The following is a 50,709-nucleotide window of genomic DNA, read 5'->3' as shown; positions in this document are numbered from 1 at the left end:
CTGGTTTTGCTAAAAAACCACCCCGAAAAGAACTCTTGATTCGTAATAATTAGAGAGACGTGTTGCAAAATCCTATTCCCTAACTTTTATTTACGCGTCCCTCACTGTAAAAAAGCTGTATAAATACAGCAAGTTATTTTTATATAAAACTTATATATTATTCTGTTATTGAATGTTTTATATTAAATAAACCGTGATATTTAATCACGGTTTATTTATTTTTTTACTCTTAATGACATTGATAAGTTTATCCTTTTATATCATTAAGATATTGTTTTGTGGATGCCAGTATATGGTGCATTAAATTCAGCTAATCAGTTGCTTTTTAAATTTACTTAAATTTTTTCCTCTTCAAAATGCGCATTTGAGCTAAGTTTGTGGTTGATATTTTTTTATGATGAAAACGCGAATGCATTAATTGAGACATCCATAAACTTTGTATATCAACTCAAAAAATACAAGGTCACACAATCTTACGACTATTTGTGGGTTTTATGTTGATGAACTGAATAAGTATAGCGATGCGTCTTACAAATATTTGCAAAAATGCTTTTATTGGAATCTTTTAATCTCTTTGTGGTTTACAATTCATTTTATCATTTTATCTTAAGCAAAGAGAATGTGGATTCATTTCTATTTCTCTATTTTATCTGAGAAGGGTGGAGTTATACGAATGTCAAAAAAAGTCATGATCGTGGAAGATAATGAGCTTAATATGAAGTTATTTCGCGATCTTGTAGAAGCGAGTGGTTATGAAACCGTTGAAACGCGTAATGGTCTTATGGCATTAGATTTGGCGCGTTCATCAATGCCATCTCTTATTCTTGTGGATATCCAGTTGCCAGAGGTCTCTGGAATAGATGTTATTAAACAATTAAAAGAAGATGAAAAACTTCGATCAATCCCCGTTGTTGCTGTAACAGCTTTTGCTATGAAAGGCGATGAGGAGCGAATTCGTGCCAGTGGATGTGAAGAATATATGTCAAAGCCTATTTCTGTCCCTCATTTTATCACAATGGTAAAGCATTTCTTGGACTAAAGCTTGTTAAGTGATGATAGAAAAAACATTGAAAAGCTTATAAGATTGCTAAAGTCGTCGCGTAAATGTTTTTGTGCTTCAGCACGTGGATATATTCAAGTTAGTAAAACAGATTTTAAAAATTGAAACTGAAGTTTTGAATTTTTTCGGTCTATTTTTCTTGCCTTTTATCTTAAGAGAAGAGGTTGTTCTGCATTCTTGTTTTTTCTAATCGGTATAGATTTGTTCCTACATTCATCTAAAAGTCTGTTTTAGCAGTTTAAAAAAGCCCCGTTTTTGTCCGAGGCTTTATGCATTGCAAAAATTGAAATTAACGCTTTGAGAATTGGAAAGAACGACGTGCTTTTGCTTTACCGTATTTTTTACGTTCAACAACACGACTATCACGGGTAAGAAACCCACCTTTTTTCAAGATTGAGCGAAGTTCTGGTTCGTAATAGGTTAAAGCTTTGGAAATGCCATGGCGCACTGCACCGGCTTGTCCGGAAAGACCACCGCCTGCAACGGTTGCAATAATATCAAACTGGGTATCCCTATTTGTTGCAACAATTGGTTGACGAAGAATCATTCTAAGAACAGGACGAGCAAAATATTTGTCAAATTCCTTATTGTTGATCGTGATTTTTCCAGAACCTGGTTTAATCCATACACGTGCAACAGCGTCTTTACGCTTTCCTGTTGCGTAAGCACGTCCTTGTGAATCAAGCTTTTGCACGTGAACAGGAACAACATTTTCATGTGTTTCTGTAATACTTGTTACTATGCTAAGCTCAGAAAGAGAATTAATTTCAGCCATAATCAAGCAATCCTTTTGTTTTTGCGGTTTAAAGCACCAACGTCAAGAGATTCAGGCTGTTGTGCTTCATGTGGATGTTGGCTTCCAGCGTAAACACGTAGATTCTTCAATTGACGGCGACCAAGAGGTCCACGAGGAATCATACGCTCTACCGCTTTTTCAATAACGCGTTCGGGAAAACGCCCCTCAAGAAGTTGACGTGCTGTACGTTGTTTGATTCCACCAATATAGCCGGTATGCCAATAATATTTTTTATCCGTATATTTTTTGCCAGTGAGAGCTATTTTATCTGCATTAATGACAATAACGTTGTCACCATCATCAACATGTGGAGTAAATGTAGCTTTATGTTTGCCACGTAAGCGGTTAGCAACAAATGTGGCAAGACGACCTAAAACAAGGTTTTCTGCGTCAATAATAACCCATTTTTTCACCACTTCAGTTGGCTTTTGTGAAAAAGTTGCCATAGAAGTATCCTTTATTAGAACCCTTTTAATATAAGGGAATTTTTACTGTTTTGCGTTGAAAATTGTTACCATAGCGAAATATTTAACGCATACTACTTGCTCTGATATAATGTCTTTTGATTGACGTCAAGAGAAAATAAAAACTTTATAAAACAACATGTTATGAGAAAGGTATTATAATACTACATTAAAGAAGTTTGTGGACCATTTAAATTTAAAATGAATGTTGCAAAAGACTATTTTATCTTTAACGCATGATTGTATTTTATCGTTCTTCATTATAAAATAAGTAATAATGCAGTGGTCTCGTTATTTTCTCAATGTTGAATCTTCTGCTTGTGGTCAAGCTTGGTTAGATGCCCTTGATGTTCAAGGGATAAATAATGCGCGCGCTATTTCTCAAAAATTTGGTTTTCCAGATCAGTTAGCTCGAGTACTTTCAGCAAGAGATGTGGATGAAGCTGAGGCTGTTGCTTTTATTAATCCAACATTACGTACGCTTATGCCTGATCCAGAAAGTTTTAGAGATATGCAATGCGCTGCAGAGCGTATTGTTAAGGCTCTTCTCAATCAAGAACAGGTTGCTGTTTTTGGTGATTATGATGTTGATGGTGCTTGTTCTTCAGCACTCATAGCGCGTTTTTTTCGTTATTTTGGTATTGAAGTCAAAATTTATATTCCTGATCGTATTGTTGAAGGCTATGGTCCGAATGAACAAGCAATGAGGATGCTTGTGCAAGAAGGTGCTCGGTTAATTATCACTGTTGATTGTGGCGCAAATAGTCCAGATGCGGTAAAAGCAGCGAGGCTTGCTGGTGCTGATGTTGTGATTTTAGATCATCATCAAATGTCAGAGATTCATCAAGAAGCTGTTGCTCTTGTCAATCCTAATCGTCCTGATGATTTTTCTAAACAGGGGCATTTATGTGCAGCTGGCGTTGTTTTTGTTACGTTAGCTTGGGTTCATCATTTGCTGCGGAAAAAACAATTCCAAGGACCGCTGCCTGATCTTTTAAGTATGCTTGATCTTGTTGCATTGGCAACCATATGTGATGTCGTTCCATTACAGGGGGTTAACCGTGCTTTTGTGTTAAAAGGGCTTCAAGTTGCTCGTTCTATGCATAATCTAGGAATAACAGCTTTAACAAAGGTTGCACGAATAGGGGAGCCGCTTAATAGTTTTCATTTAGGTTTTTTATTAGGTCCTAGAATTAATGCAGGAGGGCGCATTGGTGATCAAGCTTTGGGAGCACGTTTGCTTAGCTGTGAGAATAAAGATGAAGCGGACAGAATAGCAGAACAATTAGATCGGCTTAATCAAGAACGCCAAGAAATGGAGAACATTCAATTAGCACAAGCGGAATCTTACATTTCTTCTCTTTATCAAGATCAAGAAATACCATTGTCACTTGTGATTTCTCATAAAGAATGGCATCCGGGAATTATTGGTATTCTTGCTTCCCGTCTCAAAGAGCGTTTTTTTTGCCCTGTTTTTGCTATTGCTTTGAAAGAAGATGGAAATGGCGTAGGGTCGGGACGCTCAATTAATGGTATAGATTTAGGAGCACTCGTTCGTGAAGCTGTTACATTAAATTTATTAGAAAAAGGAGGGGGACATAGTATGGCAGCAGGAATTACAATTCAATCAACAAAAATTGAAATTTTTCGAAAATGGCTAGAAGAAAAAGTTTCTTTAATGGTTTCACAGTTGCGTGCAAAAAAATCTCTTAGTATAGATGGTTCTCTTTCTGCTTCTGGTGTTAATGAAGCGCTGTTTGAATTGCTTGAAAAAGCAGGGCCATTTGGGGCAGGGAATGCAACACCTGTTTTTGTTCTTCCCTCTCATCGACTGGTGAATCTATCTGAAGTTGGTAAAGGACATCTTCGCCTCATTGTATCTAATGTTGAAGGAAAAAAACTACAAGGAATAGCTTTTCGTGCTGTAGGGACATCGCTTGGTGATTTTCTTTTTGAAAATATTGGTGAAATGATTCATTTAGCTGGTCATCTTAGTTTGAATTATTGGAATGGAACGATCAATCCGCAACTGCGCGTGATTGACGCAGCTGCAGTGGTTTGACAGGGATATTTTTTACATTAGATGTCTAGATTAGAAGCAAAAGTAGAGTTTTCTTGTATGAAACGAAATCGTGCTTCTGGTTTTGTTCCCATGAGACTTTCTACAGTCTTTTTCGTTTCTTGCATTTCCACGGCATCAATAGAAACACGAAGCAATGTACGTTTTTGAGGATGCATAGTCGTTTCTTTAAGTTGTTCTGCGCGCATTTCACCCAGCCCTTTAAAACGCCCGATTTCGATTTTAGCTTTTCCAGTAAATTCAGTTTTGAGCAATTCATCCTTATGAATGTCGTCACGAGCATAAGCAACTTTTCCTCCTTGCGATATTCTATAAAGGGGAGGGACGGCAAGATATAAATGTCCCTGATGAATAAGGTCAGGCATTTCTTGAAAGAAGAAGGTAATGAGCAGTGACGCAATATGAGCACCATCAACATCAGCATCTGTCATGATGATAATACGTTCATATCTGAGATCTTTTTCACGATACTTGGAGCGTGTTCCACATCCAAGAGCAAGGATAAGATCGCTAATTGTTTGGCTTGAGTTCATTTTTTCATGTGCAGCATTGGCGACATTTAAGATTTTACCACGAAGAGGTAAAATTGCTTGGTTTGCTCTATTTCTTGCTTGTTTAGCAGATCCTCCTGCAGAATCTCCTTCAACAATGAATAGTTCAGCACCCAAAGCATGGTTCTGGCTACAATCTGCAAGTTTACCGGGCAGACGTAATTTACGGACAGCAGTTTTTCGACTTATTTCTCTATCTTGGCGTCGTTTAACACGTTCTTCAGCACGTTCAATAACCCAATCGAGAAGTTTTGTTGCTTCTTGTGGGGAATTTGCTAACCAATGATCAAAAGGATCGCGGATTGCATTCTCAACGATACGCTGTGCTTCAATGGTTGCTAATCGATCTTTTGTTTGTCCAACAAATTCAGGGTTACTGATAAAGACTGAAAGTATTGCGGCTGTTGAAATCATAATATCGTCAGACGTAATAATCGTTGCGCGCTTGTTTCCTATTAACTCAGCGTAGGATTTCAATCCACGCAAAAGAGCTTGACGTAATCCTATTTCATGTGTTCCGCCTTCTCCTGTAGGAATCGTATTGCAGTAAGATTGCACACAAGAATCACCACCATGCCAAGCGATAGCCCACTCAACGGAGCCATGGCCATTATTGTGTTGTGTTTTGCCAGAAAAAATTTCTGACGTTACTCGATATTCATCTTTTAGTGACGAAAGTAAATAGTCTTTAAGCCCATCGGGAAAATGAAAAACAGCTTTTTCAGGAATATTTTTTGCGCCTTCAAGTATGACGGGATCACAAGACCAGCGAATTTTTACGCCACCAAAAAGATAGGCTTTGGAGCATGTCATCTTATAGATTTTTTCTGGATCAAAAGCTGCTTTTTCACCAAAAATTTCATGATCAGGATGAAAACGAACGCGCGTACCACGACGATTATAAACATCTCCCAGATCTTCCAATCCAGATTGAGGAATACCACGTGAGAAACGTTGGCGGTAAAGTTTTCGTTCTCGTGCAACTTCAACTTCCATATCATCAGAAAGAGCATTGACGACAGAAATTCCTACTCCATGAAGTCCACCTGCAGTTTGATAAGCCTTTCCATCAAATTTTCCCCCTGAGTGGAGTTGTGTCATAATAACTTCAAGAGTCGATTTCTCAGGCATTTGAGGATGATTTTCAACAGGAATACCGCGTCCATTATCTGTAACGGTTATATAACCGTTCCTATCTAATGAGACCTCAATAGAATCTGCATAACCCGCAACAGCTTCATCCATCGCGTTATCAATAATTTCGGCAAATAAATGATGAAGCGCTTTACTGTCTGTTCCACCAATATACATTCCAGGGCGTAAACGTACAGGCTCTAAACCCTCAAGAACTCGAATAGAGAGGGCATTATAGTCATCTTCTTGCGTATCTTTTGCACTTTTTCTTGAAATCATCGCGTTTGATTTCATTGGAGACTGCAGAGTGTTTTCTTTTGTATTTACCCGAGATTGGGCTTTATTTAAAACACTAAAAAGATCCTTTTTGTTATCGCTCATAGCGTTTAACTATCCACCTCATAAAATCAAATATTTATTAAAATAATTTTATGCCTGTTTTTTATTTAAAAATCAATGCACTTAGGAAACATCGATTGTTGGGCCAAAAATTTGTTCAAAAGCGTGTTTGAGAGCAATATCAACATCATGCATTGCTACATGGCAACCGAGATTAAGAAAGCTTGTTACACCGTGGTTTGTAATTCCACAAGGAACAATTCCTGAATAATGGGCTAAGTTAGGATTAACATTGATAGAAACTCCATGAAAACTTATCCATTTGCGCACTCGAATGCCAATAGCTGCAATTTTATCTTCGGAAGAAAGATCATTTTGTTTTGATGGGCAATGAGACTGTTTAACCCAGACACCAACGCGATCTTCTCTGCGTTCGCCTTTAATATTAAAGTTGGCAAGCATCTGTATGATCCATTCTTCTAATGCACTAATGAAAGCACGAATGTCTTGTTTTCGGCGTTTAAGATCAAGCATGATATAAGCAATACGCTGTCCTGGACCGTGATATGTAAATTCACCTCCACGTCCTGCTTCATAAACAGGGAATAAATTAGGCGCTAAAAGATCTTTTTTATTTGCACTCGTTCCCGCTGTATAAAGGGAAGGGTGTTCAAGAAGCCAAACTTGTTCATGCGCGGTTTTTGCAAGAATTTTTTCTACACGTTCTTGCATATAACGCAGAGCTTCAGGATACTCAACTAGATGATCACTTATCTTCCATTCAACGGGTGGATTTCCTAGAATTGCATTAAAATGATGTGATAAGTGATTACGATCCGTATGTTTCAATTCAAATGTCATTGGTAATATTTATCTTGATGTTTGAGTTTATTTTGTAATCAATAAAAGTGATTACAGAGTAAGGTATAGAATTGTTGAATAAAAGAGAATACGTTCATAAATTTTATCTTAAGAAGATTTGCTACGCTTAAAAATCCACGTTCCTTTTACCATCTTCCTGTTGCACCACCACCACCTGATGATCCACCACCACCCCTAAATCCCCCTCCACCTCGAGGACCACCGAACCTTCCACCAGGATATCTGCCACCGGCACTTAAGTTAAGAAACCAAGGTGTGAAGATGATCCCCAGCCAGAGATACTTTTGTGGACCCACTTTTTTACCAAAAATCATTGCAAGAATGGGCAAACCAACGACTATAAAGAGAATGAGAAACATGATTGTATTTATAATTATTTCTTCTTTTTCAGCTTGTTTACGTTGTTCTTCAACGATTTTAGCTTTTTCTTTGATGCGAAAAGTAAAATCAGAATCACTTTCTGTAATAACTTTGATAATTGCATCAACTGCTTCAGCAATTCCTTTTTGATAATTTCCTTCACGAAAATTAGGAATCATGAAGCTATTAATAATGACAGAGGAAAGAGCATCTGTTAGCTCTCCTTCCAAACCATATCCTACTTCGATACGTGCTGTGCGTTCATTCGGTGCAATGACCAGTAATACACCATTATTGATCTTCTTTTGGCCTAATCCCCATGTACGAAAAAGAGAATTGCTGTATGTTTCTATATCATTGCCAGAAAGAGTAGGGAGTGTCACAAGAACAATTTGATCTCCCGTTTTCTCTTCGAGTGCTGCCAGTTTTTTTGTCAAGTCTTCCTTGGTTGCATTATCGAGCAAATGAGCCACATCATTAACATAACCTGTTAAATGAGGAAATTTTATTTGCGAACAAGCGATACTTCCCAATGCAGCAACTAAATACAGAGAGCAGATAAAAGCCCATAATTTTGGAAATACAATACGTTGCAAAGAGTATCGAAATGATTTCATTAATTAAAATTAACCTTTGGTGTTTGTTGGCTATCAGTATCGATGGTAAAAGTTGGCATAGGTTTAGCATCACGAAACCATAATTTTGCCCAAATCATCGTCGGCATTGTTTTGAGTGCAGTATTGTAGGCACGTACTGTTTCAATATAATCGCGGCGCGCAACGGAAATACGGTTTTCTGTTCCTTCTAATTGTGATTGAAGAGCAAGAAAGTTTTGGTTTGCTTTAAGATCCGGATAGTTTTCAACAACAGCCATAAGCCGCGAAAGTGCACTTGATAAATTTGCTTGATTTTTGAGATATTGCTGCATAACTTCTGGATTATTCAACATATCTGCATTAATGTTGACTTGCGTTGCTTTGGCGCGTGCTTCAATTACATTTGTGAAAACGCTTTGTTCATGAGCTGCGTAAGCTTTAACTGTTTCTACAAGATTGGGAATGAGATCTGTACGACGTTGATATTGATTGAGCACTTCACTCCATGCTGCATGTGCTTTTTCTTCATTTGTTGGTATCGTATTAAATCCGCACCCACTTAAAAATGGCACTAACCATGCCAAAAAAATCACGATTGGAAATTTTTTTAATATTTTAAACATTGAAGAAGTTTGTACATTTAACATAAAGATGTCTCCACAGATATTTTATGTATTATATAGGGTTTATTTTCTTGGTGGAAAGTATTTTGAACTTTATAAACAGGCGTATTTATCAATAAATTGATATCTCTATGCGTTTTAGGTACGCTTAAGTGACTTGTTGATATTAAAATAATAATAGTAATATAGATGTCATCTTATAAAAGATCAATAATATTTATATCAATTATTATTACAGAAAATTATATTATTTTCGTAGGAGTTTGGATTTCGCAACGTGCAGATAACAATTGGAAAAGAGAAAAATGTAAGTATCAATCTTATGGAAAGATAGAAGGTCAGGGCAGTTCTTATTTTCCTCCTTTAGAAGTTTTAATACATTGGATAAAAAAGGCTTTTTTATTATGTATGGTAGTAATTGAGAAGGAGGGTGAAAGTCCTATGATAGAAAGTGTTCAGCGGCAAAGTGAAAAGTTTGATGGATTGGCTAATGATTATGATCGTTATCGTCCTCGCTATCCCCTTACTTTATTTAAAACCATGCTTCATCCTTTTAAGAACAAAAAGCATTTGTCCATTGTGGATGTGGGTGCTGGGACAGGCATCGCATTAGAGGGAATTGTTAAATTTTTAGGAAATGAGCACCAATATCATGCTATCGATGTATCGGCAGATATGATTAAGCAGGGGCGAAAAAAATTTCCTACGGTGCAGTGGTATCAGGGCCGTGCCGAAGACCTATTGCCTCAAATTGGCGAGGTTGATCTTGTCATTGCAGCGCAAGCGTTTCAGTGGATGGATCGTTCTAAGTTGCTTTGTTCTGTTTCAGATCAACTTCGGGTCAATGGTGTCATGGCGGTTATTCAAAATAATCGCGATTTCCAGCATAGCGAATTTCTAGAGGCTTATGAGACATTGTTAGAGAAAATGAGTCCGAACTATTCTCGGTATTATCGTAATTTTGATTTTTTACAGGAAATGAGTGATGGCTTTGGGGTAGATCCAGAAAAGATTTTTTTTCATACGCACAATTGGACGATGATGATCCCATCTGAAGCTTTTATTGGAATGAGCCGCTCTTCAACGCAAGCGCAACGCGCTATTGCTTTCTATGGGGAAGAATATTTGCGGCAATTGGTCGCATTGATAAAGAAATATGAAGTGCAAGGCAATTTGGAGCTTTTGTATCGAAGTGAGCTCTATATGTATGCAGGATAATCCGATATCGATGATTGCTTTTGCTCTTTTAGCACATCAGAGTGGGCGGTATTCAGGAAATTAACGCATTATTAAGGCAGACTTTGAGGGGGAAAGTTTTTTTCTTCAGCATTCACATTGACATCTTATTACCGCTGATTTTCATTATTCATTTAATATGAGAGAGTTTAAATAGAAAATTTATGCACTGCATTATAGCATCGAAGCGCTTTCTTTACTGCAGTTTAACAACAGATTATTTTATAAAATGGAAAGAGGTAGATTGAATAGAAATGTTTGATAATTCTTTGTTTTTATGATTGCTTTTTATCATTAAATGAGAGTGTTTTTAATAAATTTTGACAAAAATAACTGAAAAAGTACAAAAAATTATCATAATCAGAAATTTGTAGTAAAAAAGGTAATGGCTTGGAAGAACCTTTAAAAAACAACTCATTTTGAAATTATCTCTAAATTCAGATTGAATATAACAAAAAGTAAAATATAAATATGCTATATGAAGCATTTCTCTTTTTAGAAGATATAATATAAAAACAATATATTAATTAATTTTTTTTGATATAAGAAAACTTCTTTTATTTTCTATTTTAAATAACGGGTTAGTCCGAGTCTTATGTGGTTTTATTGAAGATGTGTTTTTCAAGGTTTAATCTGGCGCTTTAAATACAATTTTAGAAGTGGCAAATAAGCTCAATTTTTTCTCTGTTGTGATGTGTTGAATAAGTTTTTTAATTTTCTATAGAGTTTAATTTTTGCAATCATGATAGATTGTGGCAGCTATCTATTTAAGGTTTTTATAAGTTTAGTAGGAATAGCTTGATGATAAATCCATTGAGCTCTCCATCTTTACGCTTCATAAAAGAATAAGCCTGCACCATCACACACTTTGTCATTTTCCAATGTTGCGACAGCCCTTGACATGGTTTATAAGAGGAGTTTTTAGTCCTTTTTTGTACAGTTTTATCCATACGACAATCTCGCTTATGACGTGCAAGCGAATGGTTTTGATTGATTCAACATACACAGATTTGGAATGAAAGAATCTTAAGATATTCCGCTCTCTCATTTAATATTAATAATGCTAGATCATGATTATAAATTAATGTGTTGTCTATTTTTGAAATCCATGACCTTGGTTGAGCTTGTCAATATTTCATTTTCATTTATCGTAAACTATTCTACTTTTGAATAATGACTCCACTGTAAGGAATGTCTTTAAGAAAGCATTCTCGTTTTAAAGAGTCGTTATAGTTTTTTTGTTTTATAGAAGGATCAATAATGCTAAACATTATACTTTGATAAAAAAAGAAAGTAAATTATGACTATTATACTGAAACCGAGCGAAGTGACGCTTAGTGAACTTGCAGCTATTTATTTTAATGGTGAAGTGAGTAAACTTCATAATGACACGCATTTAGCTATCAAGAAAGGGGCTCAGCGCATTGCTGAAATTGCTGCTGGAAGTGAGCCTGTGTACGGTATTAATACTGGTTTTGGGAAGTTGGCTTCCATTAAAATTGATGCGGACGATGTCGCTGTTTTACAGAGAAACCTTATTTTGTCCCATTGTTGTGGGGTAGGAGAGCCTTTAGCTGAAAATATTGTGCGTTTGATAATGAGCTTAAAGCTTATCTCTTTAGGAAGAGGGGCTTCAGGAGTTCGTCTAGAATTAGTAAATTTGCTGGAAAATATGCTTGCAAAGGGCGTCATTCCTGTCATCCCTGAAAAAGGGTCTGTTGGTGCTTCAGGTGATCTAGCTCCACTTGCTCACATGGCGGCTGTTATGATGGGAGAAGGGGAAGCATTTTTTCAAAATATTCGTATGAGTGGGGCGGTTGCATTAGAGAAAGCGGGATTGTCCCCTATTATTTTAGAGGCAAAGGAAGGTCTAGCTCTTATTAATGGGACTCAAACATCAACAGCCCTTGCACTTGCTGGTCTTTTTCGAGGTTATCGGGCATTGTGTGGTGGATTGTTGGCAGGGGCTTTGACGACAGATGCTATCATGGGATCAACGGCGCCATTTCATCCTGATATCCATATTTTACGAGGACATTATGGGCAGATTGCTGTATCGAAAACATTAGAAAAGCTTGTAGAGGATTCAGAAATTCGTGCAGCACATTTACGGGGGGATGAGCGTGTACAAGATCCTTATTGTATACGTTGCCAGCCACAGGTCATGGGGGCATGTTTTGATATTTTGCTGGCAGCAGCAAAAACACTGATTATTGAAGCAAATGCTGTTACAGATAATCCATTGATTTTAAGGAATGGTGAAGTTGTATCAGGTGGGAATTTTCATGCTGAACCTGTAGCGTTTGCTGCTGATCAGATTGCTCTTGCTTTATGTGAAATAGGATCTATTTCTCAACGGCGTATTGCTCTTATGGTTGATCCAGCAGTTTCTTATGGACTTCCAGCTTTTTTAGCACATAATGCGGGTCTTAATTCAGGTTTTATGATTGCTGAAGTAACAGCGGCAGCTTTAATGTCTGAAAATAAGCAAATGGCCCATCCTGCTTCCGTTGATTCAACCCCAACTTCTGCCAATCAAGAAGATCATGTTTCAATGGCTTGCCATGGAGCGCGTCGGTTATTGGTAATGAGCGAAAATCTTTTTACACTTATTGGCATTGAAACGCTTGTTGCAGCACAAGGAATTGAATATCGTGCACCTTTAAAAACAAGTACTTTTTTGCAATCTGTTATGGAATGTCTACGAAAAAATGTTGCTTCTCTTAAGGAAGATCGCTATCTGGCTCCAGATCTTCATCAAGCACATATACTTGTGCGTGAAGGGCACTTATTATCTGTTTTACCAGAAACAATTTTTCCTTCATTAAGTTTTCAATAGTATTTGTTTTAAGGTCAATGCTGAAGGGCGGATATTGAATTTTAAAACTTCCTCATATGAAAATATAGAGGAGCGATACTATATTTGAATTATTTAATAAATTATATATTTTTTACTGTATATATCTGATTTTTGTAGTTAACTAGATATTTTGTTATTTTATAGAAACTATAAACTTAAAGCACCTATATTTTCTGATTTATATCAGAAATTTTAATATAAGTTAAATAATATCCACGAATTATATATTATTGATATTATATTTCTATAAATATAAATTATAATATATGTATTGTATCGAGTAAAAATAAAAGTTTTATTTTATATTCTTCTTATTTGTTAATACTTTATGAATTTTATAGTTCATTTTTGATATTTATAATAAAAAAGGAGAAAGGAATGTTTAAAAGTGCTAAATTATGTGTTTCAATAACAGTTCTTTTTTTTTCTCAAATTCTTGAGATTCATGCAAATTTTAGGAGAGGTAGCTTTCCAGAGGAAGTTTTCATTATGATAGTGGCCCAAGAGAAAGAGCCTCTTATTTCAGCGAAAAACAAAGATTTTATTGCTATCTCAGGGCAAATTTCCAGAGGTAAGGAGAACGCTATCATCGGACCAACAATCAAAGATGCTCTTTTTACCGTATATTTTTTTTTCATTGGAAAGCTTGTCGTTAAGGCAGCTGGAGTCCTTAAAAGATGGGTTGTAGATAGATTTTCTCATGCTTTTGAAAACTTGCGAGATTCGTATTATCATTAATTGAGCTATTTAATTGGCGTAAAAAGTTTTTTTTATAAGCTCAAAGAAAGTTGGCTTAAAGTAACAAAAAATTAATTGTATGCATAGTTAATGTGTTTGTTATGAATTTTTAGGCTTCTATTTCAGTACACTGAAATAGAAGCCTAAAAGTTTAGATTACATTAAGGTTAATTTTCTCTGTAAAAAACTAGAGAATACGAAATGAATTAAATGACAATTATGAAAAAATTCATTATCACTTTATTTGAATAAAATAATACGAAATTGCAGGCTATAAAAGCTGAATAATTCGCAATAAAAGTATTTTTTCATTGTTTAGAGCAAAGTGTTGGACTGGCTGGTCTTCGATGTTTTTTGAAATATATTTGTGAAAGAAACATAAGGCTTTATTTCTCATAGAGCTGTTATCGTGGTGTGGATTGTCAGCATTTCAAAAAGTAAGGAAAGAAATGGCAATAAATGAACTGAAAAGAGGGATGAGTAAGCGCCAAGTTATTTTTTTAGCTCTTGGTTCTGCTATTGGAACAGGTCTTTTTTATGGGTCTGCACAGGCAATTAAGCTTGCGGGTCCCAGTGTTTTGATTGCCTATTGTATTGCTGGTTTAGCTATTTTTATGGTTATGCGGGCTCTAGGAGAGATGATACTTCATAATCCATTGCCTGGTTCTTTTGCTCGTTATGCGGCAAATTACATATCACCATTAGCAGGTTTTTTAACGGGATGGACATATGTATTTGAGATGATTCTTGTTGGTTTGGCTGATATTACAGCTTTTGCGACTTATATGGGGTTTTGGTATCCTGATGTTGCTCCTTGGGTATGGGCACTGAGTATTACATTAATCATCACAGGTATTAATTTAGCTGCTGTAGAAGTCTATGGTGAACTAGAGTTTTGGCTATCTTCTATTAAAGTTATCGCTATCATTGCGATGATTATTTTAGGAATAGCAATTATTTTTTGGGGGTGGGGTGAAGGTGCAGATTTTTCTACCGTTACTGTTCATAATTTATGGAAAAATGGTGGACTTTTTCCCAATGGTTGGTTTGGTTTTTTAGCTTGCTTTAGTGTTGTTGTTTTTGCTTTTGGTGGCATAGAAATCATTGGCATGGCAGTCATGGAAGTTCAAAACCCTCATCAAACGATTTCAAAGGCAATTAATTCTACTCCAGTTCGTATTTTGCTTTTTTACGTCATGACGTTAGCTATTTTAATGTCTCTTTATCCTTGGAATGAGATTGGTCTCATGGATAGCCCTTTTGTATCCATTTTTGAAAATCTTGGGATTTCATATGCAGCAAATATTTTAAATATTGTTGTTGTTACAGCGGCTATTTCAGCAATGAATAGTGGAATGTATGGTGCTTGTCGTATGATCCATGGTTTATCGCAGGAAGGTTATGCTTTAAAAAAGTTTCAATATTTATCAAAAAACGGTATACCAGTTTTTGTTATTTTGATGATCTTTGGTATTTTTCTTCTTGGTGCTGTCCTTAATTATTTTTATCATGAAAAGCTTTTTTTTCTTATTGCTGCAATGGCAACATTTGCGACAGTTTTTGTTTGGATGATGATTCTACTTTCACAATTTTTTATGCGAATTAAGATGCCTAAAGAAGCTCAGAATGGTTTAAAATTTCCCATTCCATTTTGGCCAATAGGATCGATTTTTTCTATTTTATTTATGGTTTTTATTTTTATTCTCCTATGGTACTTTGATGAGACACGACCAGTTTTAATTATAGGTGTTATTTGGATTGCTTGGCTTGTTATTTGTTTCTATGCACTTAAACTTTATAATTTTAAGCAAAAGAAGCTGAATAAAATGTGAATAGAGAAAAAACTCAAAACAAATAGCTGATGTCATCAGGAGAACAGGTGTTTGATTGTTTTCTCTAAAGGTTAGAACAATCTAGATTGAAAAAATCTGCTCGTTATTATTTTGCTTTGGAAGTTTTTGTGAGCCATTGCTTACGGTAACGACAAAATCATATAAATATTAGGCGTTTTTTTGATGGTGAGCTGTGCCATCAATATAAGTCTTTCAGGTTAAAATGCCTAACAGTGCAAATAGATTTTACCAGATACATGATTATAGGCAGATATATTTTTCTAAACGTATTAATGAAGTTCTGTTTCACGAAAGAAGTTATTGTAAGAATTGTTTTTTAAGCTCTTTAAAAAATTGGTTGTTTAAATTTTGTTGTTTAGAAAATTACTATTGCTTTTAGAAGCGAAGATAAAGTTCTTTATGTATTTTTTCTCAAAGAGGATTGGCGTTGGTAGAAAATAGTGGATAACAAAGTTACATGAGGCATTGTATCATTGTTTTTACAAAAACTTTAATAAACAGCAGCAAGGTATTACAATAAAATCTCATAGAAGAGTAAATTAAAGAGAACAATGAACGTGTGACAGTTTTACGATTCTTATTGTTATTGTTCTCACAAGAGGAAGGATCAAACTTATTTTTTTAATATTGATACAAGAGTAATTTTTATTACAAGTGGAGGCGGACAAAATGCACTCCGCAACTGTATTTCGGTGCAAAATTATTCAATATTACCATAAAAGGCGCTCAAGAACACTACGACTAGCAAAAACAATCATCGGAAAATGGCTTTTTACACGAGAAATCTTCCAATAGCTCTGAAACACACACAACAACAATTCTCTCTATCCTTGAGGCAACAGGCAATGTTGATATGGATGTACAATGAGATGCTACGATTATTGCTTCTCATCTGATTTCCGGTCAAGATATCAATGTAATGGGAGAAAGTATGACGATTGTTGGCATGACAGACCATCATAGCAGCCATTCACAGACGCGTGAAACAGGTTTTGATGGGAATAGATTTGACTTTGTAAGCAGAATTATTAGCGGTAATGGCTATACCTACGAGACGATACCTGCTGGCAGTAACGTTTGGATAGAATGGTAGAGAGTGGCTACAAATCCCATAAATCCCCATACTTGCCTTGGAGATGCGAGCCAAGCATGTCGGTATGTTCATGGCTCATTCAATCGAGTACAAGTCCCTTTAAGGAGGAAAAAATGAAACAAAGCTTAAAATTATTGAGTATAATAGTTCTGTTAAGTATCGCTGGATGTCAGTTTAATAAAACTCCTGGAGGGTATTTGAGTGCTTGGGAAAAGCCAGGAGCAGATTTTACTGAAATAGGAAAAGCATTATTAGAATGTGGTATGCCAACTCCTTATGATGTCGATCCAGAAAACAGAAAGCAGAGCGTCAATGCAAAAGCAACAACTTATGCTTGCATGCTTCAATCAGGTTTCCGCTATAAAGATGAAGAGGTAGCAAGAGCGGGTGGGCCATGTTATACTTTTAGAGCCGAAAACTTGCCCATTTGTCGTCCGGGCGCTGTCATCCCGAGGCGCAGTGTCAAGAAGCGCTTAAACAGCCCTTTTTGTAAAAAGCATCCAGAACAATATGAATGCTATCCTTAAATCTTGCAGCTAGTGATAAGCAACAATCCGCTATCCTTGCCTTCGCTTGGAATGGCGGGATTGTTCCCTCTCTTTCATTATTTAACGTATGAAGAAAAGCAGCATTTGCAAGAAGGTTCTGATGGCAAGGTGCATGTATCCTTTAATGGCATCTTTACTCCACCAGAGGAAGCCGCTGTTTATACAGAGCAACATGCGAAGGATAAAAATAATCCGCTTTATTTTGTTGTGTTCCCAGAAGCTGATTCTGCTATCTCAGAACTTCTGGTCGCGGGTTATCAGAAGTTTATGGAAAATAACTTTTGGGGTTTGACCAATTCCACACAAGAAGCAAAAGATTTGGTGTATAGCCATGGTATTACAGGGTTGGAACTTTATGGACATAGCCGCGGTACCATAACATTGAGGAATATGCTGTATTATTTCAAACAAGAAGGTGTTCGCGGGATAGCCGACAACACGAATATCAATTTCTATGGACCAGCCTTTAATGTTTTAGTTGCATCCGGTCTGTTAGGTTATGTGAGTGATGGCAAACAAACCACTATTGGCTTTGATGGGAATAGATATGACTTTGTAAGCAGAATTATTGGCGGTAATGGCTATACCTACGAGACGATACCTGCTGGTAGTAACGTTTGGAAAGAATGGTGGAGAGTGATCATGAATCCCATAAGCTTCCATACTTGTCTTGGAGATGTGGGTTATAAATGCCAAAAGTTTTATGGCACATCTCATTTAGAACAAAAGCCTTGAATTAAATCATGGAGTAAAAATGAAACAAACTCTAAAATTATTAAGCGCGATAACTCTATTGAGTATAGCTGGGTGCCAGTTTAATAAAACTCCTCCAGGAGAGATAGCTACGTGGGAGAAACCTGGAGCAGATTTTACTGAGGTAGCAAAAGCATTATTAGAATGTGGTATGCCAACGCCTTATGATGTTGATCCAGAAAGCAGAAAGCTCAGCTACAATGCAATAGCAACCATAGAAGCTTGTATGCTCCAATCAGGTTTCCGTGATAAAGTGGGGGGGACTTGGTGCGAGAATCATAGAGCCGAAAACTTGCCCATTTGTCGTCCGGGTGCTGTCATCCCGAGGCACAGTGTCAAGAAGCGCGTGAACAGCCCTTTTTGTAAAAAATATAAAAATGCACCTGAATGCAAACCTTAAGTCTTGCTGTTTGTGACGATCACAATCCCTACCTTCATGTTTCTCATACCCGTACGCGGGGGGCTTAATTCAGCATGTCAATGCTATTTATTTATGGGTACCACAACTGTTGGCGCAATAATATAAAATATCTATTTTGGTTGTAATCAAAATATTGATAATAATTATAAGCATATCGTTGATAGATATATGATTTTAGTAATAATTTTACCGTATTTTTGATATAATAATTATGGCATAATCTTCGGAAAGATAAAATAATATAGGTTGATAATGTTCATCATTGTTTTGGAAATAAAAAACAGCATGTAAAATATTTATAGATTGTTTCGTAATATCAAAATTACTCAAGGATAGGAAAATGAAGCAGATTTTAAAATTATTAAGCGGGATAACCTTATTTGTTATGGCTGGATGCTACCCTGAGCAGCCTTCTCGAACAGCTGTAGATGCATGGGAAAAATCCGGTACTGATCAGCTTGAGATCAAAAAAGCTCTGTTAGAATGTGGAATACAGCATCTTGATGGTCGTCTTGATACAGAAACAAGTACGGATGAGAAATTCAATGCTGAGGAGTCTGTGAATGCATGTATGATCCAAGCAGGTTTCCAAGATAAATTGGGAAGAATGAAGTGGTGTGAGAAATATAAAAATCTTCCAATTTGTCAGCCTGATGCAGTTATTCCTCAGCGAAGTGTAGAGAGGCGTTTGAATAGTCCTCATTGTCAAGAGCATAAAGAACAACCTGAATGTCAACCTTAAGTATTGAGGCTGCTGTAATCAAAAATCCTTACATTCTTGTTTTTCCATGGGGGGGTGGGATTGTTTCTTCAATATCTATATGCTAACAAAAGTCATCTTGCGTGTGAGTAAATATTAGAAGACTTATCAGTCTTTCTATCGTAAATATTGACGGAGGGGGAAATGAAAAAAACATTGAAATTATTGAGTGCTATAATTTTATTAAGCTCTGCTGGGTGTATTAGCAAACCTCCCCCATCGACGTTAGAATTATGGGAAAAGTCTGGTGTCAGTAAGTCTATGGTCCAACAAGCACTGTCAAAATGTGGTTGGAAACCAATCTACGCTTCTTCTAAAAATATGGATTCGCGTGCAAGTGATTTTGCAGCAGTTTATGAGTGCATGACTAAAGCAGGTTATCGGTACAAATTACAAGATTCAAAGGGAATCTATTTTTCATCAACGCCGCGAAGTGATTCATTTTTAGTCAATTTAATGGTAGCAGGGTATCAGCAGGTTATGGACAATGATACTTTTGGTGTAACCAATTCGACAAAACAAGAGCGAGATTTGATGTTACGTTTTGAAAATGATAAAAAGCGCCAGAAAATAAAAAAAGCTTTGCACAAGTGATCATCAACAGTAGAACGTTGATTTTTAAAGCAATAATTAAATAAAAATATTAAACGGGAGAAGAGAGAAATATAGCTCTTTTGTCTCCAATGTAGTTATATTCATCAGCTACGAGATTGGCAATAGTGTTGTGGTCAGATGATGCTAGCGGAGGATAGTGGGTTGTTGTTTAGAGAAATTTATTCAATATAAAGAATGGCAAATAATAGCTTTGCTAAAATATCTGCTTTAACGATAATCAACAGATAGCTTTCATAGAGCTAATTTTGATGAAATTTTATTTTGGTGTTTTTTAAGTTCAGAATGGTGAGTGTTTTACTGTATTTTAGATTTTATCAAAAGATCTAAAATATTACATTTATTAATTCAAATCATTGATGATAGGGTATTAGGAGAAGTTTTTTATTTATTCAAATTTCTTTGTTAGATATTTAACATTTTTAATATAGAAATTGTGTACATTAGCTTATACATTAGTGTGCAATTTCTTGTTTTTTTGTTGTGGTTGAAGAGATGATGCGGTTATAGATTTCGTATATTGTATCTTTTTGTGCTGTGTTTTATTAAAACGTTTTAATCGTTTAATCTTAAAAGTTATTCTCATGTTGTTGTATTTTTATTTTTTTGTGGTGAGATAAATTGAATATTATATCTCTTCAAAATTCGCATTTTTTCACGTTTTTTTAAGATTGGTTTTTGGGCCTTTTGTAATTACAGTTTTCAGCGGTTTTTGAGATGCCTTCTTTAAAGGGATTTTCATCCTAAATGGTATTTTTAAACTTTTTGTTCTTTCTTTACATAAAACACAAAACATATTATTGAATGCTATGATTTTATCATAAAAAATAAAATAATTTTGTTTGTTTTGTTCTTATTGTGTTTAATTTGTGGTTTATTTTTTTTCCAGCATTTTTTGTTTTTGTTGAAAAAAGAAAGTTTTGAGAAACAATGATAGTCAAGGTATCTAACAATCACTTGTATTCGTGCTTTTTTACAGCAGCTATTTTTTCTTTTTTGTTAAATATAAATATTGAGGCACATTCTCATTCATATACATCACTGTCATGTGATGAAAACAAATTACCTTACGGATGCAGTGATGGTTCAAAGCATACAATTAGTGATAAAGTATATAAATTCACGGCGCCTGTTAAAGAAAAGAATGGGGAGGGTCGTTCTCTCATGTTACCTGCTGCTATAGTAGTGCAGGAGCCAAATACAGTTATTCAGGCAACGCGTGTAGAGGTTGAAGCTACTGCGGGTATAGAAGATATTTATGGTGTTTTTGTATCACGAGGGGGAAAAATTGTTTTGAGCGATTCAGCTTTTAAAAATGTATCAATAGGTCTTAAAGCTGATAGTGGAATGATTGAGGTTAATCGTGGAACAATTGAGGCTTCTCAGATTGCTGCTTATGCAGAGAAGCGAGGAGCATCTGTTACGTTAACGAATACAAAAATTAAAGTGGAAGGTTTGGGTATCGGTCAAGAGAGTGCTCTTTTCGTTAGTGCTGATGCGGGTATTCAGATGAAAAGTGGATTTATTGATGTGAATGATGCTGCTGCGCTTTATGTGGGGAGAGGGGGGAGTGCGACTTTAGATGGTGTTACCATTGCTTCAAAATATCAAAAAACAGAAGACAAAGAAAATACAAATGAAAAAAGTACACATACAGTTTTCAATGTAAAACATCAGGGTTCTGTTTATGTAAAAAATACGAATATTATTTCTACGGATGTTCATGTTTTAACAGTTGGACAAGATTCTAACACGCCATCCAATAACGGCAGGGAAGGAAATATTTTAATTTCGCGGGTTAATATTGAAGATTCAACAATTAAAGCAATAGGTAACAAACATGGTATGTATTTTGAGAGGGATGGGGAAAATGATGCGTATGAACAGGGGCTTGTCTTTTTGAAAAGGACGATTTTTGAGGTTCCAGATGGGACAGCTGTTCATAGTAATAACAGTCGTAGTTATATTGGAGTAACAGAAGGTACAAAAATTTTTGGTGACTTATTATTAACAGTTGAAAAGGGGGGGAGTGTAGCGATTTTGGCTAATTCTTCTTCATTGATAGGAGGGACTCGTGTTGCCGATGATTCTATTGCTGAGCTTTATTTAACAGGGGGATCAAAATGGTTTTTGACAAAAAGAAGAGAGATCGATTTGCAAGTTGCAAACCGTACAAGTTCGTCTATTTCATTTGTGAAAGTTTCTGATAGTTTTATTGCTTTTGAGACTCCAATGTTTCAGGAGTATCAGACACTTCATATTGGGAAGGGAGAAAAAGAAGTTTATAGTGCGCAAGATAGGGCAGATATTTATCTCAATACGCATCTCAGTAGTGATGGTTTGCTCGATAATACAAAAACTGATCGGCTTTTAATACATGGTGATGTTTCTGGAAAAACAACAGTTTATGTGCAATTTGTTGCAGAAAATCAGGGTGAGATAGCAACCGGTGAAAATGCTCATAGTATTTCACTTATTCAGGTTTCTGGAAAAGCGGCAGAGGATTCTTTTCAGTTAAATCGTGCTTATATCGCATTAGAGGGTTTGCCTTACCAATATTATCTTCATGCTTATGGTCCAGCTTCTGCTCTTGGAAATGCACAAACTTCTCAAAGATTGGTTGAAGGAGATGGAGATTTTTGGGATTTTCGCCTTGAAAGTAAATATATTCAGCCTGCTTTAGAGGTGTCTGCTATTCCCCCTTCTGAGTTAAAGGTCAGAGAGGTTGTTCCACAAGTTCCGACCTATCTTTTGTTACCAAATGCTTTATTTCATGTTGGGCTCATGGATATTAGTCATCAACAAAAGCAGTTGCAAGTTAGGCGGTCTATTCCTCGTAAATTATTAAAAGTTGAAGGGAACTTTGCTTTATCTGTCCACGATTATGGTGGGAGTTATCGTTATGTCTCAGATCTTTCTACACTTAAATATGGGTACGATGGTCATGTTGATTATAACGCTATAAAAACAGATATTTTGCTCAAAACAATAGAGAGCGCATATAGTACGACATCTTTTGGGATTATGGGAACCTATGGAAAGCTTTCTTTACAACCTCATAACGTGGAACAAAGTCAAAAGAGTACATTTAATAAATGGTCATTTACGGCATACGGTAGTGTGGAACACAAAACTGGTTTTTATATAGATAGTCTTTTATCTTATGGTTTGTTTAAAGGGGATGTGCGTAGCCATGTTTGGGGTAAGACGGCGACATTAAAAGCAAATCCTTTGAACGTTTCGTTTTCTGCTGGTAAAACGTTTATGACAGGATATAAAGATCTTATTTTTGATCCGCAACTTCAGCTTATTTATCAACATCTTCAATTTGATAAGTTTCGTGATATTGATGGATTTGATGTTGATATGAAAAAAATGAGTCAATGGTTTGTGCGTGTTGGTGGGCGTTTAAGTAAAACATTTACAGCCTCTGATAAGGATCTTATCACTTCTTTTTATGGCAATATTCATCTTGCTCATTGTTTTGGTAAAGAACAATTTGTTCATTTTAAAGATGTTTTTCAGTTGAGTGCTTTCGGTTCTTCCTTAGAAACAGGTTTGGGTATCAATTCCCAGTTTTCTTCTAAAGTTACACTTTACAGTGATCTTAGCTATCAGCATAGGTTAACCAAGGCTGGTTTTTCTGGAGTTCATTTTTCTGGTGGTTTGCGCTATCATTTTTAATAAATCTTTTAAAAAAATAATAAATGTGATTTTCAAAGTCTTGTTCTACTATCGGAATTAAAACCATTGTTTGTGCAGAATTTTAGTTGCTTCTTTTAATAATGATATCATGTGTTTTAATAAATATGAAAATATTGTGTTGATTTATTTTTATCTACTATAGCATTTTTCAAATGCTTTAAAAAATTTGTTCATCTGATAAACAGATTTAAAATGAGAAAATCCTACGATATCGGCGTTCTCATTCAATATGAATAACGATAAATTATCATTATAAATCAGTATTTTGCCATATGATGCTTAAGGTATCATCGAGCCATTTATGGTAATTGCGTGCTTCTTCGTTTGAGTTATGAACAGAGAAAATAAAACCAGGATATCCACCAAATGCTGGTGGAGGTGGTGAAATGTGATTGGTTTCAAAAAAAATGATAGTTCTGGCGGTTTGAGGATGCTGTGCAACCTTATCTAGACCTGAAAATCCAGAAAACCGTCCATACCCATGAAGAGGAATAATATAATTTGCCGCCACTTTTTTAGCTAGGAGTATATCGGGAAGGTCTAAGTTTTTTTCAGCTAAAGCGGCATTCATACATAGTTTTGCAAATGAAATTCCTGTGCCTTGCTCAACAATAAAATGGGAAACACCTGATCCACCTATACGAGCGCCTATCTCAATGATATAAGGTAAATTATTAGCATCTAGGCGTAGCTCTACATGGGCAGCTCCCATATTTATACCAAGAGCTTTAACTCCAGAGCATGCAGCCTCACATAAAGCAATAATTAAAGGATCATCTATATCACAGCGTTGACGATAAATTGTTTCTTCAAACCATGGTCCCTCAGGCTGTCCCTTGTCTCCAACGGATAGAACGTGTACACCTGCTGTATCAACAAAGCATTCTACGACAAACTCTTTTCCTGGCAAATACTGTTCTACGACTAAACCTACAGGTTTATTTTTATCATTAAAACGTGCCATGTCTTTATGCTGAACATTCCATACGGCTTTAATGAGATCAGGAAGTTCGGTGGAATTTTTAGCTAACATGACGCCTGCACTTGCCCATCCAGAGACGGGTTTAATAACGAGTGGACAGTCTAAGGCATGTACTTGTGATAGGTCTTCTGGATTATCTATATAAAAGAATCCTGGTGTTCTTAAGCCTGCTTTAGCAAAAGCTTGACGCATGAGATATTTATTTCTGGTTAATGCTGCTACTTCTGGTTCAATACTTGGAGTATTGATTTTTTTTGCAGCCAAAGCTGTCCATAGAATGGCTTCTTCGCGAAGGGTCATAACCCCAGCAATATTGCGTTCTTTTGCTCCTGTTGCAAAAGTGTCTAGAGCTAGCTCTGGGTTATCAAAAACAGGAAGTTGCCAAGTTGAAGTGACTGCTGCGGGGTGTTGAGTGGGAGCGCTTTCAGCGGTATCATAGATCATTACTAATTCGATATTAGCTGCTTGTGCTGCTTCAAATATAAATGGTAATTTTGCATTGCGCTGGCAAACTAACGCGAGTTTTTTCATTTTGTTTCCTTATTAAATTTGGAGTTTTGAGAATGGCGTTTATGTTGCCATGTAGATACCTTTGATGCATCTATAAATAAGAGTGTCATCCCTATAACAACTACAATCATAGCAATTATTTTGATAATGTTGAGAGAAGGGCTCGAGTCGATTATCCATTCACATGCAACCACTGCAAAAGGGGATAATACGCCGATAGTGTTGGCGTATAATACGCCTCCTTCGGCTAAAACTTTTTAGTATAATACGTAAACTGGTGCCGAGCAAACAGTTCCTAAAATCAATATTTTAAATATATCTTCTAACTTAAGATATAAGAGTGGGGCAGGATCAAAAATAAATAATGGCATAAATGATGCTGCAGAAATTGTCGTGATCCAAGCCAGTGAGGTGAGCAAAGGTAGATTTTTAAGATAACGTTTAGACAATAAGCCATAAGCAGAGTAAGAAAGGGCTGCTGTTAAAGCAAGAGCTATTCCTATTAGGCTGTATCCACCTTCTCCACTGTTTATATTGAATACTACAGCTGCTACACTGACAATTATCACTCCACTAAGCTTCAGCCATGAGAATTTAAGGACATTTGTCAATGCACCTAATATATAAGTAATTCCTGGAATAGTAGCGAGCACCATGGTTAAATCACTGGCTTTGAGTGATTTTAATGCACCAAAGCTGCATACAAAATACAGCGAGAATCCTAACACTGATAGAATTAAAAAAGAAGGTATCATGGAAAGCAATGGTAGGGATCTGAAAACAGCTTTCTCACGAAATACTGCAATCAGCCATAAGGTGGCAGCGGTGGCAAACAACCTAAGTCCAACCGCATGCATGACGGGTATATTGCTAACCAAATTCTTAGATAATAACCAACTTATGGAAAACAATGCTAGAATGGCAAAAGTAAATAATAGTAACCGTCCTTTTATAAAACTCAATGATTTAATCCTCTAATCACTCGCTGTGCATAAGATGATGTTGAAAAATTAAATCGTGACTGTGAAGTTTGCGGCTTTCCAAGATTATTTTGGATATAATCCTTAGCTCTTGCCAAATAAGCGTCATCATCTAATGCTTCAAGTGCTTCTATATCTGCTATCATCAATATTATTACTTTTTCAAGACGCTCCAAATCAAATTGAAGATAACCTTGATTTGTTTCAATCAATGCTTTGTTCCGCATCAATATGTCAAAAAGCAAGATCCCTGTAGCAGCATCGAATGTCATATGCTGATCAGAATCTTTTGGATAACGGAATATGCGTTCTAATAGGACAAATTCAGTTATTTCTTTCCAAAATTTTGGATGATTTTGTAGCATAATACGCACTGTAATTAAATCAACTTTAGTTTCTTCTAGAAGACCAGTGAACCAATTTAATTTTATATATAGGTTTTTATCCAATGGCCGCGGTCCAGTATGATGTCCATAGTCATGATAATAGCCCCACAAACAGCGAGCATCGTAAATGTCTTCTTTAGATAAGTTTCGACTATGCAATTGACCGAACAGGAATTTACTATCACGGCCGAGTAAACGTTCAGCTTCCACAATTGTTTGCTTATTGTAAATATCAAAGAATTTACTGAAAAAAAACAAAGCAAATGCTTGCTTATCAATTTTTTGAGCAGTCGCTACAGATTCTGGGAATAGAACAATGCAATTGCCTTCTAAAAACCCCCTTGACGCTAGTCCCATTTTTATACATTGAAAAGGTGATAGATAATTATTTGTATATTTTGAGGCGTCAGCAAGATAGGCCGTTTCATGACGATATCCTGTAACTAATTCCAGCCGGAATCCTTCTGGATCAGGTCCATTTGTTGCACGCATTGGAGCCAAGAAAAACAAGGGAGCATCTGGTAATGGGGCTTTGAAAGCAGCCAAAGTGTTATCAAATTGAGGAGGGGTCGTTAAACCGCTGATCATCCACTGATGAAGATCATCAGAAATGGTCGCTAAAAGTTTTGGAGATAATCCGTCAAGAATATTAGCATGGTGGTTCAGCAGAGTGATCAATTCATTGATCATATTATTATCTGCTGAAGTTGGTTCTTTAATGCTCCCATCTCGTTCTTGGCGCATACGGAATTTGTCAACTAAGTTAACAATGGAAAGAAGCGCTTCAGATTTTTTCATGATTAGTTGACTTTAGTGAGTGGAGCAAAAAGGCCATTGGCACTTGTCCAAAATTTTCGACAATACTCAGCCTATAGCGATTTGCCGCAACCGATGTTGTGATACAAGCATCGGCTTTTTCAGCCTTACAAAGAAACGGCTGCATCAGCATTGCTGTTGGCAAATACTTTGTCATATTGATGAGCTACCAGAGATTGCGGGGCAGGATGAGTCGCTACGGTTTTAATTTCATCAATGTTATTGCGTTTAGCTAAAACCATAGAGTGAGTAGGCATGATAAAGCTGTCAAATAATTGCATATCACCTAAACGGGTAAATATGAGTGTATGCAAATCAGGGTAAGCAGCACAGCTTAAGAGATATCCATCCTTTTTCTGAGCAAATTCATTAAATGCTTCTTCAAGAGTTGCGTATAAGATAATACGGGATCTCGAGTCAGTGAAAAAAACACTTCTATTGTGATTGTCAAGCCACCACTGTGCTGCTGCTGCACAGTTAGTATCTGCAGGGCCAAGTGTATAGATAAAAGTATTATTTTCAGATTGCATGATCTCTATTCTTTATAATTATATGCCTAAATTTAAACTATTGTAATATGTAGAGTATATCAAGCACAATGCGTTAAGTAATTTAGTGCTTTATAAAATAATGTATATATGAAAGAAAATTTACAATTATAATTTTGTCTGTTCATTATTCTATCATGCCGTAAAACATTGTCTTTTAGGGGAGTAATTGAGCAGAAAAATTCTATGCAGGGTATTTATTGGATATGTTAGAGAATTATTGGAATGGTTAAGCGAAGGTGAATGACACGTAAACCGTACTGCTCTATCATTTTTTGGATGAGCAGCGTTTTTGAATCTGTTCATATTGATAATACTATTATAGGTGAATAATAAGCAAATTGGTAAGGCGTGAACATCTTTGCCATAAAACTCAATATATTTAACTTCTTAATTAAGATAATACTTTTAAAAATTGTTTTACTATTATGATTGTATTAAATATATAAAAGGCAATCATCATTGTCTTGTTTGTAAAAGAAACATGAAATATAACTCTTAAGTTAGATTGAGATTGGCAAGATTTTTTTCTTCTTTGGAATCGTTAAGAAGGTCAGATTAAACCTTATTGAAGCTACAGAACCTAAAGAAACAGTCGCTTTCTTGAAAAAATCAGAGGTAAACAAATATGCGTGAGATTTTGGATCATTTTGATATGCCATTGAATAAAAAGAGTTCTGTTCAAAAGATTCAAAATCTTTCATTCCAATCACACCCAAAACGGTTTTATAAGCAAGTGAAGATCGCTTGTGAGGAGGGCGGCTTTACGATTTTGTTGGATGAACGTCCTGTAAAAACGCCCGCAAGGCGTCATTTTCATGTGCCAACAGAAGTGTTTGCTGAATACGTTGCTCAGGAATTTGAGAACCAAAAGCACGTTGTTGATCCTGCAAAAATGCCGATGACGCGTTTGGTTAATACTGTTATTGATGGTATCGCTGATGATATGCAGGCGGTTTTTGAAGATTTATTGCGTTTCGTTGCATGTGATATGATCTTTTATCGTGCACAGACACCTAAAGAGTTGGTGCAAAAACAATCTGAACAATGGGATCCTTTATTAGATTGGGCAGAAAAAAAACTGGGTGCGCGGTTTTATTTGACAGAAGGGCTGATGCATGTGGAACAATCACCAGAAGCACTTCAAGCTGTGAGTCATTATTTACGTAGAGTTGAGTCTGCTTATATGCTTGCGGCACTTCATATGATGACAACATTAACGGGATCTGCTCTCATTGCTCTTGCTGTTGCTGCGGGAAACATTGATGCTGATCATGCTTGGTCTATTGCCCATTTAGATGAAGATTGGATGATGGAGCAATGGGGAACGGATAAAGACACAATAGCACGCCGTGCTCATAAAAAAGTTGAATTTAATGCTGCTGCTACAATTGTTACAACTTGTTTATAGGGGAAAATCTTTTATTTACGTGCATTCTTTTCGCTCAGAGTATTTTTGTGACTTTTTGAGGATTGGTTTTTACTTTATCAAGTCCAGGAAATAGTTCATTGGTTATGGTTAAGAGCGCTTCGTCATTGCCACGGATAAAATACCATTGGTTATCGTGAAGTAGGGCAATAATTTCAGTTTGAATAGAGCATTTTTTTCCAGCATTTGTTGTGGTTACAAGCTCCACGGGTATAACAAAATAAGGGGTACCATTATCAAGGGTACCTTCACGTTTTTGTTTTTGATCAATGTTGATTGTTTCAATCTTGTAACTTTCTGCCAACCGTTCTATTTGGCTTTTCATGATTTGTAGAAATTGTGATTGATTAAGATTTTTTTTGGCGGTTAAGCGGTTGATGACTTGGGGAGGAATAGCATTTAAGATGGCATTTGCATCGGCATTTTTAAGTGCTTTACTATAAGCAGATGTTGCTTTCTCAAGAGTTGTAAGTTTTTGGTTGGTTATTGTATGTGCTTTAGTTGTTGATGTGATAAAGACAATGCATAAAAGAACGGGAACGAGAAAACAAATTCGCGGCATTAGAAACCTTTGTTAATTCATTTGAAGAGATTCAACACATTATAAAGGAAAAGCGGACGAGCAAAAAGCCTCTTGCGCTTTTGCATGAGAAGAATATCCACAAAAATGGAGGCTTTTGCCTCCATTTTTAAAATCAAAAGAATGCGTATTGATTGTTTAAACAGAATAGTACATATCAAATTCAACAGGATGGGGTGTTGTTTCGTAACGCAAGACTTCTTGCATCTTTACTTGAATGAAGGAATTAATCTGATCATCATCAAAAACGTCGCCAGCTTTAAGAAAGCCACGATCTTTGTCAAGTGCTTCAAGCGCTTCACGCAGGCTTCCTGAAACAGTAGGGATTTCTTTAAGTTCCTTTAAGGGAAGATCATAAAGATCTTTATCCATAGCATGTCCGGGATGAATTTTGTTTTTGATACCGTCAAGACCAGCCATTAAAAGGGCTGCAAATGCCAAATAGGGATTTGCTGTTGGGTCTGGAAAACGAACTTCTACGCGTTTTGAATTTGGTGAGGAGCTCATAGGAATACGGCAAGATGCAGAACGATTACGTGCTGAATAGGCAAGAAGAACAGGAGCTTCATAACCAGGAACCAAACGTTTATAGGAGTTTGTGGATGGGTTGGTAAAAGCATTTATTGCTTTTGCGTGCTTAATAACACCACCGATAAAAAACAGACAGGTTTCTGATAGTCCGGCATATTCATTTCCTGCAAAAATGGGTTTACCATCTTTCCAAATGGAAATGTGGACATGCATTCCAGAGCCGTTATCACCAAAAACTGGTTTTGGCATGAAGGTTGCTGTTTTCCCATAGCTGTTTGCTATTTGATGTACAACATATTTAAAAATTTGCATCTTGTCAGCCTCGCGAACAAGTGTATCAAAACGAATACCCAATTCATGTTGGCCTGCTGCTACTTCGTGATGGTGTTTTTCGACCTGTACGCCCATATCCTTGAGTGCTGTGAGCATTTCAGAACGCATATCTTGGCAGGAATCAATCGGCGGAACAGGAAAGTAGCCTCCCTTTATTCGTGGGCGATGCCCTAGATTTCCTGTTTCATATTCCGTATCATCATTAGAGGGAAGTTCACTTGAATCGAGTTTAAACCCTGTGTTGTAAGGGTCCGTTTTATAGCGCACATCATCAAAGATAAAAAACTCTGCTTCTGGACCCACATTGATTGTATCTCCAATGTTTAAAGATTTCATATAAACCTCAGCCCTTTTGGCGATAGAACGAGGATCTCTACGATAAAACTCACCAGAGACAGGATCAAGTACATCACAAAATATGACCAAAGTAGATTGAGCAAAAAAAGGATCAATATGTGCTGTTGCTGGATCTGGCATTAAAACCATGTCAGATTCATTAATTGTTTTCCAACCAGCAATTGAAGAACCATCAAACATGACACCATCACTAAAAGTATCCTCGCTGATCTCTGCGATATCCATTGTAATGTGATGCAATTTTCCTCGTGGATCAGTAAAACGTAAATCAACAAAACGGATTTCGTTGTCTGTAATCTGTTTGATAATATCTGATGCGGTTGTCATATTCAATTTCCTTAATATGGCGTTGAGGTGGATAAAAAAGTGAATTTTCTCGTTATTTATTAAAGGGCATCGATACCGGTTTCGTCCGTGTCTATACGAATTGCATCATCAATGGAAAAGACAAATATCTTTCCATCCCCTATATGTTTGGTTTGAGCTGCTTTACGTATTGCATCAACAGTTTGTTCCAGTTTTTCATCGGACACAACAATTTCAATCTTTACTTTAGGTAGAAAGTCAACAACATATTTCGTACCACGATAAAGTTCTGTATGTTCCCTTTGACGACCAAAACCTTTCGCTTCTGTTACTGTAATACCATGTAACCCAATTTTTTGAAGCGCTTCTTTCACTTCATCAAGTTTGAAAGGTTTTATAATGGCTTCAATTTTTTTCATGCTGAAATTATCTCCAACGTTATTTTGTCTTTTTAGACTGCATCACATTATATTGACAACTGTAAGATGTCCAACAGATACTTTGTGCACAAAAAGTCGAAAATAATGATACTCTAAGCTCTTTTAGGAGAGTTTCTTTTGTAGAATACAGCCAAATACTGTTTTTTGGGAAAAAACTTACAATTCTTATACAAGAATTCAAATAATATAATAAAAGAGTTTTGTTTCTTTTTTGTTAGATAATATCTTGACTTATAAGGATAATTAGACTCTCTCCACATTAAATGAGAAACTCTAATAGCGTAAGATTTTCTCATTTTAGATCTTTTTATCGTCAATCAATCAAAACGATACTTTTATATATCATAAATAGTTATGAGTGTGTGGATAACAACATTTGAAAAAAGAAATAAAATGCTTTTTATGAAAGCTTTCGATAACTAAAGGCTTTACAATATTAGGGAGTAGGGAAGACAAATATTGGAAAAGAGTGTGATGATGCCGATTCATAAATGTAAAGATGGTGGTGTACAATAATGAGTTTATCATTATAGCATTCATAGGAGCCGTCGTGAAATGGGCTTGAGAGCATTGAGAAATGTTTCTTTAAAACAGATGTGGGAATTGGCAACGCAAATATATTCCGTTTGGGGCGTTTTGTCCCTTCGTGAGGAATGTGATCTTCATTAAGGAACGCGATAAATAAAAGCGTGAAGCAATGGCAATCTTCATTATAAGATATTGCTGTGGATGTCTTTGAAAATCATAAAGATAAATTAAAAGGAAATGGAAAGATAGGAACTTATTTATACCCTTAAAACTTCGTATTCTTCTCAGTTTAGGCTGTCTGGTCGTTTCAGGTATAAACAAAACAGAGAATAAATACGCAATTATGCGCCCATTCTTATTTGATAATACGACAACTGAAACAGCTTATAAAGCGCTAAATTGTTTTTAGTCTTTGCTTCAAACATGTTGCACCACTGGAATTAGGTGTTGGTTTACAGGTAATAATAAAAGTACAGGCTTTGTTAGTATGCTGTATTTTACAATGGAAAGCGTTTCTAAGAATTGGAATTATAGAGAGATGGGCGCAGTAAAACATCTTTTAGAAATTTTCCCGTATAGGAAGCGGGAACCTTAATGATGTCTTCAGGGCGTCCAATTGCAACAATTTCACCACCGCGATCTCCACCTTCTGGCCCTAAATCAATAATCCAGTCGGCTGTCTTTATAACATCAAGGTTATGTTCAATGACTATAACTGTGTTGCCTTGCTCGACTAGTTCGTGAAGCACTTCAAGAAGTTTGGAAATATCATGAAAATGTAAACCTGTTGTCGGTTCATCCAAAATATAGAGTGTACGTCCCGTTGTTTTACGAGAAAGTTCTTTCGCAAGTTTTACACGTTGTGCTTCCCCACCAGAAAGTGTGGTTGCTTGCTGTCCTACTTTTATGTAACCCAATCCTACTTTAATGAGAGTTTCCATTTTATTATGAATAGCGGGAATAGCTTGGAAAAATTCCTCTGCCTTTTCAATTGTCATATCCAAAATATCGGCTATAGACTGTCCTTTGAATTTTATTTCTAGTGTTTCTCGGTTATAGCGTTTTCCTTTACAGACATCGCAAGTAACATAGACATCAGGTAAAAAGTGCATTTCAATTTTGATGACTCCATCACCTTGACACGCTTCGCAACGTCCTCCTTTAACATTAAATGAAAAACGCCCAGCTTTGTAACCGCGGGCTTTTGATTCTGGAAGATCGGCAAACCACTCACGAATCGGTGTAAAAGCGCCTGTATAGGTTGCGGGATTAGAGCGTGGGGTGCGTCCAATAGGGGACTGGTTGATATCGATGACTTTATCAAGAAATTCTAATCCTTCAATTTTGTCATAGCTGGCAGGGCTGTGATGAGAGCCCATGATATGATGTGATGCTGCTTTGAAAAGCGTTTCAATAAGAAATGTTGATTTTCCTCCTCCAGAAACACCAGTTATGCATGTGAAGGTTCCAAGAGGAATATTCGCATTGATATTTTTGAGGTTATTGCCTTTGGCGCCGATGATTTTAAGTGTTTTCGTTTTTGATATTTTGCGTCGCTCTGTCGGCATTTTAACAGCCATTTTTCCTGAAAGGTATTGGCCTGTGAGAGAGGCTGAATTTTCTATAATTTCCTGCGGTGTCCCTTGCGCTATGATTTCTCCACCATGAACGCCCGCGGCAGGCCCCATATCGACAACATGATCCGCTGTGAGAATAGCATCTTCATCATGTTCAACAACAATAACTGTATTGCCAAGATTGCGCAAATGGCGCAGCATTTCCAACAGGCGTTCGTTATCGCGTTGGTGTAAACCGATAGATGGTTCATCTAAAATATAAAGAACGCCTGTAAGACCAGAACCAATTTGGGATGCCAACCGAATGCGTTGGCTTTCTCCACCTGAAAGCGTTCCTGAATTTCGAGACAAGGTAAGATATTCCAATCCTACATGATTTAAAAAAGCCAAACGTTCACGAATTTCTTTTAAAATACGTACGGCGATATTACGTTGTTTTTCTGTGAGATATTGATGAACATTGGCAAACCAATCATCTGCTTTTAGAATAGAAAGATCTGATATTTGCCCAATATGCATTCCGTTGATTTTTACAGCAAGTGCCTCTGGTTTTAAACGATAACCGTGACAAGCTGGGCAGGGCGAAGAAGACATATAACGTTCGATTTCTTCTCGAGACCAAGCAGAATCGGTTTCTTTCCAGCGTCTCTCCATATTAGGGATGATTCCTTCAAAAGGTTGGGTCGTTTTATGCGAACCAGAATTATTTTTATAGATAAAAGAAATTTCATCTCTTTTTGTACCGTAGAGAATAGCCTGTTGTGCTTCATTAGAGAGTTCACACCATTGATCTGTGAGTTTGAAACCGTAAGCTTTTCCTAATGCTTCTAGGGTTTGGCTATAATAAAGTGAATCCGATTTAGCCCAAGGAGCAATGGCGCCATTTTTGAGGGTAAGATTTTTATTGGGCACAATTTTCAGTGGATCCATTGCTTTTTTGATGCCCAGTCCATCGCAGAGAGGACAGGCGCCAAAAGGATTATTGAACGAAAAAAGGCGTGGTTCAATTTCAGGAATAGAAAAACCCGATACAGGGCAGGAAAACTTTTCTGAAAAAATGAGCCGTTTGTGTGTATTATTTTTCGACTTATGAGCAGATTCCTTTGTCGTTTCTTTTTGTGCTAAGGGTTGGTCTGCCATTTCAGCAATGGCAAGCCCATTTGCTAGCTGTAAACAGGTTTCTATACTATCAGCCAAGCGAGAGGTGATATCCTTCTGTACAACAATGCGGTCTACCACGACATCGATGTCGTGTTTATATTTTTTATCAAGAGGTGGAATATCAGCGATTTCATAGAATTTTCCATCAACTTTAGCGCGTTGAAATCCTCTTTTTAAAAGTTCTGTTAGCTCTTTTTTATATTCTCCCTTTCGTCCTCGCACCAAAGGGGCCATAATAAAAATTCGCGTTCCTTCTGGTAAGGACATAATTTGATCCACCATTTGGCTTACTGTCTGGCTTTCAATAGGAAGTCCTGTCACAGGAGAATGAGGAATACCAATACGTGCAAAGAGAAGACGCATGTAATCGTGGATTTCAGTAACGGTACCTACCGTTGAACGAGGATTGCGACTGGTTGTTTTTTGTTCAATGGAGATAGCTGGAGAGAGACCGTCTATGCGGTCGACATCGGGTTTTTGCATGACTTCTAAAAATTGGCGTGCATAGGCTGAAAGGCTTTCGACATAGCGACGTTGTCCTTCAGCGTAAATTGTATCAAACGCTAAGGATGATTTCCCTGATCCAGAAAGTCCTGTTATAACAATGAGTTTATCACGAGGAAGATCGAGATCAATATTTTTAAGGTTATGCTCACGTGCACCGCGAATGGAGATATATTTTTGATGAGTCATACTTTATCCTTGGCATATGTGGCAAAAATTGAGCACCTAAAATGGAATAAAACTGTTTTTTTAGAATTATAATGTGTTTAACTGCTTTAATGCAAAAGGAAGGTATAAGTTTTGTGAAAAAAATACAAATGAGCAGCTTTTTATTCTCTCGTGGTGGAATAAACTATGCGTTTTTATCATCTTTTGTTATAATTACACTGAATACAATATTGGTAAAGGATAGCAATACCCATATTGATGGTCAATTGCGACATGTAAATTGAAGGTCAAGATGGTTATAACTGTTATAGAACAGAGTATTTTACAAATTAAAATTTTGGAGTTTATGCGATGGCTGGTAGCCTTAATAAAGTTATTTTGATTGGTAATCTTGGTGCGGATCCTGAAATCCGCCGTTTAAATTCTGGTGACCAAGTGGCAAATTTACGTATTGCTACTTCAGAAAGTTGGCGTGATAGGAATACAAATGAGCGAAAAGAACGCACTGAGTGGCATAATATTGTTATTTTTAATGAAAACCTTGTCAAAGTTGCAGAGCAATATTTAAAAAAAGGCAGCAAAATTTACATTGAGGGGCAGTTACAGACAAGAAAATGGCAAGATCAAAATGGAAATGACCGTTATACAACAGAGGTTGTTTTGCAAAAGTACCGTGGCGAATTACAAATGCTTGATGGGCGGGGAGCCGCGGGCGGGGAGCAAGGAGCAAGTCAAGGGGGGAGTTATAGTGGTGGCTTTGCCGATAGTAACTCAAATCAGAGAAATACGTTTGGTCAAAATAATAATCAATTGGGAGAAAATTTTTCACACAAATTAGATGATGACGTACCTTTTTAAGAGTCTTTATTTGTCGTATTACGATTACTTTATGATTTGTTTGTTTCAGATTTTTGAAGTTTAGCGAAGTGAAAATTGTTGATTATTATTGGTAATTTTAACATAAATTAATAACATATTGAAAAATATTGTTAAATGACTTTTTGTCATGGGGGAGAAATTAGCATTTTGGTGTATTTTTCGATATAAATAAAGTGAAATGATTCTTTTTTGAAAGTTTTAAAATTGTGACCGATCTTACTCCACACCCAGAACGTGATGTGCTAACAGGTATTGAACCAATCAGTATTATTGATGAAATGCAACGCTCCTATCTCGATTATGCGATGAGCGTGATTGTTTCACGTGCACTCCCTGATGTTCGTGATGGTCTTAAGCCTGTTCATCGACGTATCCTTTATGCTATGAATGAGATGGGGCTTTCTTTTAATAAGTCATATCGTAAATCTGCTGGTGTTGTTGGTGAGGTTATGGGGAAATTCCATCCCCATGGTGATGCTTCAATTTATGATGCTTTAGTGCGTATGGCGCAGGACTTTTCTTTAAGAAATCCATTGATTGATGGTCAGGGAAATTTTGGTTCCGTTGATGGTGATCCACCCGCGGCTATGCGCTATACTGAGTGTCGTTTAGAAAAAGTTTCAGAAGAACTTTTAGCTGATATTGATAAAGATACTGTTGATTTTCAGGATAATTACGATGGGCGTGAGCGTGAACCGGTTGTCTTGCCAGCGCGTTTTCCCAATCTTTTGGTTAATGGGTCAGGGGGGATTGCTGTGGGAATGGCAACCAATATTCCTCCCCATAATCTTGGTGAAGTCGTTGATGGTTGTATCGCTTTGATTGATAATCCCGATATCACACTCGATAAAATAATTGAAATTATTCCTGGTCCGGATTTTCCTACAGGGGGTATTATCCTTGGCCACTCTGGTGTTCGTGCAGCTTATGAAACAGGGCGTGGCTCAATCATTATGCGTGCTAAAGTTGAGATCGAAGAAATTCGCAGTGGTCGACAAGCAATTATTGTGAGTGAGATCCCTTATCAAGTTAATAAGGCAACAATGATTGAGAAAATGGCTGAATTGGTGCGCGATAAACGCATTGAGGGAATCTCTGATTTGCGTGACGAATCTGATCGTGATGGATATCGCGTTGTTATTGAGCTGAAGAAAGATGTTGTTGCGGAAGTTGTTTTAAACCAATTATATCGGTATACGCCGCTACAAACTTCCTTTGGTTGTAATATGGTTGCTTTGAATGGGGGAAAACCCGAACAGATGACGTTGCTTGATATGCTTCGTGCATTTGTTTCTTTTCGGGAAGAAGTTGTCAGTCGGCGAACAAAATATCTTTTGCGTAAAGCGCGTGAGCGAGCACATGTTTTGGTTGGCCTTGCCCTTGCTGTTGCCAATATTGATGAAATTATAGCGCTTATTCGCAAAGCTCCTGATCCGCAGACAGCACGTGCACAGTTAATGGAGCGACGCTGGCCAGCGATGGATGTCGCGCCTTTGATTAAACTTATTGATGATCCTCGTCATATTATTCATGAGGATGGTACTTATAATCTCTCTGAAGAACAGGCGCGTGCTATTTTAGAATTGCGTTTGCAACGATTGACAGCCCTTGGGCGTGATGAAATCGCTGATGAATTGAATAAAATTGGTGTGGATATTGCTGACTATCTTGAGATCTTGGCATCACGTGTACGCATTATGTGTATTGTTAAGGATGAGTTGAGTGCTCTTCGTGAGGAATTTGCAACGCCGCGACGTACCGTATTTGGTTTTGGTAGCGCTGAGATGGAGAGTGAAGATCTGATCGCATCAGAGGATATGGTGGTAACGGTAAGCCATAGTGGCTATATTAAGCGTGTGCCTCTTAATACCTATCGTGCACAGCGACGTGGTGGTAAGGGGCGTTCTGGTATGTCCACGAAGGATGAGGATTTTGTAACGCGGTTGTTTGTTGCCAATACGCATACTCCGGTTCTTTTCTTTTCATCACGTGGGATTGTTTATAAGGAAAAAGTTTGGCGACTGCCGCTGGGGACACCCCAATCGCGTGGGCGGGCTTTGATCAATATGCTTCCCTTACAACAAGGTGAGCGTATTACAACGATTATGCCTTTGCCTGAAAATGAAGCGAGCTGGAGTGCATTAGATATTATGTTCGCGACAACACGTGGAACTGTGCGTCGTAATAAATTATCAGATTTCGTTCAGGTTAATCGTAATGGTAAAATTGCGATGAAACTTGATGAAGAAGATGAAATTCTTTCTGTTGAAACCTGTACAGAACATGATGATGTTGTTCTAACAACAGCCAATGGACAATGTATCCGTTTTCCAGTTGTTGATGTTCGGGTCTTTGCTGGGCGTAATTCTGTGGGAGTTCGTGGTATCAATTTAGCTAAAGGCGATAAAGTCATTTCGATGACAATTTTAGAGCATGTCGAGGCGACGTCCATTGAGCGTTCTGCTTATATTAAACGTGTAATGAATGAACGGCGTGCTTCTGGTGCAGATGCTGATATTGAAGATATTATAACTCTTGATGAGGAAGATGGGGGTGCTGAAACAGAGTTAACAGATGAACGTTATGCAGAACTTCATGCACGTGAACAAATGCTTTTGACGGTGAGTGAGTTTGGTTATGGTAAACGCTCTTCTTCCTATGAGTTCCGGATTTCGGGACGTGGCGGAAAAGGGATTCGCGCAACAGATCCATCTAAAACAGCTGAAATTGGTAAATTAGTAGCGGCTTTTCCGGTGAAGGCGCAAGATCAAATTATGTTGGTATCAGATGGGGGGCAGCTTATTCGTGTCCCTGTTGAGGGAATTCGTACTGCTGGGCGCTCAACTAAGGGCGTTACGATTTTTAATACAGCTGAAGGTGAAAGAGTCGTATCGGTTGAACGTATTTCTGAACCTGAAGATGATACGAGTTCATTAGATGATGAAAGTGTGAAGCATTCTGATACGATTGATATGAGCGAAGAAAAATAATTTTGAAGAGGAAGGAGTAAAATCATGAAAATTGCTCTTTACGCAGGTTCATTTGATCCTCTTACAAACGGTCATCTTGATGTTTTAAAAGGGTGTTTTGTGTTAGCTGATAAGGTGGTCGTCGCTATAGGTATACAGGCTGACAAAAAAACACTCTTTAGCTTTGAAGAGCGTGTTGATTTCATTATGCAGGTAGGGAAGGACTTATTTGGTGCAGATTCTAATCGATTGCAGGTTCTTTCATTTAGTAACCTTCTCATTGAGAAGGCGCGTGAAGTTGGTGCTTCATTTCTCGTTCGTGGATTGCGTGATGGTACTGATCTTGATTATGAAATGCAAATGGCAGGGATGAATGGCAGTCTGGCTCCTGAATTGCAAACTGTTTTTTTGCCGGCAAGTGTTTCTGGGCGTGCGATAACTTCTACATTGGTACGCCAAATTGCCTCTATGGGAGGTGATGTGACACCATTTGTACCGCCCAATGTTGCACACGCTTTAAGCTTGAAATACCAATCTTTTAAGGGAGAATAAGTGTGTCTCGTAGAATTTTTGCTGTTTTGATATGTGTATTTTGTTTTTTTTCATTGTCCCCTGTCGCTGGTAATCCTAGCCCAGCAAGTGATGCAAGCCTTCTTGTTTTATCTCTCAACAATGGTGATGTTGTTATTCGTCTGCGTCCTGATTTGGCGCCAAAACATGTTGCGCAAATCAAAAGATTAACAGAGGAAGGGGCCTATAATAATGTTGTTTTTCATCGTGTAATTCCTGGCTTTATGGCACAAACTGGTGATGTAGAATTTGGAAAAAAGGGCAGTAGAGATTTTGATCTGAAACGCGTTGGTATGGGTGGCTCAAATTATCCTAATATACCGGCAGAGTTTTCAAAACAGCCGTTTAAGCGTGGTACAGTTGGGATGGCACGATCACAAGATCCGGATTCCGCGAATTCTCAATTCTTCATTTGTTTTGATGATACTGCTTTTTTAAACGGTCAGTATACGGTTGTTGGAGAGGTTATAAAGGGGATGGATGTTGTTGATAAAATAAAAAAAGGTACGACAAGTAATAATGGATCTGTAAAAAATCCTGATGTTATTAATGCTGCTACTTTACAAGTTGAGAAATGAATCAAGGGAGCTTTCCATATGGCTGAGAATAAAAATCCAGAGAATACTTTAATTCTTGAAACAACAAAGGGCAGAGTTGTTATTGAGCTTTTTGCTGATTTAGCACCTTGTCATGTTGCACGTATTAAAGAACTGGTACGTGAAGGTGCTTATGATAATGTTATTTTCCATCGCGTTATTGATGGTTTTATGGCGCAAACAGGGGATGTGCAATTTGGAAAGAAGGATAGTGATAAATTCGATTTATCACGTGCTGGTATGGGGGGGGCAGAAAAAACAAATTTAACAGCAGAGTTTTCAAATCTTTCTCATAAGCGTGGTACAGTTTCTATGGCACGTAGTCAGAATCCAAATTCTGCTAATTCTCAGTTTTTTATTTGTTTTGCAGATGCTCCGTGGCTTGATCGTCAATATTCCATATGGGGACAGGTTGTTGAAGGTATGGAAAATGTTGACAAAATTAAACGTGGTGAACCTGTTGCAGATCCAGATTCAATTACCAAAGCCGTTATTGCTGCGGATGCAAAATAGTATAAATTATACTGACTTCAATTGTAAGTTTCTAAGAAAAAATACTCTTTTCTGATCAATAAAGGCACACAAAACTATTTTGTAGTATCACGCTTACCTTTTATAATTTCGAGCTAAGAATTGTCCATATATTTACTTCAATCGGATCTTCCTGAAGAGTATAATGTAAAGGATTTGTACAAACACCTGTCAGAATAAGAAAACGCAAAGTCTGTTATGTTATGGTTTTTGTTTGGAAAAGTGTTTTATAAAAAATTCAGCATTTCTCTTCAATTCATTGTTGGTCTATTAATGGTTTTATGATGTTACTTTCCTGGGAGAGCGTGTGCTTTTGTTGCTGCTTGTAAATCAACATCCAATCCTAATGCAGCAGCACACATATTAATACGGATAAGAGCCTTACTAGCTGCTCCAGTTTTGCCTAGCAAGGTGGAAAATCAGCGTTTATGTATATTGGTGTAATCTTTAAAATAAGAATTAATCTTAGAAGAATATAATAAAGGCGCAGAAGTGAAACAAATGGCTAGTCTTGCCATCTCCTTTTTAATTCAACTTTACTTTTTTTTAAGTATCTAATGCAATATCTTTTAAATAATGAAGATTATGCATGGACTTACGCTTTTATTTTTCTCGTTTTTTAATAGAGGAACGCTCCAAATAGAATATACTTAATGTTGCACATTTACGTGTTTTTTAAGAAGCATTTCTCAGTACATATCAACATTCACTTCCATAATGACGTTCGTGGCGTGTATAGTTTTAAAGCTATAAATCTATTATGCACCACCATCTTTAAAGCTTGTGAAGGAGCAAGAGGGGGCCATCATACGCTTTTTCAGCCTCTAATGTTACGATAGAGCTTTTGATATTTGAGAATCTTTACAAAAAGCATTTTTAGTTTTTTTAAGTGTTTTTACACGTTAATTCCTTTTGTGAATTATCTCAAGTGCCAAGAGCTATCTCAATATTGTAAGGGGATAAATGATTATGCTCATTTGCGCTTTTATTAAGCGTGGGGATCGCCGTGCTCAGCAGATGAAAAATTTTTATCTGTAAAAGTAAACAATATTGTAGGCTGTACAATGCGTTCAGAATTTTCTTCTATGCGTACAAAGTTATTGCTTATGGAAGTATGTGAAGATGAGATTATTGTGATAATAATTTTGTAGTTCTATCAAGGCTTTAGTGCGTTAAGCGTAGGTATTTTGAGGTATGATATTATAAGGATTTTACTATTTTTCTGGAGCTAGATTATTACTTTTATTATGGTGATTTCTTAACAAGAAATGTTCTTTTATCTCGTTTAATTTTTTATGCTGGTTACAATATTGAGCGAATCAAAAATTAATTCATAAAGCTTATGACAATGCTCGTAAGGGGATATCTTTTTTCTTTCTATAGAGATATGCAGTGATGGAATCAAAAAGACGAGAGTTATGATAAAGACATTTCATTATAGAAAAATTGCTCAAGATGGGTATGCACGTCGAGGCGAAATTATAACGGGGCGAGGATGTGTTCGTACACCCGCATTTATGCCTGTTGGAACGGCAGGAACCGTTAAGGCTATGTATATGGATCAGATACGTGATCTTGGTGCAGATATCATTTTAGGGAATACTTATCATTTAATGTTACGTCCAGGAGCTGAACGTGTTGCGCGTTTGGGAGGATTACATGAATTTTCACGCTGGAGCGGACCTATTTTAACCGATTCTGGTGGCTTTCAGGTTATGTCATTGGCGGGAATCCGTAAAATTACTGAACAAGGTGTGATTTTTCGCTCTTACATTAATGGAGCTTACTATGAAATGAGTCCAGAGCGTTCTATCGAAATTCAAGAACTTCTTGGTGCGGATATCCAGATGCAGTTGGATCAATGTATTGCGTTACCTGCAACTGAAAAAGAAATGGAAAAAGCTATGGAACTTTCATTGCGGTGGGCGCAGCGTTGTAAAACAGCTTTTGGAGATCAGCCCAATAAAGCATTGTTTGGTATTGTTCAAGGTGGTGATAATATGAAACTACGTGAACGTTCTGCTCAAGCATTAAAAGAAATGGATTTAAAAGGTTACGCTATTGGAGGGCTTGCTGTTGGTGAGCCGCAGAGTGTTATGACAGCAGTATTGGATACTACTTGTCCGATTTTACCAGAGGATAAACCACGCTATCTTATGGGGGTAGGGACACCTGATGATATTTTACAAAGTGTTGCTCGTGGTGTTGATATGTTTGATTGTGTTATGCCGACGCGTGCAGGACGTCATGGTTTAGCTTTTACCCGCTTTGGTAGAATTAATTTGCGTAATGCGCGTTATGCAGAAGATCCACATCCTCTTGATCCGCAGTCACTTTGTCCAGCAGCACATGATTATAGTTGTGCTTATTTGCATCATTTGATCAAATCTGGTGAATCTCTTGGGGGGATGTTGTTGACTTGGAATAATCTTTTTTATTATCAACAACTGATGCAGGGAATTCGTGATGCCATTGAAGAAGGCTGTTATGCTGATTTTTGCGCTGAAACGCGCGCTCTATGGGCACAAGGACGCTAAAATATTAATCGTAATATAGCGTTTCATTTTTTTATTGAATTTATTCTTGCATTTACAAATTTAGCTAAAAATATGAAATTAGAAACACCTTCCAAAATCATAAATTCCACTATCCTAAGATATAGAAGTGCGGTTTTATAGGGCATATATTCTTTTTCTAATTACTATATAAAACAGAAACTGTTACTCCGGTACGCGCTACCTGATCCGGAGAAAAACAGTTTATTTCTGTTTCTGATGACTGTTTAAAGCAACAATGTTAATGAGGCGTTAGCGAACTCTTAAAGAAGTATGAAAATTGTATTTTTATGAGATAATTTGTGTTTTTTATTACTAAAGGTAAAGAATAGGTTATATACAATCGAATAGATAAATTTTTAGAAAATTAAAATAAAACTAAAATAAGATTACAACATTTTAAATATTATAATTATATATTTTATGTCATAAAAAATTAAATATTAATCACGATAATTAGCACATTTATAAAATATCGATGAATATATTGAGATAAAAATTATTATATTTGTTTTATGCTCTGTTTATAGAATTTATCTGAAAATAAGTACAATATATTTACGTGAATATTTTAATTTAAAGATAATGAGTTAGATATCTGATGCGATTCCTCTGTTAGAGGAGGGAGGGGTAAAGATGCCTAAAAGAGGATATTTAATAAATCTAGAAACCAAGTACTATTATCATGAGAATTTTTAAAAGAATCTATAATAATTTATAAGAATGGCGTAAAGTTGAAATTATAGCTTATCGATTTGGAGGATCTGCATTCAGGTAGCAAAAACAAAGAAACAATAAGTTTTGGAGAAGTTTAATCCTTATATCAAGATAATAATGAGATGTGGTTCACTTGTTTGAAGTGCATTATTCGACAAATTTTAGAATTATTTATAGGGTATAGTATATAGTTGCAAAAAAAGGTTTCACTGTAAAATTGGAACTGCTGAAAATAGGAGACAAAGTTTATTATTTGGCAGATCTGATAAAAATAGGTGAATACGTTTATAACCTTGAGGGTTTCAAAGATTTTCCATTAAAGAATCTTACCTAAAGCTTCATAAAATGCTTTATATATCAAAATATTTCTAAAACTTCATTGGGGACTATTGGGCATGCGTATAACAATGTTTTGAATTTTTGTTTGTGTGTATTACAGATATCTACAGTTAAAACTCCTATCCAGAAGTGATGATATGAGGGATTCTTATAAACAAAAGGTTCTTGCATTGGAAATTGATTCGAGAATACGGCGTTTAATAATTTTAGCTCTTGCCGTGGGGAGTTTTGCTATTGGTACTGCAGAGTTTGTTGCAATGGGGCTACTGCCAGAGATGGCACGAAGTTCATATGTTGATATTCCTACCGCTGGTCAATATATTTCTGCTTATGCATTAGGAGTTGTGATTGGAGCACCTCTTTTAGCTGTGGCAACAGCTCAGGTATCACGCAAAACTGTTTTGATAGGATTGATGCTTTTTTATGCTTTAGCAAATATTGCTAGTGCCTTTGTTTCTGATTTTAGCATATTAGTAGTATTACGCTTTCTCAGTGGACTTCCCCATGGAATCTATTTTGGACTTGCGGCTATGGTTGCCTCTTCAATGGTAGAAATGAAAGAACGTTCTAAAGCTGTTGGATATGTTATGCTTGGCTTAACAATTGCAACCGTTTTGGGAGCACCCAGTGCTACTTGGATTGGTCAACTTATTGGTTGGCAGATTGCTTTTGTCCTTGTGGGTATGATTGCTTTATTATGTTGTTTGCTTATTTGGAATTTTTTACCTTGTGATTTAAGTTTTCCAAAAACGAATCCTTTGCACGAAATGGGTGCATTAAAGCAAAAGCAGGTGTGGCTTCTTTTGTTGATGGTTTCGGTGGGAGCGTCAGGATTATTTTCTGTTTTCACTTATATCAAGCCAACGTTAATGCATATTTCTGGTGTTTCACTTGAGTTGGTACCATTTATCATGCCGTTAGTTGGATTGGGTATGGTGGTAGGAAATCTCTTGGGGCCTAAATTGGCCGTTAAAATTGGTATTTCGCCGATGATATTTTTTTCTATGCTTTGGAGCGTATTTGTTTTTTTTCTTTTTTTCTTTTTATCCTATGCTCCGTTAACAGCGGCAATAGGATGCTTTTTTGTTGGAACTTCTTTTGCTGCTATGCCTTCTATACAAACAAAAATTATGGATGTTGCACTACAGGGACAGATTTTGGCAGGAGCATTAATGCAGTCTGCTTTTAATATTGCTAATGCTCTTGGTGCAGAATCTGGAGCATTAGTTTTAAAATTGGGCTATAGTTATGAATATACAGCTATTTTAGGAAGTGTTCTAACTTTGTGTGGATTAGTGATTTTTTGCGTCTCATGGTATATGGAAAAGCATGCTTAATACTTTTCATTTTTTTAATGAAGAAGGTATTTTTATGTTTATTTAATTATTGGAATGTCCTGTTGGATTTTTTAATATGCAGTAAGAAATGCGCAGCGCTAATGGAATAGCAAAACACAATAAAAAACCAATGAGCACTATAAGAAGAGTTTTTGCTGCTAAGATCATTCCTATTGTTCCTCCAGGATTAAAGAGACCGGCAAGATTGGTTATCACTCCGGCTAGAGTTGCACTCAATGCAGCTGAAAATAGTTGTACGGAGGTAAGGGATTCACTGGCACGTAGAGCATCTTCATCATTTGTACATTGCAAGATCCGTGTGAGCAAATGTGGCCATGCTATGCCCGCACTGATTCCAATAGAAAATAGTGCTAAGCAAATAATAAAAATATATTCGAGTGTGGAAACTTCTGTTGGGATGAGCCATAAAAGAATCGCTATGCCTAACAGTTTAAATAGGGGCGAGTATATAATGATGTTGCGAATTTTTTTTGTGGAGACAGCAGCACTTGAGAGGGCTCCACACGTCCACCCTAGGCTCATAAGTGCTGCTATATAACCGGCTATAAGGGGAGCTTGTCCATGAAGCTCTTGAAGAAAAAGTGGTAAATAAAGTTCTATACTGTACACGACTGTTGTCATCACGAGTATTAATGCGTAAACGGGAAAAATTTCAGAAGAGAAAGAAAAGGATTTGCGCGGCAACATAGGATGAAAGCTATATGATTCGATTTTTGCTAGAACAAAGAGAAGACTAAGTCCGATAACTAATCCGCAAATTTTTGCCATTGTTGTGTTCATAGCTCCTCCAACAGAAATGATAAAAATCAATAAGGTGAGTATGAAAAGCTGGAGAAGAGGGAGGGGGGATGTTGGAACATAGTTTTCATTCTTTTTAGGTAAAACTCTAAGAGCTATGAGCAAGAAGATTATCGCTAATATGCCGATAACCCAAAATGATGCTCTCCATACGCCATAATGTACAGAAATGCCACCGATAGCTGGTCCTAACAAGGTTGATATTCCCCACATTCCAGAGATAACACTTAATGCGTGTGACCATAAAGAGGGGCTGAAAATAATACGTACCATGGAATAGGATAGAGATAACAAAGAACCACTTCCCAATCCTTGAATAAAGCGTCCTATTAAAAATAATGACATAGACGAAGAAATGCTGCAGAGGAAAGTGCCTAGGGTAAAGATAAGTCCAGAGATAACATAAGCGTTGCGAGGACCTAATTTTCCTAATATTTTTGTTGCAAGTGAAGTACCAAGGAGTGAAGCTGTAATAAAGACAGTCGCTACCCAAGAATAATATATCTCACTGCCAATATGATTCATAAGGGAGGGTAAAATAGTAATAACAATATAGACGTTGGTGGCGTGTAATACAACACCACCTGTAAACGTTAAAAAGCAAAGACCATTTTTACCTAATAAAAGCGCAGACCAGCTTTGTTTTTTCACTGTTTTTTGCTATTTAATTTAATAAAAATTTACCCTATTTTTACTTATAAGGTACTTCTTTGAATTTGCCAAGAGAAATTCAAAGCTCTGTTTAGAGCTTTGAATTTTAATTTAAGTAATAACTTAATTGCCCATTGCTTTTTTGAGATTCTCATCAATTTTTTCGAGGAAACCTGTTGTAGAAAGCCATTTCTGTTTAGGCCCAATCAAAAGTGCGAGATCTTTAGTCATAAAACCCTCTTCGACGGTTTTAATACAAACTTCTTCCAATGTCGCGGAAAAGCTTTTTAATTTCTCATTGTTATCTAGTTTAGCACGGTGTGCCAGTCCACGCGTCCATGCGAAAATAGATGCAATAGAATTTGTTGATGTTTCTTCGCCTCTTTGATGCTGACGGTAATGGCGTGTTACGGTGCCGTGTGCTGCCTCTGCTTCAACAATTTTACCATCTGGTGTCATAAGAACAGAAGTCATGAGACCGAGAGAACCAAAGCCTTGGGCAACAATATCAGATTGAACATCACCATCATAGTTTTTACATGCCCATACATAGCCTCCTGACCATTTAATTGCAGAAGCAACCATATCATCAATGAGGCGGTGTTCGTAATATAATTTACGATTTTCAAATTCAGTTTTAAATTCCGTATCAAATATTTCTTGAAAGATATCTTTAAAACGACCATCGTAAGTTTTTAGAATGGTATTTTTTGTTGAAAGATAAACTGGGACATTCCTTTGTAGTCCATAATTAAAGGATGCTCGAGCAAAATCACGAATTGACTCATCAAGGTTATACATAGCCATAGCAACCCCTGCGCTTGGGGCATCAAAAACATCATGTTCAATAACTTGATTGTCATCACCTACAAATTTAATACTTAATTTCCCTTTTCCTGGAAATTTAAAATCTGTTGCCTTGTACTGATCACCAAAAGCGTGACGTCCAATAATAATTGGCTTTGTCCAGTTAGGAACAAGGCGAGGGACATTTTTACAGATAATGGGTTCGCGAAAAATGACTCCTCCTAAAATATTGCGGATTGTGCCATTAGGTGATTTCCACATTTTTTTTAGGTTAAATTCTTTAACGCGTGCCTCATCAGGTGTGATGGTTGCACATTTTATACCAACCCCATATTTTTTGATAGCATTGGCAGAATCGATAGTGACCTGATCATTGGTTGCATCACGATTTTCGACGGAAAGATCATAATATTTGAGATCAATGTTGAGATAGGGATGGATTAATTTATCTTTGATATATTTCCAGATGATACGGGTCATCTCATCCCCATCAAGTTCAACAACGGGGTTTTCTACTTTGATCTTTGCCATTAGAAGTCCTTTTTTTTAAGCGATACTACTTTATAGCATTTTCAAGTTTATAATGAAAAGTAAAAACAAGGGAAAAAAGCACTCAAATATGATCTTTTAGAATCTATGATCAATAGAGTGTAAATTTTGTTGGAGGGTTTAATTTTTGAAAAGAAGTGATGTGTTTGCAAATCTATAATTATTCTATGATTGATGAAGAATCTGTTTAATAGATAAGGTAGTTAGATCACTGGGGGTCAAGGATTATGCATTTTTATTATCAGAGTTTCCATTTAATAAGTTGATTGTATTCTAAATTATAGTTTCTTGATTTGTTGTGTTAGGTGAATAAGAATCTATTTTTATATCGCATTTCAATTCTAAGATTACGGTCTGTTTGTTTATAGAAAAGTTTAATGTGAAAAGGCACCGTAATTAAAAATGCTTCATATAAGATGTGTTTTGGGGTGAATTTTAGTTTTGAAGGTTGGAAGAAACGTATAAATGATGTGGCTGGTTTTAATTTAAAAATTAACGGTATACGCAAGAATATGGCTTATAAACTCACCGGATCACGAGCTAGAACCTTCTAATTTTTATATTTTATCGATTTTTATTGTTATTAACTTTGCGCAGTAAAACACTATCCTCGAAATGCAACAAAGAAATCAATTATCTAATGATTCTTGTATCTTTTTTACGAAGAGATCCCTTTAAAAATCTTATTCCCTCGTTTTTATTTATGCATTCCTCATTTTTAAGAATACGAATAAAATGAATGTATTACACATAGAAAAAAGAATTATGGTACGCCCAAGGGGCGGGTATAGAGTAAATAAAATCAAAGAATTATATAGAATATAAGGGAATTAATGAATTTTGATTCTATTACGTTTTTTTGTCTCTGCCCCTAACTTTTTTGGAGCTTTTTTATAGCTTCAAGAGCTAGTCTTTTACGATCTGCACTCTTTGTATAAAGGGATGCCATCTGATCTTCTGTCCAGCCAAAAATTGCTTTCAATTGTGATACTGTTGCTCCAGAATTAGCTGCACGTGTTGCGGCTAATTTTCTTAATCCATGCGCCGATTTTTTAATTCCAGCCGCATTACAAGCGTCTCTAAATCCATTCCCAAAGCTTTCTTTGGTGAATTTTTGATTCACTTTACTACAGATAAATGTTTCTTCTCCAATAGGACCAGTTTCAAGCGTTTTAGCTAATTCCGGTAAAATGGGAAGAAAAACATCTGTTTGGAATTTACTTTTCTCTGTTTTGAGATGAATAATATTGTCTTTGACATCTTTCCAGCCAATGCGTACCGCATCACCACGACGCAAGCCCGTATATAAAAGAACATCAATCCAGACACGTTCATGGGTACCATGGGACCATCTTTGATAATATTTCTCAACATCTTCTTCTGTCCAAACAGGAAAGCCGCTTTTATTTTTAAGAGGAGGTTTTTTGACGCCTAAAGCTGGATTATTTTCCAAAAGACCTTGATCAATTGCCCAATTAAAAAGTCCATTAAGGGCTTTCAGAAAGTTTCTAGCCATTGCTGGTGTTTCTTTGCGCCGTTCAACACCGGCTATGATATGTTTCTTTTCAATTGCTTGGTATGGAATATTTCCTATGGAGTCGCATATCTTCATAAGAATGTATTCTTTTTGTTTCTTTGTAGTATTAGAGTAGCTATGCCAATTAGAGCTGTTAAAGTATTGTTTAAGCAGCCATGCAAATGAACCTTCAACAAGTTTACCAGTTTTTGATTTAGGAAGTATAAGCCCTTGTAACTCGGCAAGTGCGCTTTTGTAGTTATCAACAAACTCT

Annotated in this window: 39 protein-coding genes; 21 read left to right on the top strand and 18 right to left on the bottom strand. The window is 36.6% G+C overall.

Features of this window, described 5'->3' with window-relative positions:
• Positions 1-673 precede the first annotated feature (673 nt).
• Positions 674-1,039: a response regulator gene (locus ACFIK1_RS07145; protein WP_345096953.1), complete on the top strand. Its 366-nt coding sequence runs from the start codon at positions 674-676 to the stop codon at positions 1,037-1,039.
• A 310-nt stretch (positions 1,040-1,349) separates the two neighbouring features.
• Here ACFIK1_RS07145 and rpsI read toward each other — a convergent pair whose 3' ends face one another.
• Positions 1,350-1,835: a 30S ribosomal protein S9 gene (rpsI, locus tag ACFIK1_RS07140; RefSeq protein WP_015856545.1), complete on the bottom strand. Its 486-nt coding sequence runs from the start codon at positions 1,833-1,835 to the stop codon at positions 1,350-1,352.
• 2 nt (positions 1,836-1,837) lie between these two features.
• Positions 1,838-2,302, bottom strand: coding sequence for a 50S ribosomal protein L13 (rplM, locus tag ACFIK1_RS07135; protein ID WP_015856544.1), 465 nt, complete (start codon positions 2,300-2,302; stop codon positions 1,838-1,840).
• 295 nt (positions 2,303-2,597) lie between these two features.
• Here rplM and recJ point away from each other — a divergent pair, with 295 nt between their 5' ends.
• A complete protein-coding gene (gene recJ, locus ACFIK1_RS07130) occupies positions 2,598-4,382 on the top strand; it encodes a single-stranded-DNA-specific exonuclease RecJ (protein WP_375611494.1) in 1,785 nt (594 codons plus the stop codon).
• 17 nt (positions 4,383-4,399) lie between these two features.
• Here recJ and parE read toward each other — a convergent pair whose 3' ends face one another.
• The 4 genes from parE to ACFIK1_RS07110 form a co-directional block, all read right to left on the bottom strand.
• Entirely contained in the window at positions 4,400-6,466 is a 2,067-nt protein-coding gene (parE, locus tag ACFIK1_RS07125) for a DNA topoisomerase IV subunit B (RefSeq protein WP_375662449.1), read from the bottom strand.
• A gap of 81 nt (positions 6,467-6,547) precedes the next feature.
• A complete protein-coding gene (lipB, locus tag ACFIK1_RS07120; RefSeq protein ID WP_375662448.1) occupies positions 6,548-7,285 on the bottom strand; it encodes a lipoyl(octanoyl) transferase LipB in 738 nt (245 codons plus the stop codon).
• Positions 7,286-7,431: 146 nt separating this feature from the next.
• A complete protein-coding gene (locus ACFIK1_RS07115) occupies positions 7,432-8,283 on the bottom strand; it encodes a TPM domain-containing protein (RefSeq protein ID WP_375633781.1) in 852 nt (283 codons plus the stop codon).
• Entirely contained in the window at positions 8,283-8,909 is a 627-nt protein-coding gene (locus ACFIK1_RS07110; RefSeq protein WP_375633780.1) for a LemA family protein, read from the bottom strand. The genes ACFIK1_RS07115 and ACFIK1_RS07110 overlap by 1 nt, the downstream gene beginning before the upstream one ends.
• Before the next feature lie 417 nt (positions 8,910-9,326).
• On the opposite strand from ACFIK1_RS07110, the gene ACFIK1_RS07105 reads away from it, so the two are divergent.
• The 11 genes from ACFIK1_RS07105 to ACFIK1_RS07055 all read left to right on the top strand — a co-directional run bounded on the left by ACFIK1_RS07105 (position 9,327) and on the right by ACFIK1_RS07055 (position 23,443).
• Entirely contained in the window at positions 9,327-10,103 is a 777-nt protein-coding gene (locus ACFIK1_RS07105; RefSeq protein ID WP_375636973.1) for a class I SAM-dependent methyltransferase, read from the top strand.
• 1,318 nt (positions 10,104-11,421) lie between these two features.
• The gene (gene hutH / locus ACFIK1_RS07100; protein ID WP_375633778.1) at positions 11,422-12,960 is read left to right on the top strand and encodes a histidine ammonia-lyase; all 1,539 of its coding nucleotides are present in this window, start codon (positions 11,422-11,424) and stop codon (positions 12,958-12,960) included.
• A 399-nt stretch (positions 12,961-13,359) separates the two neighbouring features.
• Positions 13,360-13,719, top strand: a complete 360-nt coding sequence (locus tag ACFIK1_RS07095; RefSeq protein ID WP_375662447.1) for a hypothetical protein — start codon at positions 13,360-13,362, stop codon at positions 13,717-13,719.
• Between the two features lie 449 nt (positions 13,720-14,168).
• Positions 14,169-15,551, top strand: a complete 1,383-nt coding sequence (locus ACFIK1_RS07090) for an amino acid permease (protein ID WP_375613124.1) — start codon at positions 14,169-14,171, stop codon at positions 15,549-15,551.
• A gap of 952 nt (positions 15,552-16,503) precedes the next feature.
• A complete protein-coding gene (locus ACFIK1_RS07085) occupies positions 16,504-16,665 on the top strand; it encodes a hypothetical protein (protein WP_375617748.1) in 162 nt (53 codons plus the stop codon).
• Between the two features lie 113 nt (positions 16,666-16,778).
• Entirely contained in the window at positions 16,779-17,192 is a 414-nt protein-coding gene (locus tag ACFIK1_RS07080; protein WP_375662446.1) for a hypothetical protein, read from the top strand.
• Between the two features lie 36 nt (positions 17,193-17,228).
• Complete coding sequence (locus ACFIK1_RS07075; protein WP_375662445.1) at positions 17,229-17,948, top strand: filamentous hemagglutinin; 720 nt, start codon at positions 17,229-17,231, stop codon at positions 17,946-17,948.
• Positions 17,949-17,967: 19 nt separating this feature from the next.
• On the top strand, positions 17,968-18,366 hold the full coding sequence (locus ACFIK1_RS07070) for a hypothetical protein (RefSeq protein ID WP_375662444.1): 399 nt from the start codon (positions 17,968-17,970) through the stop codon (positions 18,364-18,366).
• 361 nt (positions 18,367-18,727) lie between these two features.
• Positions 18,728-19,129, top strand: a complete 402-nt coding sequence (locus tag ACFIK1_RS07065) for a hypothetical protein (protein WP_375633850.1) — start codon at positions 18,728-18,730, stop codon at positions 19,127-19,129.
• Between the two features lie 162 nt (positions 19,130-19,291).
• On the top strand, positions 19,292-19,741 hold the full coding sequence (locus ACFIK1_RS07060) for a hypothetical protein (protein ID WP_375662443.1): 450 nt from the start codon (positions 19,292-19,294) through the stop codon (positions 19,739-19,741).
• A gap of 948 nt (positions 19,742-20,689) precedes the next feature.
• Entirely contained in the window at positions 20,690-23,443 is a 2,754-nt protein-coding gene (locus ACFIK1_RS07055; protein WP_375662442.1) for an autotransporter outer membrane beta-barrel domain-containing protein, read from the top strand.
• A gap of 271 nt (positions 23,444-23,714) precedes the next feature.
• Here ACFIK1_RS07055 and ACFIK1_RS07050 read toward each other — a convergent pair whose 3' ends face one another.
• From ACFIK1_RS07050 to ACFIK1_RS07035, 4 genes are all read right to left on the bottom strand, one after another.
• Positions 23,715-24,977, bottom strand: coding sequence for an acetyl-CoA carboxylase biotin carboxylase subunit family protein (locus tag ACFIK1_RS07050; RefSeq protein WP_375662441.1), 1,263 nt, complete (start codon positions 24,975-24,977; stop codon positions 23,715-23,717).
• Positions 24,978-25,213: 236 nt separating this feature from the next.
• Positions 25,214-25,918 carry a DMT family transporter gene (locus tag ACFIK1_RS07045; protein ID WP_375662440.1) on the bottom strand — a complete coding sequence of 235 codons (705 nt, stop codon included), beginning with the start codon at positions 25,916-25,918 and terminating at the stop codon, positions 25,214-25,216.
• Complete coding sequence (locus tag ACFIK1_RS07040) at positions 25,915-27,120, bottom strand: DUF6421 family protein (protein WP_375662439.1); 1,206 nt, start codon at positions 27,118-27,120, stop codon at positions 25,915-25,917. Before ACFIK1_RS07040 ends, ACFIK1_RS07045 begins: the two co-directional genes overlap by 4 nt.
• A 125-nt stretch (positions 27,121-27,245) precedes the next feature.
• Entirely contained in the window at positions 27,246-27,668 is a 423-nt protein-coding gene (locus tag ACFIK1_RS07035) for a hypothetical protein (RefSeq protein WP_375662438.1), read from the bottom strand.
• Between the two features lie 646 nt (positions 27,669-28,314).
• Between ACFIK1_RS07035 and ACFIK1_RS07030 the strand changes: the two genes are divergently transcribed.
• Positions 28,315-29,097 carry an ATP12 family chaperone protein gene (locus ACFIK1_RS07030; RefSeq protein ID WP_375633843.1) on the top strand — a complete coding sequence of 261 codons (783 nt, stop codon included), beginning with the start codon at positions 28,315-28,317 and terminating at the stop codon, positions 29,095-29,097.
• A gap of 34 nt (positions 29,098-29,131) precedes the next feature.
• Here the strand turns inward: ACFIK1_RS07030 and ACFIK1_RS07025 are convergent, their stop codons facing one another.
• From ACFIK1_RS07025 to uvrA, 4 genes are all read right to left on the bottom strand, one after another.
• Positions 29,132-29,677 (bottom strand): hypothetical protein, encoded by a 546-nt coding sequence (locus ACFIK1_RS07025; protein WP_375621407.1) that lies wholly within the window; start codon positions 29,675-29,677, stop codon positions 29,132-29,134.
• Positions 29,678-29,833: 156 nt separating this feature from the next.
• Positions 29,834-31,243: a type I glutamate--ammonia ligase gene (gene glnA / locus ACFIK1_RS07020; protein ID WP_375662437.1), complete on the bottom strand. Its 1,410-nt coding sequence runs from the start codon at positions 31,241-31,243 to the stop codon at positions 29,834-29,836.
• Between the two features lie 59 nt (positions 31,244-31,302).
• On the bottom strand, positions 31,303-31,641 hold the full coding sequence (locus ACFIK1_RS07015; protein ID WP_375662436.1) for a P-II family nitrogen regulator: 339 nt from the start codon (positions 31,639-31,641) through the stop codon (positions 31,303-31,305).
• Positions 31,642-32,705: 1,064 nt separating this feature from the next.
• Positions 32,706-35,621, bottom strand: coding sequence for an excinuclease ABC subunit UvrA (gene uvrA, locus ACFIK1_RS07010; protein ID WP_375662435.1), 2,916 nt, complete (start codon positions 35,619-35,621; stop codon positions 32,706-32,708).
• A gap of 330 nt (positions 35,622-35,951) precedes the next feature.
• Between uvrA and ssb the strand changes: the two genes are divergently transcribed.
• From ssb to ACFIK1_RS06985, 5 genes are all read left to right on the top strand, one after another.
• Entirely contained in the window at positions 35,952-36,458 is a 507-nt protein-coding gene (ssb, locus tag ACFIK1_RS07005; RefSeq protein WP_375633841.1) for a single-stranded DNA-binding protein, read from the top strand.
• A gap of 227 nt (positions 36,459-36,685) precedes the next feature.
• The gene (gene gyrA, locus ACFIK1_RS07000) at positions 36,686-39,469 is read left to right on the top strand and encodes a DNA gyrase subunit A (protein WP_375662434.1); all 2,784 of its coding nucleotides are present in this window, start codon (positions 36,686-36,688) and stop codon (positions 39,467-39,469) included.
• A gap of 24 nt (positions 39,470-39,493) precedes the next feature.
• Entirely contained in the window at positions 39,494-40,000 is a 507-nt protein-coding gene (gene coaD, locus ACFIK1_RS06995; protein ID WP_375662433.1) for a pantetheine-phosphate adenylyltransferase, read from the top strand.
• Between the two features lie 2 nt (positions 40,001-40,002).
• Complete coding sequence (locus ACFIK1_RS06990; protein WP_375654998.1) at positions 40,003-40,596, top strand: peptidylprolyl isomerase; 594 nt, start codon at positions 40,003-40,005, stop codon at positions 40,594-40,596.
• 18 nt (positions 40,597-40,614) lie between these two features.
• Positions 40,615-41,127 (top strand): peptidylprolyl isomerase, encoded by a 513-nt coding sequence (locus ACFIK1_RS06985; protein WP_375662432.1) that lies wholly within the window; start codon positions 40,615-40,617, stop codon positions 41,125-41,127.
• 305 nt (positions 41,128-41,432) lie between these two features.
• Here ACFIK1_RS06985 and ACFIK1_RS06980 read toward each other — a convergent pair whose 3' ends face one another.
• Entirely contained in the window at positions 41,433-41,555 is a 123-nt protein-coding gene (locus ACFIK1_RS06980) for a hypothetical protein (RefSeq protein ID WP_375662431.1), read from the bottom strand.
• A gap of 1,008 nt (positions 41,556-42,563) precedes the next feature.
• On the opposite strand from ACFIK1_RS06980, the gene tgt reads away from it, so the two are divergent.
• Together tgt and ACFIK1_RS06970 are read left to right on the top strand one after the other, a co-directional pair.
• Positions 42,564-43,682 carry a tRNA guanosine(34) transglycosylase Tgt gene (tgt, locus tag ACFIK1_RS06975; protein WP_375634460.1) on the top strand — a complete coding sequence of 373 codons (1,119 nt, stop codon included), beginning with the start codon at positions 42,564-42,566 and terminating at the stop codon, positions 43,680-43,682.
• 1,211 nt (positions 43,683-44,893) lie between these two features.
• Entirely contained in the window at positions 44,894-46,093 is a 1,200-nt protein-coding gene (locus ACFIK1_RS06970; protein WP_375662430.1) for an MFS transporter, read from the top strand.
• Positions 46,094-46,135: 42 nt separating this feature from the next.
• Here the strand turns inward: ACFIK1_RS06970 and ACFIK1_RS06965 are convergent, their stop codons facing one another.
• From ACFIK1_RS06965 to ACFIK1_RS06955, 3 genes are all read right to left on the bottom strand, one after another.
• Positions 46,136-47,563, bottom strand: a complete 1,428-nt coding sequence (locus tag ACFIK1_RS06965) for an MFS transporter (RefSeq protein ID WP_375662429.1) — start codon at positions 47,561-47,563, stop codon at positions 46,136-46,138.
• Between the two features lie 123 nt (positions 47,564-47,686).
• A complete protein-coding gene (locus ACFIK1_RS06960; protein ID WP_375662428.1) occupies positions 47,687-48,901 on the bottom strand; it encodes an NADP-dependent isocitrate dehydrogenase in 1,215 nt (404 codons plus the stop codon).
• 889 nt (positions 48,902-49,790) lie between these two features.
• The coding region (locus tag ACFIK1_RS06955; protein ID WP_375662427.1) for a tyrosine-type recombinase/integrase at positions 49,791-50,709 on the bottom strand (919 nt) is incomplete at its 5' end.

This window comes from Bartonella sp. OC16QHHD (assembly GCF_042194035.1).
Lineage (GTDB): Bacteria > Pseudomonadota > Alphaproteobacteria > Rhizobiales > Rhizobiaceae > Bartonella.
The sequence above is the reverse complement of the archived record's forward strand: the minus strand, read 5'-3'. Positions and strand labels throughout refer to the sequence as shown.

Coding starts and splice junctions, on each gene's coding strand:
- ACFIK1_RS07095 (WP_375662447.1), top strand. CDS start 13,360: ATGTTTAAAAGTGCTAAATTATGTGTTTCAATAACAGTTCTTTTTTTT.
- ACFIK1_RS07115 (WP_375633781.1), bottom strand. CDS start 8,283: ATGAAATCATTTCGATACTCTTTGCAACGTATTGTATTTCCAAAATTA.
- ACFIK1_RS07070 (WP_375662444.1), top strand. CDS start 17,968: ATGAAACAAACTCTAAAATTATTAAGCGCGATAACTCTATTGAGTATA.
- ACFIK1_RS07025 (WP_375621407.1), bottom strand. CDS start 29,677: ATGCCGCGAATTTGTTTTCTCGTTCCCGTTCTTTTATGCATTGTCTTT.
- ACFIK1_RS07060 (WP_375662443.1), top strand. CDS start 19,292: ATGAAAAAAACATTGAAATTATTGAGTGCTATAATTTTATTAAGCTCT.
- coaD (WP_375662433.1), top strand. CDS start 39,494: ATGAAAATTGCTCTTTACGCAGGTTCATTTGATCCTCTTACAAACGGT.
- ACFIK1_RS06985 (WP_375662432.1), top strand. CDS start 40,615: ATGGCTGAGAATAAAAATCCAGAGAATACTTTAATTCTTGAAACAACA.
- rpsI (WP_015856545.1), bottom strand. CDS start 1,835: ATGGCTGAAATTAATTCTCTTTCTGAGCTTAGCATAGTAACAAGTATT.
- ACFIK1_RS07105 (WP_375636973.1), top strand. CDS start 9,327: ATGATAGAAAGTGTTCAGCGGCAAAGTGAAAAGTTTGATGGATTGGCT.
- glnA (WP_375662437.1), bottom strand. CDS start 31,243: ATGACAACCGCATCAGATATTATCAAACAGATTACAGACAACGAAATC.
- ACFIK1_RS07055 (WP_375662442.1), top strand. CDS start 20,690: ATGATAGTCAAGGTATCTAACAATCACTTGTATTCGTGCTTTTTTACA.
- ACFIK1_RS07030 (WP_375633843.1), top strand. CDS start 28,315: ATGCGTGAGATTTTGGATCATTTTGATATGCCATTGAATAAAAAGAGT.
- ACFIK1_RS07145 (WP_345096953.1), top strand. CDS start 674: ATGTCAAAAAAAGTCATGATCGTGGAAGATAATGAGCTTAATATGAAG.
- lipB (WP_375662448.1), bottom strand. CDS start 7,285: ATGACATTTGAATTGAAACATACGGATCGTAATCACTTATCACATCAT.
- recJ (WP_375611494.1), top strand. CDS start 2,598: ATGCAGTGGTCTCGTTATTTTCTCAATGTTGAATCTTCTGCTTGTGGT.
- ACFIK1_RS07110 (WP_375633780.1), bottom strand. CDS start 8,909: ATGTTAAATGTACAAACTTCTTCAATGTTTAAAATATTAAAAAAATTT.
- ACFIK1_RS06960 (WP_375662428.1), bottom strand. CDS start 48,901: ATGGCAAAGATCAAAGTAGAAAACCCCGTTGTTGAACTTGATGGGGAT.
- ACFIK1_RS06970 (WP_375662430.1), top strand. CDS start 44,894: ATGAGGGATTCTTATAAACAAAAGGTTCTTGCATTGGAAATTGATTCG.
- ACFIK1_RS07080 (WP_375662446.1), top strand. CDS start 16,779: ATGAAACAAAGCTTAAAATTATTGAGTATAATAGTTCTGTTAAGTATC.
- tgt (WP_375634460.1), top strand. CDS start 42,564: ATGATAAAGACATTTCATTATAGAAAAATTGCTCAAGATGGGTATGCA.
- parE (WP_375662449.1), bottom strand. CDS start 6,466: ATGAGCGATAACAAAAAGGATCTTTTTAGTGTTTTAAATAAAGCCCAA.
- ACFIK1_RS07050 (WP_375662441.1), bottom strand. CDS start 24,977: ATGAAAAAACTCGCGTTAGTTTGCCAGCGCAATGCAAAATTACCATTT.
- ACFIK1_RS07090 (WP_375613124.1), top strand. CDS start 14,169: ATGGCAATAAATGAACTGAAAAGAGGGATGAGTAAGCGCCAAGTTATT.
- rplM (WP_015856544.1), bottom strand. CDS start 2,302: ATGGCAACTTTTTCACAAAAGCCAACTGAAGTGGTGAAAAAATGGGTT.
- ssb (WP_375633841.1), top strand. CDS start 35,952: ATGGCTGGTAGCCTTAATAAAGTTATTTTGATTGGTAATCTTGGTGCG.
- ACFIK1_RS07065 (WP_375633850.1), top strand. CDS start 18,728: ATGAAGCAGATTTTAAAATTATTAAGCGGGATAACCTTATTTGTTATG.
- hutH (WP_375633778.1), top strand. CDS start 11,422: ATGACTATTATACTGAAACCGAGCGAAGTGACGCTTAGTGAACTTGCA.
- ACFIK1_RS07015 (WP_375662436.1), bottom strand. CDS start 31,641: ATGAAAAAAATTGAAGCCATTATAAAACCTTTCAAACTTGATGAAGTG.
- ACFIK1_RS07035 (WP_375662438.1), bottom strand. CDS start 27,668: ATGCAATCTGAAAATAATACTTTTATCTATACACTTGGCCCTGCAGAT.
- uvrA (WP_375662435.1), bottom strand. CDS start 35,621: ATGACTCATCAAAAATATATCTCCATTCGCGGTGCACGTGAGCATAAC.
- ACFIK1_RS07040 (WP_375662439.1), bottom strand. CDS start 27,120: ATGAAAAAATCTGAAGCGCTTCTTTCCATTGTTAACTTAGTTGACAAA.
- ACFIK1_RS07085 (WP_375617748.1), top strand. CDS start 16,504: ATGACGATTGTTGGCATGACAGACCATCATAGCAGCCATTCACAGACG.